Origin of the sequence: Sunxiuqinia elliptica, from assembly GCF_900113005.1 — a bacterium.
In the GTDB taxonomy this organism is placed as follows: Bacteria; Bacteroidota; Bacteroidia; order Bacteroidales; family Prolixibacteraceae; genus Sunxiuqinia; species Sunxiuqinia elliptica.
On the sequence record NZ_FONW01000001.1, the window covers coordinates 461,371 to 519,041 of the forward strand.

Here is a 57,671-nt window from a genome sequence, read left to right on the forward strand (position 1 = left end):
AAGCTTTTCATCGCTTCATTTACCTGCTCTTTGGTTGGATCAATCACTTTTGTAGCTCCTAATTTGCGAGCTAAATCACGACGATAGCTGCTCAAATCGGTTCCAACAACGTTTCGGGCGCCGGCAAATTTGGCTACCGCAGTAGCCATTGCTCCAATGGGGCCACCAATACCGGTAATCAGCACATCTTCTCCTAGAAGAGGGAAGGACAGGGCTGTATGTGTTGCATTTCCCAGTGGATCCATAATCGCCATGATTTCATCCGGAATTTGCGGATCTACTTTCAGCACGTTTTTGGCCGGAACCGAAATGTACTCGGCAAAACCTCCGTCACGCTGAACGCCAATTCCTAAGGTGTTGTCGCAAATGTGCTGACGTCCACGACGACAGTTACGGCAGAAACCACAAGCAATGTGTCCTTCAACGGTTACCCGTTCACCAACATGTACGCGATCAACTTCAGAACCGGTCTCAACCACTTCACCCATGTACTCATGACCGATAACTACCGGAGTTTTAATGGTGTTTTGTGCCCATTCATCCCATTTATAGATGTGAAGGTCGGTACCGCAGACAGCCGCTTTTTTTATTTTGATGAGTACGTCGTTGTGTCCTACTTTTGGCATAGGAACATCTTCCATCCAAAGACCACGTTCTGGTTTGCTTTTTACAATTGCTTTCATTCGTTTGTATTTTAATTTTTTAATAGTAACTAATTGAATTTGTATCATCTAGTCATTCTCTTAACGGATAAAAATAGCTTTGTTTTATACCGTCGAATGATGAAGCAAATTAGTGCTATTTCAGATGATGAGAAAGAATGTATGTCATTTTTTTTACACTAGGGCAATTGGGAGAAATCAATGTCAGGAGCCTTTTTTCTTGCTTGGCGTTCATGCATCGATCCAATGGGGGTGGTTTCGTCAAAGAAACCGCAGTTTTTCATGAAAAAACGACCATCTTTTACGCCACCGGAATAGTCCATACGTGATTCTTTCCGGGCCGTTGCATCAGCGGTGAATTTGGCTTTTGTAAGCTCCACCCATTGTTTGTTGGTGGTGTAAATCCACTGGTTGTCGTATTGTGCATACCGGCTAATAGCCCCCGTCTCGGTAATAAAATTCTCCAGAAACGAATATTGATGGGTTAGCCAGGTATTGGTGTGTGGCCGCTTGAAACAGGCGATGAGTTGCCAGTTTCCAATTTCAGGTGCATAGAAATAGGCGGTGTACTCCGTAAAATTGTTATCCAATGGTCGTCCGCGAAGTAAAAAACGATAGGTTGTTCCGGCTTTCCAGTTAAAACGCATAAAGCTTTGACCTCCTGATCCTTCATTGCCAAATTCCCCGGTGGTAACGGTTGGCCCTTTGCGGTCTAATATAATTTTGTAATCGTCGGGAATGGTACTGGGATCGTCGGTTTGGTAGGGGCTCCAAACAGAGAACAAAACTCGGCGCTCGGTTTCAGAATTCACCTGCATGCCGAAATAGCCCTCTCCAAAGCCGTTAGCCATGAAATAAGAGCCCAGGATATCTTGCCCCTCAGGAACGGTTATTTCGTTGTAAAACCATTCGATATCGCCTGAATTTTCAGGAATCTGATAGCTTAGGTGAACAGAAGGTCCACGGCGTCCCCAATAATATTCTTCTTTGACATAGTACATTGTTCCTTCCGTTGCAGCTCCTCCTAGCTGGAGACTCTTGATTTCGGCATATTGACTAGCTGTTTTTTTCAATCCTTCCAACTCGATATAATGGTAGCCCGGTTGATCGATTTGAAAGCTGCCAACAAAGGTTTTTTGAAAGTTTGCACCTGCTAATGAAACAGTCTTGCTGTCCCCGTTGAGTGTGCAGTTCAGCTCAGAAGTTCCTTCCGGAACGCGGGCTTGAAGAGCCACATCTAACTGTCCGGCTTGCATGAGCTTAAAATAGATCCGAATCGTATTTTCTGCTTGGGTCCAATTTTGGATTCCTTCTTCGGATACCATTTGGTAGCCTTCAAAAGGAGTGGGGGAGATCCAGGCATTTCCGCCGGCCGGAACCGAATAAGGCGTTGCTGGAATAGCCTGACTGCCTTCCAGATCCTTACTACAACCCGTAAAAGCTGTAAACAAGGAAAAGCTTAATAGCAATAAGCCATGAATCAGAGATTTGAGTGTTTTCATTTTTGTAGTTTATTTGATGAGTAGTATTTGTTTCAACGAGTTAGTCAGCTGTGTTTAGTCTCCGTAATTGGCTGGATCCAAAGCTTCTGGAGACCACTGTTTGTAGAACAGAAGTACTTTTTTAGGGCTGTACGAACCATCCTCTTCTAAGTAGGCTGAATTTTGGGTGTGAATTCGATGTCCATTTTCATCAAGAACAACAAACACCGGAAAGCCAAATCGTTGCGGATAATCGAGGGATTTCAAAACCTCCAGATTCTTGTTTTCTTTGCTGTAATTTACTTTTACCACGACATAATTAGCATCGACAAAGTTCTTGATTTCTGCATTGCTATCAACAAAACGATGAAATTTGATGCACCAGGGACACCAGTTGCCACCGATTTGCAGAAAGATGTGTTTGCCTTCGTTCTTAGCTTGTTTAACTGCCTTTTCAATGGCTTCTTGCGCATTGGCGTTTGGATCATAAACTTTGCTTGTCTGAGCCGATAGATTCAAGCTAATTGCGATCAGGATAAAGATTCCAATAAACTTCTTCATTTGTTTTTTTAGTTTGAACCAGGATACAAGTTCATGCACATGACAGGTTTCATGTGTTTTAATTCAGTTATCACGGGCTCTATTTAAAAATTAAGTGACTGCCATTCAGTATTTCACATTTATTGCGTCACGTGTATATTGTGTGGCTAAAAATAAACATTGCGAAATAAGATAACTACTGAAAATATCATGGGAATGTAAAATTGCACAAAAAAAAGCCTCTTTTGATGAAGAGGCTTGGTTGACAGTATGTTGTACCTTAGTGGGTGTGCTTGTGGAAGTAGCTGTCTGAAAATTTTTCCAGTGTTGTATTTAGTTTGTCAATGACTGTCAAGTCAGTGGTTTGTTTGGCTTTCATTGAAAGAACCAACAGCTGGTGGAGTAGGGCTAGTTGATTGGTATACTTGGCATAAGCTTCAACTTCAGTTGGTTGAACGGGCTTAATGCGTTGGTGAAGAAAGTATTGGCTAACAATGTCTTGGATCTTTTTGGCATGCTCTTCTTTGTTCATGACCCAGCGAACCAACTGGTTGTAATTTTTATCGCCTGCTTCGGATAACTCATTGATCTGATTCATCGACTTTGCAATGGTCTCGATATGCTCCGCAATCAGTTCAACGCGAACAGAATCACCATAAATACCACAAGGAATTTCACAATGAGCATAGCTCTTTTGACCGATTGCTACCAGAGCTACAAACAGGCTAAGTACAAGTAATTTTTTCATAATAATTGTAATTTTTTTTAATTTGTAACCATACAACAAATAGGGTTGGATATAAGTTTATTAGCATGGAAAATAGGCAAAAAAAAGCCCTCTGAAAAATCAGAAGGCTTTGATATCGTATCTTTGGTAATTTACTTCAATTCCCAGCTAAATCCATCTTTGGTGTCTTTAACCACAAAGCCGAGGCGAGCCAATTCATCCCGAATTTTGTCGGCAGTTCCCCAGTCTTTATTGGCCTTAGCGTCTTGCCGAAGTTGCAACAACAGGTCAATGGCTTGCTCATAAGCCTCGGTATTGCTGTCTGATTGTTGTTCCGGTCTTTTTAAGCCAAATAAATCAAACACAAAGGTGGCGTATAAGGTCTTCAGTTCTTCCAGATCTTCGGGTGAAATGCTCGCTTTTCCGTCAGCAATGGAGTTAATCATTTTTACCCCATCAAAAAGATGTGCAATGGCAATCGGACTGTTTAAGTCGTCGTTCATTGCCTGGTAGCATTTTTCTCTTAGGCCTTTAACATCTACCGTTGAAGTTGCCTGTGCCTCCAGATTTTCGAGTGTTTCAGTTGCTTTTAACAGGCGCTCCATGCCTTTTTCAGCCGACTGCAAAGCTTCATTCGAAAAATCCAAGGTGCTTCGGTAATGAGCTGTTAGCATGAAAAAGCGGATGTTCATTGGCGAATAGGCTTTCTCCAACAGGGCATGTTCGCCACTGAAGAATTCATCCAGGGAGATAGCATTTCCCAATGATTTACCCATTTTTTGGCCGTTTAGGGTAATCATGTTGTTGTGCATCCAATAACGAACAGCATCTTTCCCGTTAGCTGCCTTAGCTTGAGCAATTTCTGCTTCGTGGTGGGGAAAGGTTAGATCCATTCCACCTCCATGAATATCAAAGGTCTCGCCAAGATATTTGCAACTCATGGCTGTACATTCTACGTGCCAGCCCGGAAAGCCCTCGCCCCATTTCGAAGGCCAACGCATGATGTGTTCTGGTGCCGCTTTTTTCCAGATCGCGAAGTCCAAGGATGATCGTTTTTCGTTTTGTCCATCCAGTTGGCGGGTGTTGGCTAGCAGATCCTCAATTTTCCGTCCTGATAGCTCGCCATAAGGATAATCTTTGGCGTATTTCTCGACATCAAAATACACGGAGCCATTGCTTTCGTAAGCATAGCCTGCAGCCAATATTTTTTCTACAGTTTCAATTTGTTCGATGATGTGACCGGTAGCCCGAGGCTCAATGCTTGGTGGAAGCACATTGAGCTGCTGCATGTTTTTATGGTAGTCGTTGGTATAAATTTGAACGATTTCCATTGGTTCCAGCTCTTCCAAGCGAGCTCTTTTGGCAATTTTATCTTCACCTTCATCAGCGTCATTAACCAAGTGACCAACATCGGTAATGTTACGTACATAGCGAACTTTATAGCCGATGTGTTTCAGGTAACGAAAAAGCAAATCGTAGGTCACTGCGGGGCGCGCATGTCCCAAGTGAGCTTTGCTGTATACGGTAGGGCCACAAACATACAAACCGGCTTTTCCCGGATGAAGCGGTTCAAAAACTTCTTTTTTGCGACTTAATGTATTGTAAATCTGTAGTTGATTTTCCATGGATTCGAGAAATTTGTGCAAAGGTAGAAAATTTCTCTGCAACTGTAATTAAATGGTAGATTGAGAATTCGGGGAAAGCTTATCCTTGGTGTCTTTTTTAGGCTTTTCGTGGTTTGGTCATTGCGATTGGATCGACCCATTGATCAAATTCATTGGCCGTCAGCAAGCCCGATTCGATCGCCGCTTGCTTGAGTGTTTTGGCTTCGGCATGGGCTTTCTTAGCGATTACTGCAGCTTGCTCGTAGCCAATATGAGGGGCAAGTGCGGTAACCAACATGAGGGAGTTGTTCAGGTGTTCTGCAATTTGTGTGTGGTTGGCTTCAATGCCCACAACACATTTTTCGAAAAAGGACGTGCAGGAGTCCGCCAGCAAATTTGCCGACTGTAGAAAGTTGGCAATGATGACCGGTTTGAACGTATTTAGTTCAAATTGCCCACTAGATCCAGCTACGCTCAAGGTGGTATCATTACCCATAATCTGGGCACAAACCATGGTTAGCGCTTCAATCTGCGTTGGATTAACCTTCCCGGGCATGATGGAAGAACCGGGCTCGTTGGCAGGTAGTAGAAGTTCGCTAATACCGCATCTTGGGCCGGAGGCAAGTAAGCGAATGTCATTTCCAATTTTCATAAGGCTGACAGCCAGTCGTTTCAACGCTCCATGAGCTTCGATCAGGGCATCGTGTGCCGCTTGAGCTTCAAACTTGTTGGGAGCTGATACAAACGGGAGGCCAGTGAGTTTCGTAAGCATGGATGCAGCTTCAGAAGCAAAACCTTTAGGCGTGTTTAGTCCTGTGCCAACGGCAGTTCCACCGATAGCCAATTCGGCTAAATGGGGAAGGGTGTTTTTTAGGGCCTGAATGCCATGATGCAGCTGCGAAGCATAGCCTGAAAACTCTTGTCCTAAAGTTAAAGGCGTGGCATCCATGGCATGTGTTCGCCCTATTTTTACAAGCTCTTTAAACTGTTCAGCCTTTAACTCTAAACCATCTTGTAATTGCTTTACCTGAGGAATTACGCGTTCAACCAAAACTTTATAAGCAGCAAGGTGCATGGCGGTAGGAAAGGTGTCGTTGGATGATTGAGAGCGATTCACATCATCGTTGGGATGAAGCACTCGGTGCTTTGCTTCCAGCTTATGACCGGCCAGGATTGTGGCACGGTTGGCAATCACTTCATTCACATTCATATTGGTTTGGGTACCCGATCCCGTTTGCCAGATAACCAAAGGAAAGTGGGCATCCAGTTGCCCTGCGATAATCTCATCACAGACTTGGGTGATAAGAGCAACTTTCCGGGCTGATAATAGCCCAAACTTTTGGTTGGTTAGGGCTACCGCTTTTTTCAGATAGCCATAAGCATGAATAAGCTCCATGGGCATGCTTGATGGCGGCCCAATTCTGAAATTTTCAATGGAGCGTTGGGTTTGTGCTCCCCAGTATTTGTCCACAGGAACTTCGACTTCGCCAAGTGTGTCTCTCTCAATTCGATACTTCATAATTTGTTTATTTTCAGGCTTCTAGTTATAGGACAACTGAATGATGCAGTTTGTTTGATCTTTAAGCCTGCGAAAAATGCATTTTTTCTGTTTCAGCATTTAAAAATGAAACTATATTTGCGTCCAGTTATTTGATATTTTGAATGAATAGGTTAACACCTTTAAAAGAGCGGCACCTGCTGAGGAATCAGGAGGAATACCAGGTGAAATACAACTATCTGAAATTCCCTTCACCGAAAGAAGCTGCGACTGCTATGCAAGACCGGAAGACGATTCTATCGACTTTTGAAAGCAGGGTAAAGTGGGGGTTTCACAACAGCAAAGTGGATGTTACTAAGTTATCCAAGGGATGTCAGCTTTGCGGCGAAGGGCAGTGGTCCTGTCTTTTCATCAATAACCTGTGCAACGGGAAGTGCTTTTATTGCCCGACGCAGCAGAATGATTTGGCACAGCCGGAAACGAACACCCTCATTTTTGAAGAGCCACAAACCTATGTTGACTACATTCGAAAATTTGGCTTTAAAGGGGTCAGTATTTCAGGGGGCGAACCGCTCATTTCCTTTGATAAAAGTTTGGCTTTTGTAAAAGCAGTGAAAGATGCTTTTGGCGATGAAGTTTACGTGTGGCTTTATACCAATGGGATTTTATTGACCCCGGAAAAAGTCGCGGCTTTTAAGCAGGCTGGGCTCAACGAGATGCGTTTTGATATTGGCGCTACGGAGTATAAAACCGATAAACTGCAGCTTGCTTTAGGTCAAATTCCGGTGGTAACCGTTGAAATTCCTGCTGTTCCACAAGAAGAAGAACTTTTAAAAGAAAAGATTCGTGAGCTGAGTGCTTTGGGAGTTAATCATCTGAACTTCCACCAAATGCGCCTGACTCCCTACAATTTCAACCAACTGGTTGAGCATGATTACACCTACATTCATGGAGAAAAGGTAACGGTCATGGAGTCGGAGCTAACAGCTTTGCGATTAATTCAGTTTGCCTTGGATGAAGGACTGGATCTTCCGATCAATTATTGCTCATTTGTCTACAAAAACCGCCATCAAAAATCAGCCAACCGGAAAAAACATGCCCCTTTGGTACGTTATCCCTGGGAGGAAGTGACTGAAAATGGTTTTATCCGGAATGTTTATACCCGTTTGCCCCGCGAAAGGCAAGGGGAAGTGCTTAATTTATTTGAAGATGAACTGGCTAAAGGCTGGGTGATTTTCAATGAGAAAACATCCCGGATGGATTTTCATTCTGAGCTGTTCAAGCGATTTGTCGCTTTAGAACTTCCACTTTGGGTGGAATACCATGTGAGCCATATTTTTCCTCAGGAAACGGGGATAAACGACTTTACTCGGATTCCTCTGAACGATGAAAGGGAAGTAGTCGTTGAACGGCGATTGGCTAATTTACCCATTGAGTTGGATGATGAAAAACGGAAGTTCTTCCTGAGCTTGTTGAATCAGGATGTTCAGTATAAAGAATCCGAAGATTCCAAAATTCAGCAGATTATGACTTACGAGTTTATCCCCGAAGGATTGGGGGATTACTATTAGTGAAGTGTCTAATAATACAAGAGTCAGAGAGAACAAGCAGTGATTGATAACTTGTCCTAACTGACTCCTTTTTATATTTTTTATCCGAATTAAATTACGCGTATCAGGTCTTCTGTTTGAGCGGTTAAATGCCCAAAAACGGAGGTGTTCAACTCGTTTTCTTCCAGTAGATTGATGACTTCCGGAATGGCATCTTGTTCTACTGCCAGTAGCAGGCCTCCGCTGGTTTGGGGATCGCAAAGTAGCAGTTTGTCTTCTTCGTTTTTCAGCTTGACACGGCATCCGTAGCTGTCCCAATTGCGGTGGGTACCTCCGGGAATACAGCCTTCTGCAATGTATTCAGCTACTTCTTTGAAGCGGGGAATCTTGTCCAGTTCAATTTCGGCCGAAAGCTGGCTTCCTTCGCACAGTTCGGTTAAATGGCCCAATAAGCCAAAGCCGGTTACATCGGTCATCGCTTTTACTCCGGGAATCGCAGCCAGTTCAACACCAATTTTATTCAGCTTCATCATGGACTCAGGTGCTAAATGTTGGTGTTCGGCTTTCAGTTTACCGTTTTTTTGCGCGGTGGACAACACACCAACACCCAGTGGTTTGGTCAATAGCAGCTGGCATCCTTCGGTTGCGGTATCGTTTTGTTTTAGCTGATCGGTAGCAACCTGTCCGGTAACGGCCAAGCCAAAAATGGGTTCCGGGCTATCAATGCTATGGCCTCCAGCAAGTGGAATTCCGGCCTCCAGGCAGGTTTGACGTCCTCCATCCAACACTTGTTGGGCAATTTCGGGCGCCAGTTTATTGATTGGCCAGCCCAAAATAGCAATGGCCAACAGTGGCTTTCCCCCCATGGCATAGACGTCGCTGATGGCATTGGCTGCCGCAATTTTCCCAAAGGAAAACGGATCGTCCACAATGGGCATAAAAAAGTCGGTCGTACTAATAATGGCCGTGCCATTTTGCATGTCGTAAACAGCGGCATCATCCCGGCTATCATTCCCCACCAGCAATTGCGGATGATTTCCAACAGGGAGCTGGCTATGCAAAATGGTGCTTAGTACTTTAGGCGATATTTTGCAACCACAGCCTGCGCCGTGGCTATATTGTGTGAGTTTTATCGTGCTCATAGTTCTCGACAAATTTTATAATGGTTTCAGCATTTTTTGTTGCATCAATTACAGCCAGCGGAATTTGTTGGACCTTTTCGGCATCGCGATGTGCGATTCCACGTCTGTAAGCTTTATCGTAGTATTGAAGGGTTAATAGCGCCACTTCGTAATAGTTGTTTTCTGCAAGCAATTGGTGAGCCTGCTTAACGTTTTGTCCTCCCAGACGTTTCGCAATGCCATCAATGGCTGCATCCAGCACATCATTTCCGTAAGCGGCATAGTCATTCACCAGAAAACGAGCCCGTTGTTCTTTGGGCAGATCGACGAAGTAAACATCTTGTTGACGGATTTGCAGAAACAGGGCCATAGGAATTTTCACGTGCCCAATACAGTGGCTTTCATCTTCAAGCCAAATGGGTTGTTGCAGGTCAAACGCACTCATCTGTTGGTGCAGGTAGTTCTCAAATTGCTCGACGCTGGGCTGGCTGCTTTCGCCAATGCTTCCAAAGGCTGAGCCTTTGTGATGGGCAATTCCTTCCAAATCAATCACCTGGTGACCTTTTCGCTGAATTTCTTTTAAGACCTGAGTTTTGCCACTTCCGGTGTAGCCACCTAAAATCCGCAGGAAAAAAGGCTGTTCAAAAAAGGAGAGTACATGCCGACGATAGGCTTTATACCCGCCTGTGATTAAACGAACATCCTTAAACCCATGAGCATGCAGGTGTTCGGCAAACGATTGACTGCGCATTCCTCCGCGCCAGCAATGAACGGCAACCGATGAATTCGGAGCTACTTTTTGACTTTCAGTGATAAACCAGTTCAGCTTAGGATTGACATATTGGTAGCCCAATTCAATCGCTTTTTCACGAGATTCACGGACATAAACGGTGCCCACATGGGCGCGTTCGTCATTCGAAAACAGGGCAATATTGGTGGCTCCGGGAATGTGGCCTTTCTCATATTCTCCGGGCGAACGTACATCAATCAGGGGCTGTGGGTGCTCTTGAGCGAGGTAATCATCAATGCTCATTTTGCTAATCATGGGCGCAAAATTAGCTGATTTTGAAAGATGAAACGAACACGAGAGCCAATAAAATTTCAGTCAACACAAAAAAAACGTTACTCATTTTTTTGAAATTGGGTTCAAATCAAGGATTTGGTTGGGGAAAAGTTCTCCTTGATTCACCTTTTTCCCATTCTCTTTAGGTGCTTATACTTATTTCTGTAAAATTTTTAATTCAGAAGGGGCAATAATTTGATAATTATCGCTTTTGACACTACATTTGTGGCAAATTATCAAATATTCCCATGATTTGGGATTCTTTGGTTATAAGGAAGAGTGGAGAGATCGGGCTCCGAGAAACTCTGGCAACCCTCTGTTCAACAATGGAAACGGTGCCAAAACCCGGCCGGAAACGGAATTATAATTGAAACTAAAAATGAAACGAGTGAAAATACAAGCAAACTCTCTTTTCCTGTTGAGCTTCATGCATTTTTCGAACAGCTGCATGCGCTGATCAGCGCAATTTATTTACCCTTTTTATCGAACCCTAAAAATCCTTTCAACGATGGGATTGGGCTATAGCTGTGTCTTTTTGTAAAAGATTAAAATCGAAAAAATAGCATGAGTATCAAGAAAACGTATGAAGAAATTAACGAGAAAATCAGAAGCGGAAAAGCTGTGGTACTGACCGCTGAAGAAGTCTCAGTCATGGGGCGGGAGCTATCACCTGCCGAAATCGTCAAAAAAGTTGATGTGGTAACAACGGCAACCTTTGGAGCTATGTGTTCCAGTGGTGCTTTTATCAATTTTGGCCATGCCGATCCTCCGATTAGGATGGAGAAGATCAGGCTCAATGGAGTGCCTGTTTATGAAGGGCTGGCTGCGGTTGATACCTACGTTGGAGCTACTGCCTGCGATCCGGAAAAGCCGGAGTATGGAGGTGCCCACGTCATTCAGGATCTGGTTGAAGGCAAGGAGCTGGAACTCGAAGCCTGGGGAAAAGGAACCGACTGCTACCCGCGGAAGTACATCAAAACGAGAATCAGCAAGGAAACGGTCAATGAAATGTTCCTGTTTAATCCCCGGAATGCCTACCAGAATTACAATGTCGCGGTTAACACCACCGATACGATCAAGTACACTTACATGGGCTCTTTGCTTCCTAATTTGCGGAATGCGACCTATTCAACATCCGGTGAGCTCAGTCCTTTGTTGAATGACCCGGAGTTTCGAACCATTGGTATGGGAACACGGATTTTTTTGGGTGGGGCCGAAGGCTATGTTTCGTGGCCCGGAACCCAGTTCAATACCAGTAAACCAAAGAATGAGCATGGTGTTCCGGTAAGTAATTCGGCGACGCTTGCCGTGATTGGCGATCTGAAACAAATGAGTTCGGACTACTTGCAGGCGGCCTATTACGAAAAGTACGGGGTGAGCCTTTTTGTGGGAATCGGTATTCCAATTCCGGTGCTGGATGAAGATATGGCCCGACGATTGACCATTCGGAATGAACAGATTGAAACCACGGTGTTGGACTACGGAACCGTGGGGACTCCAGCTTTGGGACGAGTCAACTACGAACAACTTCGGTCTGGACAGATCAAGGTAAACGGAAAGAAAGTGCGTACGGCTCCGGTTTCCAGCCTTTCGAAGGCCCGAAAAATTGCAAACTTGCTGAAAGAACAAGTTCAACAAGGTTCGTTTGAATTGGTGAAACCAGTGATGATGTTCCCAAAGAATACGAGTTTGAATGGCCTAAAAGAAGAAGGAGGCGAATCATGAAAAAGAAACGGTACCTTTTAAAATTTCCTCCGCAGAGTGGTGACAAAGCGCTGAGCTACCACCTGGTGAAAGATTACGATATCCGGATCAACATTCTGAAAGCCGAAGTGCGTCCGGGAAAAACCGGCAGTTTGGTATTGGAATTGGCTGGCACCTCAGATAATCTGAAAAAGGGGATCTCGTGGCTGAAAGATAACCAGGTGAGCTGTGAGCCATTGGATAAGCAAATTCAGTGGAACCAATCGCGTTGTATCCATTGTGGAAATTGCACCGCCGTATGTTTTTCCGGTGCGTTGACCATGGATCAAAACTGGGAGCTGAATTTTAACTCCGACAAATGCATTGTGTGTGAGCTTTGTGTGCCCGCTTGTCCGCTGAACTTGTTTGAAATTGATTTCAGATAGACAGAATAGTAACGATAATTCGAAAGAACAAAATATGATCATTGAACCAAGAACATACCGCAGTAGCTTTTCAAAAGAACGATTCGAGTCGTTTGTGATTACCTACAAAGATTCGGATATCTGGATTGGTATTGACCATGCTTCTTTCCAAAAGGAGATGGCTGATTTTGCCCTGAAGCAGTTGGAAGCTATTCGCGATGAGCTCGAAGCTTATGTGGCTGCTGATTCGATGTTTAAGAAGAGCCTGAAGCCTTGCACTGTGCAGGACGAGGCTCCTGAGTCAGCCAAAGTAATGGCTGCAGCAGCCGAAAAAGCAGGCGTTGGCCCAATGGCTGCCGTGGCTGGGTGGTTCAGCGAAAACATTGGAAAAGCACTTTTAGAAAACTTTTCCATTCTCGAAATGGTTGTGGAGAACGGAGGCGACATTTTTTTGAAGCTTCAAGAACCATTGATTATGAGTATTTTTGCTGGCGACTCACCTTTGTCAGGCATGGTCGGACTGGAAATTGCCGCAGAGCACAGCCCATTGGGCATCTGTACTTCTGCCGGAACGGTTGGTCCTTCACGTTCATTCGGAAAGGCCGATGCGGTCATGATTGCCTGCAAAGAAACGGCTCTGGCTGATGCCTTTGCCACGGGCTTTGGAAATTTGATCAAAAAGCCGGGCGATGTTGAGAAAGTCCTGAAACGAACCGAGCGGTTTGAGGAGATTATCGCGGCGGTGCTTATTTGCGAAGATCAGATTGGCATTCGTGGCGAATTTGAAATGAAGCTGATTCAATAATCCTTGTTGTAAAAAGTACGTACACTGGGAAACCAGTTTGTCGCTGACCGACAGGAAAAAAGAGAATAAATAAGATGATACAGAAAAATGACATACGGGAAGAGCTGAAAGAACGGGTGTTGGTTTTGGATGGAGCCATGGGAACCATGATCCAGAAGCACAAGCTTCAGGAAGAGGATTTCCGCAACGACTCTTTGGCCTCAAAAACCAATGAACTGTTTGGAAACAACGACCTGCTTTCGCTGACCCGACCAGATATTATCAAGGCAATTCATGCCGCATTTTTAGATGCCGGATCAGATATTTTGGAGACCAATACCTTCAATGCCAATCGGATCTCACAGGCCGATTATCATACCGAGGATTGGGTGTATGAAATGAATAAGGCATCGGCTGAGTTAGCTCGCCAGGTAGCGGACGAATACACGGCGAAAGATCCGTCGAAACCCCGCTATGTTGCAGGGGCGCTAGGGCCAACGAATAAGACACTTTCCTTGTCGCCGGATGTCAATGACCCTGGCTATCGTGCTGAGTCGTTTGACGGCATTAAAGAGGCCTATCGGGAGCAATTGGAAGGTTTGTTGGATGGTGGTGTCGACCTGTTGTTGGTGGAAACCATTTTTGACACCCTGAATGCCAAGGCTGCTCTTTTTGCGATTGAAGAAGAGCTGGAGAAACGGGGAATGCGCTTACCGGTGATGGTTTCCGGAACCATTACCGATGCCAGTGGTCGGACTTTATCGGGACAAACTGTTGAGGCATTTTTGAATTCCATGCGCCACATCGATTTGTTGAGTATTGGACTGAACTGTTCGTTGGGAGCAAAAGATATGCGCCCCTACCTGGAAGAAATGGCTCAGAAAGCGCCGTTTTACATCAGTGCCTACCCCAATGCAGGTTTGCCCAACCAATTTGGTGAATACGACGAAACACCGGAGGAAATGGCTGTTCAGGTGAAGGATTTTTTGGACAATCACTTCGTCAACATCATTGGTGGTTGCTGCGGAACAACACCCGACCATATCCGCAAATTTGCTGGAATTGCTGCAGCAGCGGAACCTCATATCAAGCAGAAGAATGACGAGCTGACCCGTTTTAGTGGTTTAGAGCCTGTTACGATAACTGCTGAAACCAACTTTGTGAATATCGGAGAACGATGCAACGTATCGGGATCACGTAAGTTTGCCCGTCTGATTCGGGAGGAAAAATACGAAGAAGCTTTAGCCGTTGCTCGTGACCAGGTGGAAGATGGTGCGCAGGTGATTGATGTCAACCTGGATGATGCCATGCTGGATGCCCACAAAGAGATGGTTCGCTTCCTGAACCTGCTCATGGCTGAGCCCGATATTGCCAAATTACCGGTGATGGTGGACTCGTCGAAATGGGAGGTGATTGAAGCTGGTTTGAAGTGCTTGCAAGGAAAAGCCATTGTGAACTCCATCAGCCTGAAAGAAGGGGAGGCGGAGTTCCTGGAACATGCCCAAAAAATCAAGCGATATGGGGCGGCAGCGGTTATTATGGCCTTTGATGAAAAGGGCCAGGCCGACAATTACGAGCGACGCATCGAGATTTGTGAGCGTGCCTATAAGCTGCTGACAGAGAAGGTTGGCTTCCCTGCAGAAGATATCATTTTCGACCCCAATATCCTGACGATTGGAACGGGGATGGAGGAACACAACAATTACGCGGTGGACTTCATCAATGCCATTCGTTGGATCAAAGAAAATCTGCCACATGCCAAAACAAGCGGTGGTGTGAGTAACGTTTCGTTCTCGTTCCGGGGAAATAACCTGGTGCGCGAAGCCATTCACTCGGTCTTCCTGTTTCATGCGATTAAAGCAGGGTTGGACATGGGAATTGTCAACCCGGGAATGCTGCAGATTTATGATGAAATCCCCAAAGATTTACTGGAATATGTTGAGGACTTGGTGATGAACCGTCGTCCGGATGCTACCGAGCGCTTGCTTGAGTTTGCTCAAAACCTGAAGGAGGATCCAAGCAAGGTGGTCCGGAAGGATGAATGGCGGGAGTTACCCTTGGAAAAACGGCTGGAACATGCCTTGGTAAAAGGAATTCCAGACTATGTTGAGATTGATTTGGCTGAAGCACTGCCGAAGTATCAACCTGCTTTGAGCATTATTGAAGGCCCGCTGATGGATGGTATGAATGTCGTGGGAGACCTGTTTGGCTCTGGAAAGATGTTCTTGCCCCAGGTGATCAAATCGGCCCGGGTGATGAAAAAGGCAGTGGCCTTTTTGCTGCCCTACGTCGAAGCCGACAAGGAGAAGTACAAGGATCAGCAAAGTAGCCAGAAGAAGGTGCTGATGGCCACGGTAAAAGGTGATGTCCACGATATTGGTAAAAACATTGTTGGCGTAGTTTTGGGCTGTAACAACTACGAGGTAATTGACCTTGGCGTGATGGTTCCAACCGAAAAAATCCTGGAAACAGCCATCAAAGAAAAGGTGGATGCCATTGGGCTGAGTGGCCTGATTACCCCTTCCTTGGAAATCATGGCCAATGTAGCGAACGAGATGGAGCGCCAAAACTTTAAGCTTCCGTTGATGATTGGTGGGGCAACGACCTCCAAAATCCATACGGCAGTGAAAATTGCGCCGCAATATTCCTTTCCCGTAGTGCATGTAAAGGATGCCAGCCGCACGGTGAATGTGGTGGCAAACCTGGTGGCTAACAACCAGGAGTTCATCGATAATTTGAAGGATGAATACGCCAAGATACGTGAGTTCCACGGACAAAAGAAAAAGAAGGAGTACCTGAGTTTAGCGCAGGCTCGTGCCAATAAGTTCCAGATTGACTGGAGCAAAGATGAAATTTATAAACCCAAGCAAACCGGGATTTTTGAGCTGATCGATTTCCCAATTGAAGAACTGAGGAAGTATATCGATTGGAATTTCTTCTTCTTTGTGTGGGAGTTGCGTGGTAAATTCCCGGAAATTTTGGACGACGAACGTCAGGGTGAACAGGCCCGCAAAGTCTATGAAGATGCCCAGATCATGCTCGATGAAATCATTGAGAAGAAGATGCTACAGGCCAATGGTATTTATGGGATTTGGCCGGCCAATGCTGAGGGCGATGACATTGTGCTTTACCAGGATGAAGAGGCTCAAAATGAACTGGGCCGTTTCTATCACCTGCGTCAGCAAGAAAAGAAACGGGAAGGCTCGCCCAACTTCTGTTTGTCTGACTTTGTAGCGCCTAAAGAGCTTGGAAAGACGGACTACTGCGGAGCTTTTGCGGTAACAGCCGGAATTGGTATCGAGAAGTGGATGGAGCAGTACAAGGCCGATCATGATGATTATAAAGCCATTATGTTGGAGGCTATTGCTGACCGTCTGGCCGAAGCTTTTGCTGAGCTGCTGCACGAAAAAGTGCGTCAGGACTACTGGGCTTACGCCCCGGGTGAAGAGCTTTCGTGGGACGATGTTTTGAAAGCGAAATACCAGGGAATCCGTCCGGCCATGGGCTATCCTGCTTGTCCGGAGCACCACGAAAAAGAGAACTTGTTCAACATTTTGGGTGCCGAGAAGATTGGCATCACGCTCTCCGAGCATTACGCCATGTATCCAACAGCGGCAGTTTGCGGACAGTTTTTTGCCCATCCGGAGTCGCGTTACTTCAGCCTCGAGAAAATCTCGCAAGATCAGGTGGAAGACTATGCCCAACGCAAGGGAGTTTCGGTTGATATGGTGGAGCAATTCTTGCCAGTGAACCTGAACTATAAAGGAATTTAAAATAGAAAATACAGGTCCTGAAATGAATTCAGGGAGACGCTTATAAAAAGGAACAAAAAATAGATAGATCATGAAGAATTCAGCAGCAAAAGTTCTTATTGCCTTTGTGCTGGGAATACTGGCTATGTTTGTGTTGGATATGGTTTTCCATTTCAACAATTCGGTGGAGAAACAACTGGAGCGCGAAGCCAATAAAGCGCAGAAGAAAATAGAAAACATTTTTAAATAAACAGAGTAAGTGAAGGTATGACTCACGACTCGAAATGCACGACTCGATATGAAAGTGATTGACATTATAAACAACAGCGATAAAACGGTTTTCTCGTTCGAACTGCTTCCTCCGCTAAAAGGAAACGATGCGAGCACGATTTACCGGACCATTGAAAGTTTGATTGATTATGCCCCTCAGTACATCAACATCACCACACACCGCGATGAGATGATTTACAAGGAACTGGCAGACGGAAGCATTGAAAAACGGACCGTGCGGAAACGCCCCGGAACCGTGGCCATTGCTGCTGCTATTCAACACAAATACGGCATTCCGGTAGTGCCCCACATTTTGTGTGGTGGTTTTTCGAAAAGCGAAACCGAGCATGTTTTGATTGACCTGAATTTCATGGGAATCAGCAATGTGTTGGCCTTGCGTGGCGATGGGCTAAAAAGCGATCATGTTTTCCGGGCCAATCCGGATGGGCATGCCAATGCCAGCGAGCTGGTGGAGCAGATCGTGAATTTGCGCGAGGGCAAGTACCTGGAGCCAGACCTGAAAAATAACTCTCCACTCGATTTTTGCGTTGGGGTGGCAGGTTACCCTGAGAAGCACTTCGAAGCGCCTAATTTCGATACTGATATGGCCTATTTGAAGCAAAAAGTGGATGCCGGAGCCGACTACATCGTGACCCAGATGTTTTTCGATAACCAGGTGTACTACAATTTTGTAGACAAATGCCGCGAAGCCGGAATCACCGTGCCCATTATTCCGGGTATTAAGCCCATTAACTTGAAGAATCAGCTGACCGTGCTGCCTAAAATTTTCAGCATTGATTTGCCGCAGGAACTGGCGACTGAGCTGGCCAAATGCAAAAACAACGACGATGCGAAAGTGGTGGGTACCGAATGGGCTATTTACCAGTCGAAAGACTTGGTGGCCAACAAAGTGCCCAGCTTGCATCTATATACCTACGGCGTGTCGGACAATGCCCGCAAAATTGTTGAAGCCGTATTTTAACAGGCTATAAGAGAGCATAAAAATACAGGAATCCGGTCTTTAAAGGCCGGATTTTTTGTTGGGAGAAGCTTTGTATGGCTCCCGCGCGATTGTATCGCATGGATAGTCTTAGCAGGAAGTGCCGCACGATACAATCTTTCGGCAACGAGGGAGAGCTTATTTATTGAACTTTTGTGATCATTTGATTTCTGGCAATGAGGTATTTTTCATTGTTATCTGTTAAGTCAGTGATTTTTATGACGACGTCAACAGAGATCCCTGTTTCCCATTCCGGCCCATCTTTACTGATGAAAAAGGATTTGTATTCTGGTGTGGAATTCTCTGGATTAGTACCTGGTTCAGAAGTCCAGATTTGATGTTGATTTATCACGTAAAGATTTGAAACAGTTAATTCTTGCGTGATAACAGTACTGTCTGTGTTTACAATCCAAATTGGAGCAATCAGTCTTCTGTTTTTCTCTTTGATGGGACCAATGCCCGGGGTGAAATTTCGATAAAGCTCGGTTTCAAGTGTTAGCTGCTGACTTGCTATTTTCAGGGTGTCAGCAGAATGCTCGTATAACTTTTCAATGAGTGCTGGATCAGTAGTTATTATGCCTTCTAAATCATCTTCCTGACATGCATAGTTCGTTGCCATAGTCAATATGGTAAGAAGTGCGATGATGCATCTCTTTTTCATTACGAGTAGGTTTTCGTTTCAATCATGATGAATTAAAGCGACTTAGGGTTGCGTCCTTAGTTCGTTTTATTAATGCTAATCGTTCAAAATGAATGAATTTATTTCATCCTGGCTTTTGTCTCTTAATTTCCAGCAATCTGAAAATCCGAATAGCCTCTGGGAAGAAAGGCAAAGGCACAGGCAAAGGTGAAGTGAGAGCTACCTGTACTGTCTTGGTTCTAGTTTCTTGGCTCTTGGTTCTTCAAATCCAGCAATCTAAGCATCATTTGCTCTTCTTCCTTGATCGGATTGGCAAAACCTCGTGCCAAGGGGTGCTGGGGCGGTTGGCAGGATAACCGTGTTCCTGACGGTAGGCTTTGCGTTCGTTGGTAAAGTCCCACCACTTTTTGGTTGCGTCGTGGGTCGTGGCATAGTGCACCACCAGGCGAAATTGATCTTCAACACAGGGATCGGTCCAGAAGCCTTTTTTGAGCTCATAGGCATCGGTCAGTTGGGCGCCATCTAAGCCCTTCAGCTCATCGATGGCGTAGTAGCCCAAGAAAACAAGGTCTTCGGCAAACTTGAGCCCAACCGAGGGCATACGCTGGAACTCGGCCAAAGCATGAATTTCTCTGGCGCGTTCGGGGCTGGCGTCCAGTAAAACTTCCAGTTCATCTACGGCAAAATTGAGAAGTTCACCCAGGCGTACTTTATGCGCTTTGAGTGAGGCTTTTTCGGTTTCATGCAGCGGTAGTTTGATAGTAGATTTTGTTTTCATGCTGTAAATGAGTTTAGGATACCAATCGGCTAAGATCAAGATTAAAGGTAACGCTTTTTCATGGCTCAGTCGCTTGTAGTTCGATAAAATAATGGGAGGCTCCAGGTGAATAAAACGGTTGATTTGTTACTTTTGCAGCGCTATTTTATCAAAAAATAATCCTGTTTTACCATGAAGATTTTCAAACTGCTTCTGTTGCTTGTTCTTTCTTTTAGTCTGTGGTCATGTAATGAGCATGATGATGAAGTCATTAAAGCCGATTTTTCTGTTTTGGGTGTGACCACCGTTTCGATCAACAATAAGCCTTACTCCGTAAAGGAGGGAATGTTGTTGGAAGTGGAGGAGGACGAATTGATCGCTTTAGTTGGTTTTGAATCAACCCAATCAACAGCGCGTTTGATGATTGAATATGCTGTAATCATTTCGGCTGATGAACCCTTTGTTGTTGCTGCTGAAAGCGCTTATCCGGATGTCGTGATAACGATTGATACAGAGGAGGAGGACGACAAGATCCACTGTGTTGTTCAGTTTAGCCGGGAAGGCTACCAGGAACAGTTAAGCTATGAGTTTTACGCAATCTCCGCTTTGCCTGAAGTGGAGTAAACTCTGCTTTCCGAATCCAATCGTTTGGTTAAATGACTCAAAGCCCTTGCTTGGGGCGCGTATCAACGGCCTCTTTTTCACGGTTTAAGTTATGCCTGTTTTTGCCGCTCTTAAACTGATAGCTGACTCGGAACATCAACGGAATGGTGGGTAACGTCAGGTTGCCGGTATACTTGCTGGTGAATCTGGAAGCCTGAATTTCGGAGCCTTGGTAAACAAAGGATTTGGCAAAAGGCAGGGGACTGACGATCCCTATTTTCAGCTTCTTCTGAAATGTTTTGTCCAGCGAGATAAAGTAAAGCGGCTCATAAAAAGCATTGTCCTGAATGTTTTCGCGGGCCGTAGCGCATTGAAAAATCGCTGATAAGGCAAAGTCCTTTTTGAGGGATAGAATGGAGGAAATGCTTGATTCAAGCACCAGCTTGTTTTTGTTGGCGATCCCGAATTGTTTTGCCGTACTGTTTCCGGAAGTGCTTAGCCGATACAAACGAAAGGATGGATTGATGGAGACGATCCCAAATTGGAGTGCCCCACTTAGTTGCAGGCCATAGTGGTGAATGTCGCCGAGGTTTTCGACCTGTTTGACGAATAAACCCGTGTCGTCCAAGTGGGTGAGCTGGTTGATGGCGTTGGCTTGTGTTTCGTAAAACAACTGGGCCGACAGGTAGTTGTTGTTCAAACGCCTTGTATACTTAAACTGCACTTGGCTGCGGAACTCCGGCTCTAGCCGTGGATTGCCTTTGCGGATGGTGTAGGGATCGTCGCGATAAACAAACGGATTAAGCGAATAAACCGATGGGCGATTGACCGAGCGGCGGTACGATACATAAAGGTCGCTGTGTTGGCTTAGCGGGTAATGGCAGGCTACATAGGGCAGCAAGGAAAAGGATGATCGGTGCTGATCGTCCTTGAGCTTTGTTTCTGCATTTTCGGCCCGTAGACCGAGTTTTACATCAAACTTGGGCCGTTGGTAGCTTAGCGTGCTATACAAAGCGTAAACGTGCTCCTGGTACGAAAAACGATCCGATGTTTGGTCGTGCATCGCCCGGGTTTTAAGCTTGAGGCCGGTGTCCCATTGCAGGTGCTGCTTGAGCGGGGTGGTAAAATCAACCTTCAGCACAAAGCTTGATTGCCTGGGGTTTTCAGCATTGGTTTGGTGCCCGGTATCGGTTTGGTAGCTCACCGTATTCTCCGAACGGCTATGGGCGTGGCTCAGATCCACCATCAGGGCTCGTCCTTCGGCGTGAAACAAGTGTTTGTAGTAAAGAGAATAGAGTTGACTGAGGTTCTTGTCACTTTCTTCTTTTTGAGCTTCCCAATCCGAACTTCCGCTTGCTTGCGAGACAACATGGCCATCTTGCTCATAAGAGTAGGGATTAATAAAGCCGTAAAGGTTGAAAACATCCTTGGGGCTGAGGTGGTAATCCAGCCCATAATGAAATTTGTGCGACCGGTTTTTCTGGCGCACATGCTGAACGGAGGACAGCTCGGTAAGGGCATCGTTGCCAATAATCTGGCGGTTAATTTTCTCATCAATATCTTCGGAATTAATTTCGCCATTGTACGAGGTGTATAGGTTGATTTTGTTGTGGCTGTAGTTGAATTGGTAGGTCGGAAAGAGGTAAACCACCTTGGACGAAAGGGGGATTTCAGAAAACAGCCGTCCGCTAAAACCACGAAGCTGCTCTTTTTTCAGAACGATATTGATCACGCCCGACACATTTCCCTCGTAGTTGGAAGGAGGCGTATCCAGCACCTCAATCTTGTCGATACTCGACGGGTTAAGCTGGCTGAGATAGCTTTTGTCGCGCTCTTTCCCATCCACAAAAAGGAGGATGTTTGACTGCCCGTTAATCGAAATGTTTTGCTTGAGGTCAACCCGTATCCCGGGCAGCTGTCTCAACAGTTCCGGCGCATTTCCCGTGGCCGACAGCATTTTGTTGTTCACGAAGTAAATGGTTTTATCTGTGGCTGATTTACCTTGAATGCGGTCGGCTACCACCACCGTTTCGGCGATAAACAGTAAGGAATCCCGAAGGTAAATGGGCCCGGCCTCAATTGTTGAGGGACTGGCTATTTCAAAGGTTTTACGGGCCTTTCCGTAGCCCACGGAACTGACCAGTAGCTGGTAGTTGCCATTGGGCACCTGGCTGATGGCAAAAGAGCCTTGCTCATTGCTAATGGTTCCTGCCAGCAATTGCGGCGTACTGCCGGAAACATTCATCAACCGAAGGGTCGCAAAAGGGATGGGCTGATGGCTTTCTGCTTCGAGAATGCTTCCGGAGATTGTGGATGTGCTTTGAGCAAAAAGGGCCATGGAAACGAATAGCAAAAGGCTCGTTAGGACGTATTTGATGAAGCTTTTCATGACTGTGAGATTTTGGATTTTTACACAAAAAAAAGCCGGAGAACGCCTGCTCTGCAAGTTATTGTGACCGATAGCTCTGAATTGGGACAGATGACAAAGTCGCCTTAAAAAGAGGTTGGGGAAGCAAGCTTTTTGGGATGGGGAGTGGCAATTATTTTACAGCATGGCTTGCTCAAACTGGCGGGCATTTTGCCGCGAAACCGGAACAATGTCGGTGCAATTGGCCAGCGATAGGCGGTAGCCCAAAGCATTGCCTTTGCGGGAGGTAATTTGCTTGAGATTGACAACGAAAGCGCGGTGTGTCCGCATAAAATGGGGGATGGCTGCAAGCTGCGTTTCAATGTCGCTGATGGAATTCCGAATGCTGATAGCCACGGGGCCATCTGGCCTAATCAGGTGAAAAACGACGTAGTTCCCTTGAGACTCGGCAAACAGAAATTCGTGGGGGAAAAACTCCAGATGCTCCTTTTTGGCCTTCGACTCAATTTGGATCAGCGCCTCCTGGCTGTCCTTTACCTGATCCCGAAGCTCATAGCTTTGAAAGGTTTCCTGGGCAAAGGCATAGCGAATGTTGAACAAGGAGGGCAGGAGCACCGGAACCAACCCAATTAAAATGGCGCGGGAAAAGGAGTCGAAAAAGGTTGGCCAGTTCCATCGCGAGCTGGCGGGTTCCATGATAAAACCGGCAAAATACACGGACACGCCAATGCCCAAAAGGAGAAGAACCACAGCAAGAATTTCGGAGCTAACCGTCCAGTTGCCTTTGGGAGAAAAGCCATTGGTTCGCGCAATCGCACTGGCCACCAGCAGTTCGGCCAAGGCAATAAGGAAACAATAGGCCAGCACCGTCAGTTGAAAGCTGAGTAAGGCTGTTTCGTGTACCTGGAGTGGGCGATAGGCGACGATAAACACAAACAGCACCACCAAAAACAGCAAGGCCCCCCAAACGGGTTTCCGAATCAGCAGGTTTTGTGGAAAGGGCCGAACAAGCAATTCGTTAACAACTTGCTTCCCTCTTTTTACAGCACTTTGGGTTGACATTGGTTTCGTTTGTGATTGATGTTCCACGAATACCCTCCAAAGTTAAAACTTGTTGACAAGCCCATAAAGCCTAAGTTGCCTTTTTTTGGTGAAGATTTGGGATGATTAGAAGGGGAGGTGATGAAATGGAGAGTGAGTGAAAAGGTATGATATTGGGCATGTTTCTTTAGAATTTGGTTCATATTCGAATTTTGCAGGAATAAGGAGTGTTCTTTGTTTAGGCATCTTAAATCCCCATCCAATTTTTAGATCTTGTTTAAAAATCTGTTTAACTATGTTATTCCATATAGCTTTAGATTCATCAATGTTATTTATTGTTGATTGCTTGAATCCAGTATTTCTGTTTGAGTTAACTCTATCTTTTAATATTATTACAGGTCTTTCAAATCCATAATTATTGCCAGATTTTTTGCAAGGCACAAAGCTAAACATCCCATTTACTTGATTTTCATATGTTGCACCAAAATATAATCTTCTAGTTATTGGCAACTTATCTAAAAAGTTAATACAAATATCTTTGTACCCTTTACAAATTCTTGTATCGTTAATATTCTTAAAATCCTCTTTCGAGTAGAATTCGATCCAATCATCAACAACAAAAACAGTATCTACAATAAATAGTCGTTCCTTAGTTTTTGAATTTTGTTTATGCGAGCCAAAAAGTATTATTGATCCTTTCTCTAGCTTTGCTAATTGGGTTTGAATTCTTTCAGGATTCTTTTTGCTTTTCTTTCTTGTTTGCTGACATAAAAAGAATTTAAACGTTTTGCCAAAAACACATGGGTCTGTATTTTTCCTCCCTAGATTGCTATCCAACTTGGAGTAAAATAGTTCTCCATGTAGAAATTTTGGTAATCCCGTATAGTTTGATTTTATCCGAGATAAGTTAATATTTGTTTCAAGTTCTTTTTCAACAATTGAATTGGGTTCCCATTCACACCAGAAGTCAATATCTGATTCTTTTGGTGTATCATTCAGTGAGTCTAGAAGGAATCCGCTTTGCTTTACAAATTTTCGTTTATGACTTAGTTTATTCCACTGTTTGTTGGGAAAGATATCTCCATTTTTTGATTTAAAACCATGCTCCCAGCTTGGGTGCATAAATTGAATAAATTTCATTTTCTTTTTTTACTTCCCTGTACTTGAATGTTGTCTAGCTAAATGATAAAGTTCGAGGTAATGAGTTGTTCTTGACTTTTTGGTCGCCGGCTGTTCCTGCGCGACTTCATCGGGTGGTTAAGGATAATTGAATAAGGAGATGATGGTAGTAAAAAACTAATCTTCAATTATCTCATTTATCTTGTGTCTCTTTTCGATATTCAGAAAATAGGCTTGTAGCAATTTATATAGTTGCAATGTCTCCGAAGATCCCGAATGATAATTAAGAAAATCACCAATTAGAAAAACAGTTTTATTAATGTCATTTGTGTTAAGATTTATCAAGTCTTCTAAACACCTTTCATCTTCAATTACTATTGATTTTTTATAAAGATCAAATTGCTGGAGGAATGCAATTAGAGCTCTATGTCTTTTAAAATTATCTTTCATTTTTTTATCTGTTTTATTTTATTGACTTGTTCTTTAGCTAATCGATAGAATTGTGTGGCTGTGAGGGCAGCGAAGCGAAGCCTAGCATATGCCTTATGCTATGCGATATGAGAGGTTTATTTAGTTTTATTCGCAAAATTCTCCGTTTTCTGAATAACACCAATGTTTTCCTTCTTTTCTCATTGTACCAAATTCTATCTCAACTTTATGTACTATACTATTTGAGGAGTTTTGCCCTTCTAATTTTTCTGAGTTTAGAAAAAAGTCGCCGAAAATTGCATCACAGTAGAAACATCCATGAGATAAATAACTGTTCTTGACAGTTTTGCTGTATCTGTATTTTAGTTTCCCAATTTTTAAATGCTTGCCATTCTCTGTTTGTAAGAATTGTTTAACTGCTTCGTAGATTTTGGAGTTTTTATCAATGTCGTCATCATCCCACAATGATCCTATTACATAAAAGTCTCTATCGCAAGCTGTTCGTAAGTCTGGTTCAACAGTCCAAAGGTGTTGTGGCTTGTGGCATCTCCAACAACTTGTTTTGAAGAAAACGATATTTACATCTTGTTTGTGTTTTAGTTTTATGTGCTCACAGAATTTGATTTTCCGTTTTAGCAAGTTGTCAACCAAAGATTTTAGAGGAAGTTGTGTTTGACTTAATTGTGCCGTAATGTTTGAATCTTCGTCTTTGAATATTTTAAATGCAGGAATTTCGTTGTTAGCTATAAGTGTATGACTATACTTTCTTAGCTCTTTAGGTGCTGTTCTAAAGAACCAACAACCGCGCACATTTGATTCTCTATATCTATCTTGTCGAAATTTAGTTTCTTCAAAGGTTTGTTTGCTCCATTGTACTTCGAATGCAATTCGTTTTTCATTTTGAATAGCTAATACATCGGCTCTCCAATTTGTTTCTGAATATTCAGGAATTGCTTTCCATCCATTTATTTTACAGGCTTTTATAATTTCAATTTTAGCTTTCAAATGTTCTGGGGATTCAGGTTTCCAATCGCAGGTTTTATTTGATTTAGAATGGACAAAATGTTTTAATCCTTTTCTACTTTTCCTTAAGAAACCTTCTTGTTTACAACATGGTAAGATCAAAGAAGTCTCTTGGGTTTTTATTCGTCTTTTTATGTCATCCCATTGTTCATCTGTTTGCTCAATGGAGATGATTTCTTCGTTGTCGATGAATGCTCTTAAAGGCATTTTTTCAATTTTCTTAGTTCTTATTTTGCCATCTGGACAAATGGCAGTGTTCTATTTCGCTTATGAAAATCAAATGCTATTGATGTCTCGACTGTGTTTACTTAAGATATGCTTGGCAGATTTTTGATTATAGTAAGAAATGCCTTTCTAGGGTACATCTATTTTTATCATTTGTTCATTTAACCGCCTAATTTAGCAAAAACAAACTGACCATAAGATACTTTTTTAATGTTTTGAGGCAGCTGTGTAGGATTCTGTTTCGTTTTCAGGTGTGGTCGTTTGGGGGATGTCGAGCCAGGGTATAGAATGGCGCGGCAGCATCTGGCTAAAAACTGCTGCGGGGAAGGAGAGATTGGCGGCGGATGGCTTTAAACTGCCAAAGGAATGGTCAACTGACCCACCGGACGCACTTAATTTGCCAAAGGATGGGGTAAATAGGCCGACGAACTTATTTAATTTGCCAAAGGACGGCTCAACTAGGCCGACGGATTCACTTAAACACCCCAAAGGGCGCCTTAATTTGCTGCCAGACGATTTTAAATTGCCCACGGGATTCCTTAAACTCGTAATGGACACCAGAAACTGCTGCGGGGACGGTCAATTGCTGGCGTGGAGCACAAAAACGGGGCTGTGGGCGGTCATTTTTCGTTGTGACGGGGAGAAATAGCTCAATGGAGGCTCCCGGTTCGCTGTGGAGTCCAAAAATTGTGCAGTGGCGGGTCAGCGGTTCCCGTGGCGTTGAAAAATCACTCAGGGGATGGTCATTTCCCATCGTGGAGGGATGATTAGGCCAATGGACACTCAAGGAGCGCTGTGGAGGGTTAAACCTTCCGCGGGGCCGCTAAAATCAAGGGGTTGAGGAACGGGAGACCCAGGTACAATCGAATCGCAGGCCGATTCCGAAACAAGTTCGGAAAGACGCGTACCGATTGTGTAGTAGCTATAGCAACCCAAGTCACATTCCCTATGCTGCCGCGCGATTCCATCGCGTGGTATTTCTGCAACTAACGAAAACGAATTTTCCATTTCAGCAAAGGAGAACAAGTGTTGGCCGGAAACCTGAAGCTGAAATCAAAAATCCCCAGGGCGCAGTGCCCCAGGGATTCTTGAATTTGTTGTCGATCAGGTCTTCTAACCGCCTATTCTTCGGTTGTGGTGGTGGTGAAATTAACGCGGCCGATTTCTTTTAGCTTGCCGTTTTTCACATAGCAATAGGGGTGATGGGTGCCAGCTTCTGTCGGAATCCATTTGTTCTTGGCCACTCCCAGGGCCGTCATGGTGATGGGGTGCTCCCAGTGGCCTCCGCCATCCGAAACCCATTCGACAAACATCACTGCTGCCGTGCGATTCCATCGTGTGGTATCTTAGGAAAACAAATCGGGAAAACTGCTCGGCACATGCTTGCTTTAGCCCCGTTGGGGCAAAGGGAAGGGCAGAGGGCATGGGGCAAAGAGCAGAGTGTGTAGACGAAAATGGGATGGGAGATTGCATCACTTCGTTCGCAATGATGCTCAACCTAAAAACACTTTTTTTAACCGCCGGAAACCTGAGAATGGAAATTAAAAATCCCTAGGGCGCAGTGCCCCAGGGATTCTTGAATTTGTTGTCGATCAGGTCTTCTAACCGCCTATTCTTCGGTTGTGGTGGTGGTGAAATTAACGCGGCCGATTTCTTTTAGCTTGCCGTTTTTCACATAGCAATAGGGGTGATGGGTGCCAGCTTCCGTCGGAATCCATTTGTTCTTGGCAACTCCCAGTGCCGTCATGGTGATGGGGTGCTCCCAGTGGCCTCCGCCATCCGAAACCCATTCGACAAACATCATGGGAGCGGGGAGGGTCCAGCTGTCTTTTACTTCTACCTCTACCTCCTTGGCTTGCCCAACAATGGTGTTGCCAAAGTCAGTTCCGGTTTTATCGGACAGCGATTTTGGGGTATGCCAAATTGGGATGCTCGGCAGCAACGGAAGGGTCGGAATATCGAGATGTTTGTTTAGCACGCCAAACGCATCGAGCCAAACGCCACCGCCAGCGCCTATCTTGGTGGACAGCTTCCCGCCCCAGCCAATGTAGGCTTGTGGATCTTTGGAGTCTTTCAGGCTCAGGCTTACGCCACCGCCCACATTAAAATCAAATTCAGTGCCAATAGCCAGGTTAATCTCGGGGCCAGCCCCGCGGTAAATGCTAAAGCCCATGGTTGGCTTGAGGGTGTACACTTGTTTTAGCGAAGCCATCGCTTCTAGTTTTAACGGATGAACGTGTTGCTCAACCACATGCCCTTGCTGGTAGTCGTGGCGGGAGCTCCAGTGGGGAATCAGGTACTCTTCGTAAATTGTTCCGCCAACCATTACCCTGGGGATGTTGTACTTAACGGTATAACCGGTGCCCACTTTGGCTTTGCCTTCAACCGAAATATCCACACCCAGATCCAAGGCAAACTCAACGCCGATGAGCACCGGAATTGTCCCAACCGGGAATTCAAATTGTAAGGTGATTGGAAGCAATAAAGGGTCGGTTTCATGAACCAACGGAAGCTTACCATCAATTACGGCAGCTACATCAAACCAAGCTTCAATGTCCATGTCTTCAGCAATAAAATCCAATTTGGCGCCAACATAATAGGGTGGCTTGATCTTCGAGCCCCAAGGGGTGTGGTGGTATTTCTTTTCGGTTGATACCTTGGCTTTCAGGTCGGAGTACCACGAAAAACCAAAATCTTCTAAAACGAGCTCAACCGGGCCAACAGCGAGAATGGTTTTGTTGGTGTTGAATTGGTGCTCAAAGCCTACTTTGTTGCTGCTTCTGGCCGACTTGGTAGTTAGCAGGGGAATGTTCTTTTCGACTGAGAAAATGACCTGTTCTGTATCGCCTACAATCATGCGTATTTCGCAGGGATGGATGCCTTGGTCGTCATCGGTAAGTGCCTTGGAAAGGGCATTACCTTTTAAGTTGCCCATGCTGCCCGATTTCAATTGCTGGTTGCTAAAATCGGGGCTGAAATCAAGCGAAAGCTTGGCATTATCGAATACATCCAGAAGGTTACCATCTTCGGTTTGCAAAATGTATTCGCCATTGGATTGTTCAACATGGCTAATCCGGCGAAGCAACACATCCTGCTCGCGGTCGATATGCAATACCAGACCGGTGTCGAGTTCTACCTCGAGGGTGCTGGCATCAACTTTTAAAACTTGAGAAGCCTCGTCGTACCAAATGCCGGCTTGACCTCCAGAGTGGGTGAGTTCTCGGTCATCTAAAATGACCAGGTCGTTGTTAATTTTCAGGCGCTCGCCTTTGTCGTAAAAAGGTTCGGGGTCTTCGTAAATAATTTCTTCTTTGCAGGAGACCGAAAGAATGGTCAGCAAAAGCAACAGGATGGCTAAAGGTGATTGGGTGTATTTTTTCATCTTGGGCTTGTTTTAAGTAAGGAAAGTCTAAAGGTTGGTGTTTGCAATTTTAACCAGAACTTGCGATTTCTGGCCGATTTTCAGGGGTTCAGCGGTGGCGGCAATGTCTGCCAGGTTGTTCAGCTCGTCTTGCTCAACAAAAAAGTAGTACCGCTGCTCTTCCAGCTCTTCAAAAAGGGCTTGGCCTTTGGAGTCGGTTTGAAGCGATTGAACGACATTGGAGTGGGTTTCCCAATCGTCCTGAGTAGTGTAGAGCGAGATGGTGGCTCCCTCGACAAAAACCAGATTGTCTTTGACGATGGTAAACTCCAGCTGTGGGGCCGATTCAACATATTCGGTTTCTTTACAGCCGAATTGAAGAGCGACCAATGCGAGTAATAGGGTAATTCCTAGTTTTTTCATGGATACTTCTGTTTGGTTTTGTGGTGAAGATACGGCAAGTGGTTTTTGTGCGATTTACCATATGGTAAAAAATGAGGATTCAAGCCAGTTTCCTGCTTTGGGAGACCGCAACTTGATACCTTTTTATCAGCCAGAGGGCTTTTTATTGACAAAAAATTGCTTGGGATAAAGAAATCTAAAGCCAGAAAAAGTAAATTTGTTTAGGAATATCTCCATCGAAGAGAGAAACGCTAACCGATAGAATGATTATGGAGCCACTTAGCCAAGAACACTGTTCCTTTTACTGTGACCAACTTCACTCGTTTATCAATGCAACCAGCCCAATTTCCGATGAATCATGGGAGCGACTCTGCGCAATCATGAAGTTTTGGCGGGTGGAGAAGGGGGAACCCCTGCTGGATTATATGGGCGTTGAAACGGCGGTTCGGTTTTTGGGAAAAGGAATTGTTAAGTGTGAAGATTACTACAATGAAAAGTCGTTTGTGTATGATTTCCGGGTGGCCCCCATTGTGCTGTCCGAAACGGTTTCGTTCCTGAACAATACCCGTTCTCATATTTCGCTGGAAACACTCACCGAGTGCGAAATGATTGAATTGCCCCGCGCACCTTTTCTCGACTTGATGTTTAAGCATATCGATCTGGCCCGCTTTTGTATGATTGGCGTGGTCAACTACCTGGGGATGATGCATCATCGGTTTGCTTTGATGCGTGCTTTGGATGCCGAACAACGCTACAAGCACTTTCTCCGCGAGTTTCCGGGGGTGGTGCTCAAAGCCAAGCTCGAAGATATTGCCTCCTACATTGGGGTGACCCAGCAAAGCCTGAGCCGGATTCGAAAGAATGTGACCTGGGAAACGAATGAAAAGGAGTTGGAAGCCTTGAGCAATGAGCTGGAAGTGGTACACGGGAAAGGCATTGAGATGTAAGTGCTTTGATTCGGAAGGAGGCCTTGCTCATGGTGAACAAAGGAATCGTCCCAAAGTGGCTTTGGGTTTCAGACGTTAAAATTGCTACCTTTCATCGCTCAAAAAAACGAAACAATGAACTTACCCAATATTACCCATACCAATGTCGATGTTTTTCTGAATCGGGAAGATATCATCCTGGAAACCATCGCTCAAATCATGAAAGACTTTGGCTTGTTTGGGGTGGAAATTCATTTTTCGGGACACATTGATGAGGCCTATCATGAGTTGCACCAGCAGCTGATTGAGCAGATCGATACCTTACTGATCAACAATTCGGACCTGCTGATGTCAATCCTGTACCAGGTGGATATCTCAGATCGCGATATTGCGCGTACACAGGCCGATTTTCCGCGTTACAACCAAGTGGAGGTGATTGCCCACCAGATTATCTTTCGCGACCTGAAAAAGGTCTTATTTCGCCGTTATTTTAGTGGTAAACGCTAAGGTTCTTGTCGCTGGCTTCATTTACTTCAATACATAAAAAATGATTCTCAAGAATCGCCAATGGAGGTGATTGTTTAACGAAGTCAGAGGATGTAGCACTAGATCGGCCTATTTTTATCAAGACTGGAATCAAAGTGAAAGCTTAGTGCAAACGAGAAGTTCCGACAAAGGAGGAAATCACTCGTTGAACTTAGCTTTTAGAAAGATGAAGATAAAAATCAGCCTTGAACTTTCTGTTTACTCTTTGTTTCAAGACAGCAGCGTAAGATCCGTCTGATAAGACTTTACAGATTTAGAATCTGTTGAACAACCAATAAAGAATGCCATTAATCCTCAGTCAATGAAGTGATTTTTATAAAAAAGCCGGGCAAAATCAATTACCCGGCTCTGGAAATAATAAACGTACAAGCTTATTTTGTACTCATTCCTACGAAATCTCTTTGTGACTTAACCAAATTGATTGAATGTAGGACGAGGTTTTTAGTCTCTTTAATCACGTTGAAAAACAACAGTGAATTACGGGTACTCACGTCTTTGGCTTTAATCCGCTTGATTTGTTTTTTCTCCAACTGAGTTAGCTTATCAGTCAGCGACTCTTTAAGGGCAAGCACCTCATCAAATTTCTCGAAGCGGTCATCCTTAACCATGTGCAAGATCAGGTTGAAGAACTCATCAACTTGAGCAATCAGCTCAGTCATTTCTTCCAACTGGATTTCAACGAATGGCTTGTGGTTGTTTTCCAAGTGCTTGTGAAGAGGCTCTACCAAGAAGCGCAGCGAGTGAGAAATCTCACGTTGGTAGTCCACAATCTGAACATAGCAGTGTCCACTTTCCATCGACTCTTGCTGCAGGGTTTGGATGGTAGTGAATACTTTGTCCTTGGCTTTCTTAACCTTCTTCTGGAATTTCTTATTCAAGCCCAATGATTCTTTCAGGTGTGAACGATCTTCCTTGATGAAGCTATCGATACTTACCGAATAAATCTGGTTGGCATTCATGATGGTGTTTAGCACTTGCTTTTTGGTTTTCTCCATAATTTGGTCTGAAACCTCCAGCTCTTCTTCCTCTTCTTCTTTTTCTTTCGCTTTTTTCTTGAAGACAAAGTAGGTGCGGCCAACCATGAAGATGGCTACCAGTACAAAGATGAAGATCATGAAATTACCGCTGATGGAAATAATCCAGGCGATGAAAGCGGCTACGGAGAACGCAACCAAGGCTGTCATAAACCAACCTCCAATAACGGTAAACACACCGGAGATTCGGTAAACAGCACTTTCACGATCCCAGGCGCGGTCGGCCAACGAGGTACCCATCGCAACCATGAACGTTACGTAGGTGGTTGAAAGTGGCAACTTCAAGGAAGTACCAATTGAAATCAGGATACTGGCAACAACCAGGTTTACGGAGGCTCTTATTTTATCGAAAGCAGGCTTATCTTTATCCTTGTATTTGTTCAGCTCCTCGGTGTTTGGTTCAAAACGGCTGTCAAAAGCACGAATAAAACCAGCGGGTACGATTTTCCGAAATCCTTTATTGATGGATATCGTTGTGCGAACCATGGTACGCGAGAAAGCCGATGACCCAAAGCGTTCGTCTCCCTCACTCTGGCGAGACAAATCGACAGTTGTTGCAACAACCGAACGGGCTTTTCTAGAGGTGATCAGGGTAATGATCATGATGAAACCAGCCACAACTAACATGTAGGTTGGTGTTGGCACTTTGCCACTCAACATGCCCATTTCAAAGCTGTCGGGCGAAACGGCTCCTCCAGCCATCCAGGCTTTAAACGATGAAAAACCGGCCAATGGAACTCCAATAAAGTTCACCAGGTCGTTTCCTGCAAAGGCCATGGCTAAACCAAAGGTTCCGACCAAAACAATTACCTTCGGAATGTCTATTTTGAAGATTAAGTACAGCAACTGCAAAATAACGGTCCACCCCACAAAACTAACCAGAAGAATGTTCAGGATGTTGTTTTTAAGGAAGTTTACAGTTTCTGCCGACATGAAAGAAGCTCCTTTGGCTCCTTTAATGATCATGAAATAGGTCATTCCTGCAATAGCCAGTCCACCAAAGGCAGAGCCAAAATATTTCAGGGTTTTGTGTGTTTTAAACGAAAAAATAAGCCGGGCAATATATTGTACCACGGCTCCAACAATAAAGGCAATAAATACCGAAAGCAAAATACCTGTAATAATCGCCAGGGCTTTTTCGGAATTTATGTACTTGTGCAATTCAGAGATAGACTGACCTGCCTGGTTTATTTTAACAACCGAAACGGCTACGGCAGCTCCGAGCAACTCGAAAACGATCGAAACCGTTGTTGAGGTCGGTAAGCCGAGCGTGTTGAATAAATCGAGCAGAATCACATCGGTAATCATTACAGCCATAAAAATGACCATAATCTCCGCGAAGAAGAACATATCTGGGTGGAAAATACCTTTTCGGGCAACTTCCATCATGCCACTCGAGAAGGTGGCTCCAACAAGAACTCCAATACTGGCGACTCCAAAGATGACCCACTTGGGCGCTGCTTTCGATCCAATTGCAGAGTTGAGAAAATTTACGGCATCATTACTCACTCCAACAACCAAGTCAGAAATTGCCAGTGCGAAGAGAACGATAACAAGGATTAGATAAAATTGTTCCATTTTTTGGGTATAAAGATTGACGGGGGCAAAAATAATTTTAATGATTTATCTAGAAGTGTATTTGTGTTAATAAAATGTTAACGAACCGTCAAATTACTATTAATGAGTAAACAAGCAAATTTTTGTTTTAAATTAGCCGCTAAACTAAAGCGTGTATGAAGACTTATTCTCCCCGAAAGTTAGCACTTTATTTGTCGCTAACACTCACTTTTTTTGCTGCATTATTGGTAATAGTGCTTTCATTCATAAGTTTTTCTGGTTGGCTTTATCTCTTACTGAGCTTACTGTATTTTGGTTTCACTTACCTGGCAATTGCTTTCATTATGCGCCGGTATGTTGATTACAAAGTAGAGCCGATTTATAAAATAATTCGGAAAATGCCGGTTCAGGGAAAAGAAATCAAACGTCGAGAAGATTCATCGGATTTAATTTCATCGGCACGTATGGAAGTAGAAGAGTGGGCCAAAAACCAAACCAAAGAAATCACCCGTTTGAAAGATTTGGAACGTTATCGAAAAGAGTTTGTGGGGAACGTTTCACACGAGTTGAAAACGCCGATCTTTAATATCCAAGGGTATATTCTTACACTTTTGGAAGGCGGAATTGATGACCCGAAAGTGAATAAGCTGTACCTGAAGCGGACCGAGAAAAGCATCGACCGCATGATTTCTATTGTGGAAGATTTGGAATCAATCACCAAGCTGGAGTCGGGCGAGTTGAAGTTGAAGTATGAAAGTTTCGACTTGGTTCGTTTGGTGGATGATGTGATTGAGATGGAACAGATGATGGCCTCTGAACGGAAAATTCAGCTGCAATTTAATCGTCCGGAAAAGCCAGTGAAAGTGTTGGCCGATAAAAAACGGATTATGGAGGTGATGACCAACTTGGTGGTGAACGGCATTAAGTATGGTAAACGCAAAGGATTCGTGAAAATCTCGTTCTATGACTTAAAAGATAACCTGATGGTCGAGGTCGCTGACAACGGATTGGGAATCGATAGCAAACATTTGGCACGGATTTTTGAACGTTTCTACCGGGCAGATAAATCCCGCTCGAGAGAGCAGGGGGGAACTGGCTTGGGCTTATCCATTGTAAAACACATCATTGAGGCTCATGAGCAAACAATCAATGTGAAATCGGCCGTTGACGAAGGAACAACTTTTACCTTCACCCTTGAAAAAGCAAAATGAAAGTCGTAATTTTCGTAGATTTTCAAGCTTAAAAAATATTTAACATTCTATTTACGCAGTAGTTCTACATTAGCAGCGGTTAACAATACCAAACTATGAGTGATACAAAGTATAAAATTTTATTGGTCGACGACGAGGTCGATATTTTGGAATTCATCAGTTATAACCTGGAGAAAGAAGGCTACAAGGTTTATACCGCCCAAAATGGGTTGGAAGCCATAAAGCTCGCCGAGAAGAAAACTCCGGACTTAATTATTTTGGACGTGATGATGCCTGAAATGGACGGAATCGCAGCTTGCGAAGAAATTCGTAAGATCCCGACACTTCCCAATGTGGTTATCGCCTTTTTAACAGCGCGTGGTGAAGATTATTCGCAGATTGCTGGTTTTGAGGCAGGTGCCGATGATTACATCACCAAGCCTATTCGCCCAAAGGTATTGGTTAGCCGGGTGAAAGCCCTGTTAAAACGTACGGGAGGAGGCGTTGCTACCGAGCAAACCGTTGAAAACTCAAGTATCATTACGATCGGCAACCTGGTGATTGACAAGGAGCGATACCTGATTAATACGAATGGGCAGGAGATGATTCTTCCACGTAAGGAGTTTGAATTGTTGTCTTTATTGGTTTCCAAGCCCGGCAAGGTGTTTACCCGCGAAGAAATTTATTATTCGGTATGGGGTGACAACGTGGTTGTTGGCGATCGGACGATTGATGTACACATTCGGAAACTTCGTGAAAAGATCGGAAACGAGCATATTAAAACACTAAAAGGCATTGGATACAAGTTTGTAGAGTAAGCCTGATTAATCCCTTTCTAACAAGGGATTTTTTATTTCTTTCCTTACCTTTGTTTAAAAGCACAAAAGGAAATGAAGTCAAAATACCTCTTAATCTTGTTTGTTGTCGCGCTTGCAGCTTGTAAATCAAAAGAAAGCAAGGAAGAACTGCAAGTGGAAGTTGCTCCACAGGATACCGTTCAGCAAGTTGTTATGCCTGAGCCAAAGCCCGAGGAACCAACCGTTGAAATTGATATGGGAGTCAACCTTGATGATAAATTCTTTTTGGTTGTTGATTCCTATACCGTGAAAGAATTTGCTGAAAGCTGGAACAAAAAGTACCAGAAGATGGGCTATAATTCTGCGGTAATCATGCGCAATGAAGACGGATACTACCGGGTTGCCGTTCAGTCATTCAATGACTTTGAAATGGCAAAGAACGCCTTAGATGTTCTTCGTCAGGAAGAAGATTTCTCGAATGCTTGGGTAATGGTTATAGATAAATAATCACCAGGTAATTGATCGTAAATCCTGCAAAGAACCCTGCGTAGATCTGTAGTGGATTGTGTTTCTGCAACAACAATCGTGAGCTGCCAAGTAGGCCAGCTACAATGATCAACGCCCCTAAAAGCGCCGAGCTATTTATTCCTAAGCGAAAAGATAGGGCGAGTACTGCTCCTATAAGTCCTCCAATTCCGGCCATGTGGTTGCTTATTTTCCACTTCATGGATATCAGAAGGAGTAAGATAATAATCAGGATCGTTGATAGCAGGAAGATGCGATAAATGGGGTAGATCTGGATCTTGCCAAGGTAGAAGTAGCCCAGATAATAATAAACTGCCGTAAATAGCAACGGAATCACTCGGTCGGTGCTTTTCTCCATGCTTGAATCAAAGCGTTTATTGAACGAAAGCAATCCCAAACTTAAGAGGGGCAACAAGAACGTACTTAGAAAGACGATCAAAAAGAGCACCTTTTTGGCGGTTGGGTTCATCATGGAAAAGTAAAATCCAGAGTTCATCAACAACAAAAAGCCAAGGCTTGGAATGAGCAGGGGATGAAAAACAATGGAAAAAAACCGGGCAATAAAGTGCTTAAAATTCATTCGTTCAAAATTTAATAATTACCGGTTAATGAGTTAATTAAAAAAAATTGAACTCATGGAACCGCTTCGCTCTCGCACAATTTTTTTAATCATACTCCTTTGTGATCTAATGATGAATAAAATCATGCTCGTTTCATCTGTTTATTTCGTTTGCATTTGCTGCCAGGTGGAGCCTATAGTTCTTTTCGTAATCGAGCAACCGGAATGCCAAGCTGTTCCCGGTATTTTGCCACCGTACGCCGCGCAATAGGATAAGACTTTTCTTTTAAAATGGCAGCCAGTTTATCATCAGTCAATGGCTTGCGCTTGTCCTCCTTATCAATGCAATCCTGCAATATTTTCTTGATTTCGCGGGTTGAAACTTCTTCGCCGGTATCTTTCTGCATACCTTCTGAAAAGAAGTACTTTAGCGGATAAATACCGAAATGCGTTTGGATATACTTGCTATTTGAAACCCTGGAAATGGTTGAGATGTCCAGGCCTGTGCGATCAGCAATATCTTTCAAAATCATGGGCCGCATCCTGGTTTCATCCCCCTCCTTGAAATACTCTTTCTGAAAATCAATAATCTCCGACATCGTTAGCAAAAGCGTTTGTTGGCGTTGCCGAATGGCGTCAATAAACCACTTGGCCGAATCCAGCTTCTGCTTGACAAACTGAACCGCATCTTTTTGGCTTTTCGAAGCATTCTTTCTATTGTCAGAATAGCCTCGCAGCATGTCCATGTAGGTGCTGTTCATTCGTAGGTCGGGAACATTTCGCTGGTTGAGCGAAAGAATCAACTCTCCATCGACATTATCAAGGGTAAAATCCGGGATAATGACTTGGTTGGAGCGGTTGTGCGGGTTGTTGGCTGAGCCTCCGGGTTTAGGGTTCAATTTGAGGATTTCGGCCAATGCATCTTTGAGTTGTTCCTCAGTAATGCCGTATTTATTGATGATTTTGTCGTAATGCTTCTTGGTGAATTCATCAAAGCTGTTTTCAAGGATTTTCGAAGCCAAAATAGAGGATTCGGTGCCTTTCTTACGCTGAATCTGTAGAAGCAGACATTCCTGTAAGGTTTGAGCACCAACGCCTGCCGGATCAAAATCCTGAATGACTTCCAGAATCTCAAGCAACTCCTTTTCGCTGACATTCATATTTAGGGTGAAAGCCAGGTCATCGCTGATGGAAAGCAAATCGCGACGTAAATAGCCATCCTCATCGATGTTTCCAATGATGTATTCGGCTAATAACTTTTGCTGATCCGATAATTCAGTCAATCCCAACTGCTCGGTAAGCGATTCATAAAAACTGGTTCCTGAACTATAGGGAATATCAACCTGTTTGTCGTCTTTTGAATAGTTGTTGGCGTTTAATTTATAACTGGGGACATCATCTTCATCCATGTAGTCTTCCAGCGAAAACTCATCGCTTTCATTGTCACTACTATCACTATCATCTCCCTGGTCTATTGGTCCGTCATCTATCATTTCGAGAACCGGGTTTTCTTCCAGTTCCTTTTTTATGCGCTGTTCGAGCTGAATAGTAGGGATCTCCAAAAGCTTAATCACCTGAATTTGCTGTGGTGAAAGCTTCTGTAGCAGTTTCTGTTGTAAACTTAGTTTTTGAGAGGGCATACTATTCTTCTGTTTTCTTCAAAGTTAATCTTTATTAAGAATAACAAAGATAACCTTTGTAATCAAAAAGAGGTTGACTTATTATGGTCAACCTCCTGTGTTTTTAATGTTTTTTAAGTCTTTTCGAATTAAAACTCGGCATTCTTTGGTGTCCGAGGGAAAGGAATCACGTCACGAATGTTACCCATGCCGGTAACAAACAGAATGAAACGTTCAAATCCCAGACCAAAACCCGAGTGAGGAACGCTTCCAAAACGGCGGGTATCCAAGTACCACCACATTTCTTCAGCAGGAACGTTCATCTCTTCCATGCGCTTCACTAATTTGTCGTAATCAGCTTCCCGCTCCGATCCTCCAATGATCTCTCCAATTTGAGGAAACAAAACGTCCATGGCAGCTACTGTTTTGTTGTCATCGTTCTGCTTCATGTAGAAAGCTTTGATGTCCTTTGGATAGTCGATCAGGATAACCGGCTTTTTGAAGTGTTTTTCAACCAGGTAGCGTTCGTGCTCACTTTGCAAGTCGATGCCCCATTCAACCGGGAACTGGAATTTTCCTTTTTTGAAAGGTTTTGAATTTCTCAGAATATCAATAGCATCGGTGTAAGTACAGCGCACAAATTCGTTCTCCAAAACAAACTGAAGCTTTTCAATCAGTTCCATTGAACGTTGATCCTGAGGCTTGTTCTTCTCTTCCTGTTGCAAGCGGTTGCTCAGGAATTTCAGATCATCCATGCAGTTGTCCAGGGCATAGCGGATCATGTATTTCAGGAACTCTTCCGCCAAGTCCATATTGTCTTTCAGTTCATGGAAAGCCATTTCAGGCTCAATCATCCAGAACTCAGCTAAGTGACGGGTGGTGTTGGAGTTTTCTGCACGGAAGGTTGGTCCGAAAGTATAAACTTCACCAAGAGCCGTTGCACCTAGTTCGCCTTCCAGCTGCCCGGATACCGTTAAGTTGGTTGGACGTCCGAAAAAGTCTTGTGTATAGTCAATTTGGCCTTCCTCCGTTGTTGGAGGATTCACAGCCGGAAGCGTAGACACCCGGAACATTTGTCCGGCACCTTCAGCATCAGAGGCTGTTACAATAGGCGTATGCAAGTAATAAAATCCTTTGTCGTTGAAATATTTATGAATGGCAAATGCCATCGCATGCCGAATACGGAATACAGCACTGAATGTCGCGGTACGGAAGCGCAAGTGGGCGTTTTCACGTAAAAATTCGAGGCTGTGTTTTTTGGGTTGAATCGGGTATTTGTCGGGGTCGGCTTTTCCATAAACCTTAATTTCAGAAGCAACCAGCTCAACAGCTTGTCCGCTTCCCATTGATTCGACCAACTCACCGGTTACGCCAATGGCAGCACTGGTGTTGATGTCGCGAAGTAAGCTTTCTCCAAATTTTTCAACATCGGCAACAACCTGCAAATTATTAATGGTTGATCCATCATTCAGCGCAATAAAATTGACATTTTTACTTCCACGCTTGGTTCTAACCCATCCTTTTACCAACACTTGCTGGCCTACTTCTCCTCCAGCCAGCACTTCTTTAATTTTCAGTCGTTTCATGTTGTTGTGTTTTGCAGATTTTTTCGTTTTATCCCTGATATTCAGGTTTCAAAAAATTGAATTGCAAAAGTACACTTTTATCATGAAATAAAAGGAATGGCGCTTGGAAAAGTTGGCTAAATGACTCATCTGCTAAGATACAGCTAAGTTTGGGGTCGAATTGTTGCCACTTTTGGATTGAATTTGAGTTCGGATTTGCCGTTAAGTCCGGTGTGTAGATAAAAAAAGAGCCCGAAAGTCAGGCTCTTTCTGGAACTATGTTTGTTGATTAAATCGTTTAAAACTGATCCGCTTTGCGGTAAGCGTTAATAAATGCTTGTTCACCCTCTTTCCCGGGTAGGCTCCGGCCGTGCTCACAACAAAGGACACCATCGTAGTTCTTATCGTAGATGTGCTTAAACACGTTGTTGTAGTTGATTTCTCCGGTTCCGGGTTCTTTGCGTCCCGGGTTGTCTCCAATGTGGAAAGCAGCAATGGACTCCCAGGCTAGGTCGATATTCGGAATCAGGTTGCCTTCTGTAATTTGCTGGTGATAAAGATCGTTGACAATCTTACAGCTGGGGCTGTTAACGGCTTTGCAAATCATGTGAGCCTGCGGAATTTTGGTCAGGAATAGTCCCGGGTGGTTGGTCCAGGCATTCAGTGGCTCAAGTACAAGTGTTAGGCCCTTGGGCTCAACAATGTCACAGCACATGCGTAGGTTGTCCACAACGTTTGCTGTTTGATAGTCCCACTCCAGGTCATCGGTAAATCGGCCAGGCACAACCAGCGCCGATTGAGCATTGGTCCGTTTGGCGCATTCCAAACCTTCCTGCATCTTCTTTTTGAGCATGGTTTTGATCTCTGGATCTTGGGTGACAAACGACTTGACACTGAAATCAGCATACAAGACAAATGGTCCCAGATCCATCCCCAGGCGGGCCAGTTCATTGGCAATTTTTTCCTGAAGGGCAGGTTCTTTGTGCATCAGTCCGTTATCAAAAATAGCCCGGAAGCCTTGATCGTGGAAAAACTTGATTTGATCGATCGGATCACTTCCAACAAGTTCTTTAAAACTTCCAAGACTGGGAGCATACTTGAGTTTGAACTGTGCTGCATTCGACTTTTCAGGGGTGCTTGCTGAAGCTGAAAAGCCGGAAGTAAGGCCGGCGGCAGCTAAACTGCCCATGGCAGTGTTTCTGATGAAGTTTCTTCGTTTCATTGTAGTAATTGGTTTAGTGAACTCTCAAAAATAGTTTTATTTCTTCCAGATTACAAGTCAATTCTAAGAGTCTTTTTAGCTAGTTTCGTATTGTTCTATTCCTTTGTGGAATAGGATCTTTGGTAAGGATAGATTTGGTTTTGGGAAAGAAGTCGTTGGTTTTGTAAAGAATATAAATAGTTTGATAGAATGGAGGACTCCGTTTTTTGAATCGAGTCATACTTCTTGAAAAATTAGAATAAGTTTTTTGGCATTATGATTAAGATTTGAATAATGAATAATTGTATTTGTACAATTAAGGAATGATTTGTATTAATAAAGATTTGATTTTCAATAGTGAAGAAATAGTTTTAACTTTAATGAGCTTATCGTAACTCACTAAAACTATTCTTCGTCATGTTGCACTACAACCTACGCTATTTACTCGAAATCAAAGGAATTGCCAATCCATACAATTTTTTGATCAAGCTCGGATTGACTCCCAATGTGGCTACGCGGTCGCTTAATGGAAAAGTTACCCAGCTGAAGCTAAATCATCTTAGTTCAATTTGCCGGGCATTGCATTGCACGCCCAACGATTTAATGGAATGGGAGGATGATGGGCAGGAGCCTTTGCCGGATAATCATCCCTTGCAGGCCTTGGTTCGCGAACAACTTCCACTGAATATACGTGGGCAATTGCGCGAATTGTCGTTTGACCAGTTGAAGGAAGTCCGCTCGTTAATTACCCGGCTGAAAGAATCAGAAAACAACCAGAACAACAGGGAACCCAAAAGCTAAAAGAGCGGCTTTGGGGAGCTTTTCAACCGGACCGGAAGTTATCGCTTTTATCGATACTATTCTGGTCTGTTTTTTCGTCTTCAGCAGAAGTTTTATACATTTGAGAAGTACTAAAATCTAATAAACCAATTACTATGAATCGTAAACTTCGAATGGGGATGGTCGGTGGAGGTTCTGATGCCTTCATTGGTGCCGTTCATCGTCTTGCTGCTTTTATGGATAACCAAATTGAATTGGTTTGCGGCTGTTTCAGTGTCAATCCGGAAATCTCGAAAGCTTCTGGAAAGTCCTACTTCCTACCTGAAAACCGGGTGTACTCAACCTACCAGGAAATGTTTGAAAAGGAGGCCCGTTTGCCCGAAGGTGAACGCATGGACTTTGTGACTATTGTAACCCCCAACTTTGTGCATTTTGCCCCGGCCATGATGGCCCTGGAAAATGGCTTTCATGTGGTTATTGACAAGCCCATTACCTTTACGCTGGACGAAGCACTGGCGCTTCAATCGAAGTTGGAGGAAACCGGCCTAACCTTGGCCCTGACACATACCTATTCGGGTTACCCGGCAGTAAAAGATGCGAAAGCACGAGTTGCCCGGGGTGACTTTGGAAAAATCAGGCGCATTTATGTAGAGTACCCACAAGGTTGGTTGGCAGCAAAAGAGGAAGACACTGGCAATAAACAGGCAAGCTGGCGTACCGATCCTAAAAAATCAGGGAAAGCAGGTTGTATGGGTGATATTGGTACGCATGCCCACCAATTGGCCGAATATATTTCAGGATTGAAAGTCACTGAGTTGTGTGCTGAGTTGAATGTTTTTGTTCCTGGCCGGATGCTGGACGATGATGGAGCTGCTTTCCTGCGTTTCGAGAATGGCGCTCGCGGGGTGTTGATGGCAACACAAATTGCCGCAGGAGAGGAAAATGCTTTAAAAATTCGGGTCTATGGTGAAAAAGGAGGCTTGGAATGGCGTCAACATGAACCCAACACACTTTGGGTAAAATGGGCGGATCGGCCAACCGAAATGGTGCGGGTAGGAACCGGACAAATGGGGGCTGCCGCTCAGCATAACACCCGAACGCCCGGCGGGCATCCTGAAGGCTACCTCGAGGCTTTTGCCAACATCTACCGCAACTTTTCATTAACCGTAAGGGCTAAAATGAACAACGAACAACCCACCGCTGAGATGCTCGACTTTCCGGGCATTGAAGATGGTGTTCGGGGCATGCGTTTTATTGATACTGTTGTTGAAGCTGGCTATAACGATGCTGTTAAATGGGTGAAATTTGAAGGATAAAACGAATCAGTAATTAACCACTAAATCATAAACTATGGGCAGACCTGTAACACTATTTACCGGGCAATGGGCCGATTTACCGCTGGAAACCATGTGCCAGAAAGCAAAAGACTTTGGTTATGATGGTTTGGAGCTTTGTTGTTGGGGAGATCATCTCGAAATTGACAAGGCAGATCAGGCCTATTGTGATCAAAAGAAAGACTTACTAAAAAAATACGATTTAAGTTTATATACCATTTCAACCCACTTGGTGAGCCAGTGTGTTTGCGATCCGATTGATGAGCGCCACAAGAATATTGCTCCAGATTACATTTGGGGTGATGGCGATCCTGAAGGAGTCCGGCAACGGGCGGCAGCAGAAATCATCCGAACGGGGCAGGTGGCTGCACGCTTAGGGCTTGATACCGTTGTGGGCTTTACCGGAAGTCCTATTTGGCATATGTTGTATGCTTTTCCGCCAACACCAATGGAGTTGATTGATAAAGGTTACGAGGAGTTTGCCAAGCGGTGGATTCCGATTTTAGACGAGTATGAGAAGATGGGCGTCAAATATGCGCTGGAAGTTCATCCGACAGAAATCGCGTTCGACATTGAATCAGCTAAGCGAACACTTGACGCTTTGGGGCATCATCCGGCTTTTGGTTTTAACTATGATCCCAGCCATTTAGGCTATCAGCATGTCGATTATGTCCGGTTTATCTATGAATTTTCAGATCGTATTTTCCATGTACATATGAAGGACGTCCATTGGAGTGATGTGCCGGTAACTGCCGGTGTTTTTGGTGCCCATTTACCATTTGGAGACAATCGTCGCTATTGGAATTTCAGGAGTGTTGGGCGTGGAAAGATTGATTTTGAGAGTATCATTCGTGCGTTGAATGATATCCAATATAGCGGACCGCTGTCTGTTGAATGGGAGGACAGTGGTATGGATCGGGAGGCTGGTGCTGCAGAATCTTGCGAGTTTGTGCGCTACAGTGACTTTGCTCCTTCGAACGTGGCATTTGACGATGCCATGCAAAAAGAATAAACAACTAGAACGAAAGATGACAACAAGAAGAACATTTATTAAGCGAACTACGGCAGCTACAGCTGCAGTTGGGATAGCAGCATCAATGCCTGCGGCTATGAGTGCTTGTTCGCCAGACAAGTTGGTTCGTTGCGGATTGATAGGCGCGAAAGGAATGGGTTTTTCAGATCTGAGAGCTTTTTTAGGACAACCCAATACGGAGTGCGTTGCGATATGTGATGTGGATAAGCGGGTATTGGATGCCCGGCTTGCTGATACTGAAAAGTTGCAGGGGAAAAAGCCCAAGGCTTATTCCGATTATCGGCAGTTGATTGCTGATGAGGAGGTGGATGTCGTGATCATCGGAACTCCGGATCACTGGCACTGCCTGCCTTTTGTTGAAGCTTGCCAGGCAGGAAAAGCAATCTATTGCGAAAAGCCTTTGGGGAATTCGATTGAAGAAATTAACCTGATGGAAGCGGCTGCGAATAAATATAACACGGTGGTACAGGTTGGCCAGTGGCAACGGAGCGATCCGCATTGGCGTGATGCTGTTGAGTATGTTAATTCGGGCAAATTAGGTAAGATCAGAACTGTGAGGACTTGGTCGTACCAAGGATGGATGGAGCCCGTACCGGTAAAACCTGACGGTGAAGTACCAGCTGGTGTTGACTACGATTTTTGGTTGGGGCCTGCTCCTAAGCGACCGTTTAATCCGAATCGTTTTCATTTCAACTTTCGCTGGTTTTGGGATTATGCTGGTGGCTTGATGACCGATTGGGGAGTGCACATCATCGATTATGGGCTGTATGGCATGAATGCTAAAGCCCCCAAGTCAGTAATGGCGATGGGAGGCAAAATGGCTTATCCGGATGATGCTTCAGAAACACCGGATACCCTGCAAGCCTTGTACGAGTTTGATGGGTTTACCATGCTTTGGGACCATGGAACCGGCATTGATGGAGGTTATTTTGGCAGAACCCATGGGGTGGCTTTTGTAGGAAATAACGGTACGCTGGTTGTCGATCGCAATGGTTGGGAAGTGATTCCTGAACGGAAAAATAAGCAGGATTTGGTCGAACGGGTTGAGCTTCAGAAAGGAAATGGGAAAGGCTTGGAGTTGCATATGGCGAACTTTCTGGAAGGTGTCCGTTCAGGTAATCGAAACCTGAATTGTAGCATTGAAATTGCCGCTAACACAGCGCGGGTAGCCCATCTAGGGAACATTGCCCTGCAAACAGGGCGTCGGTTGTACTGGGATCATGAAAACAGTCGTTTTATTAACGATGAGGAAGCCAATCAATACTTGGTGCCAAGCTATCGCAGTCCTTGGAAATTACCTCAAGTATAAGATTATAAAGTCTATTTTGGAGAACGGAGGCCTGTTGGTCTCTGTTTTTTTTCTTGTAAATCTATGCTCCTTTCGCCATTTTTAACCCTTGTAACCAAAAAAACAATCTTCGATGACTCCGTATATCTCTCGATTATTTATTTTGGCAGCCACGCTGTTAGTAGCTTGTCAAACAAACGATACCCCCCTCATGATGTCTAAAGAATTGAATAACGGCTGGCAGTTTAGCGAAAATGGTAAAGATGAATGGTTGCCTGCCACTGTTCCCGGAACTGTCCATACAGACCTGATGGCAAACGATAAGATTGACGATCCTTTTTATCGTTTAAATGAGCGCGACGTTCAGTGGATCGATAAACTCGACTGGGACTATAGAACCAGCTTTATGGTTGATCGGGACTTGTTGAAAAGAGACCGGATTGCTCTGGATTTTAAAGGACTGGATACCTATACTGAAATTTTTGTGAATGAACAGCCGGTTGCTTCTACTGACAACATGTTTCGGGAGTACCTGGTCGATATTAAGCCTTACTTGGAAGAAGGAGAAAATAGCTTGCAGATTACGTTTTTATCACCCATCAAGGAAGGAATTAAGAAATACGACGCGAATGGTTTTGAAATCATGGTTTCGGATAATGACTTGGCGGAAATAGGAGAGGTTGAAGGAGGTAAAAAGGTGAGTGTGTATTCTCGTAAGGCAGGCTACCATTTTGGCTGGGATTGGGGGCCTCGCTTGGTTCCTAGTGGCATCTGGCGTTCGGTGTATCTGAAAGCCTGGGATGAAGCACGCATTGAAAACCTTCAGCTGGTACAAAACGAAGTGACAGATGATCTTGCGCGTTTAACAGCCGTTGTTGAGGTGGAATCGCAAAAGAAAGCTGAGGCTACCTATGAGGTGCTGGTTGATGGAAAGCCGGTAAAATCGAAAGTTATTAAGCTGGAAGAAGGCTTGCACACCTATTCGTTGGACTTTGAAATTGAAAATCCCAAACTATGGTGGACCCATGGTCTGGGAGAACAGCCACTCTACGCTGTTACCGCTAATTTAACGGTTGATAATCGCTTGACAAGCCGCGAAGATCGGATTGGAATCCGAACACTTGAACTGGTGCGCGATCACGATGAACAAGGAACCTCTTTCTATTTCAAACTGAATGGAGTTCCTGTTTTTATGAAAGGAGCCAACTACATTCCCAACGATGTATTTTTACCGCGTGTAACGGATGAAAATTATCGCCGGGTGATCAATACTGCCAAAAACTCCAACATGAATATGCTGCGTGTATGGGGTGGGGGAATTTATGAGAACGACTTGTTTTATGATCTTTGTGATGAAGCCGGTATTTTGGTTTGGCAGGATTTTATGTTTGCTTGTGCCATGTTCCCGGGAGATGAAGCCTTTCTGAATAATGTGAAGGAAGAAGCGATTGATAACATTAAACGACTGCGTAACCATCCAAGTATTGCCATGTGGTGTGGAAATAATGAAATACTGGCAGCATGGTATGGTTGGGGCTGGAAAAAGAAAGAGGAAGCCAAAAACAAGGAAAATGCGGATAAGATGTGGAAAGCCTATGAGGATATTTTCCACACCATTTTACCTGAAGCTGTGGAAGCTTATGATTCTGACCGTTTTTATTGGGCCTCCAGTCCTTCGTCAGGAACAGGAATTGAAGCCGATCTGAAAAACGGTGATGAGCACTACTGGGGCGTTTGGTGGGGAAAAGAGCCATTTAGCAAGTACGCCACGCACATTGCTCGTTTCATGAGTGAGTATGGTTTTCAGTCATTCCCAGAGTTTAAAAGCGTTAAGCAATATGCTCTGCCCGAAGATTATGACATTGTTTCAGAGGTTATGAACTCACATCAGCGCTCCTCCATCGGGAATAAAACGATTGAATATTACATGTTGCAGGACTACGATCAGCCAAAAGATTTTGAGTCGTTTTTGTACGTCAATCATGTTTTACAGGCTGAAGGAATTAAGTTTGCATTGGAAGGACACCGGCGGGCAATGCCTTATTGCATGGGCAGTTTATACTGGCAGATCAACGACTGCTGGCCTGTGGCTTCGTGGAGTTCTACCGATTACTATCAACGCTGGAAAGCGCTTCAATACTATGTGAAGAAAGGTTATGAGCCGGTGTTGGTTTCACCATACATCGATGGAAATTTCTTGAAAATTGGCATTGTGAATGATGAACTTCGTGAGATTAATGCCCAGTTGAATTTGCGGATGGTTGATTTTGATGGAGAAGTCGTTTGGGAAAAGTCCGTTTTGGCAGATGTGCCGGCCAATTCAAGCAACTCTTATTTTGATATTAACCGCTATGACTTCTTACGAGACAAAAATAGCCGGGAACAGGTGCTTGTTGCAGAGGTGGTTGAAAAAGGGCAGGTGATTGCCCGGAATGTATTTTATTTCAGGCCGGTGAAGGAAGTGCGCTTGCCTCATCCGGAGGTGAGTGCGCAGATTTCTGCCGTGGACGGTGGCTGCCGGATTGTATTGAAAACGGATAAATTAGCGAAGAATCTGTTTATGACGATCGGTGATGAAGAGGGATTCTTCTCGGATAACTACTTCGATCTTTTGCCCGGAGAAAAGGCTGAAATTACCCTTCAAACCTCGGTTGAACTGGCCAAAATTAAGGAGGTTTTCAAGATTCAGACATTGGATACCGCTTTTAAGTAAAATAGGGGATCGTTAGCTATCAGGCCATCACGTATTTTAAATGGGGGTATTTGGGCGAAATTGCCAAATATTTCTGTCGTTACAAGGCTTTAAAAGTCAGATTCCTATAAAATAGAAAACCTCCAGAACACGGCTGTTCTGGAGGTTTTTTCTGGTCCTAAACTAAATGATTTCTCTCTGTTTAATTGTTTCCACGGTAAAGTGGAGTATATATTGTTTTGTGGCTGTAAAAAAGATTACAATTACTGTGCCAAAAAACAAAAATAGAAAACATTTAGGGGCGTATTTTTTGTTTTTCTTATTCGTGATTTGCTTAGCACTTTGATTTTTAGCTTTTTCCCCTTAACCAATGCTTGTTGAGGGCATGCTTAAAGGATAAGCTTGGCAATTTCAACCGAAATATTGCTGATGTTCTCAAAGAGAAATTCCGCAAAAGCGTCATGAGCTTGTTCATCGGCTTTGTCGGAAATTACCCGAATGACGGTGCAGGGAATTTGGTAGTCGGCACCAACCTGCGCAATGGCAGCTCCTTCCATTTCGGTACACAGAATCTGAGGAAAACGTTCATTGATCCGCATTTTCCCATCTTTTGAAGCGATAAACTGATCTCCGGTGCCGATGGCTCCAAGATGAACCTGTGGCGCATATTCCTTGCTGATTGCTGGATAATCTCCCTTTTTCAGGTTGGCAAGAAAAGTCTCAACAGCCTGAAGGGCCTTGTCTTCAGATTGAGGCAGTACTTTAAACGAAAAGTCTTTCCAAAATGGAGACTTAACCTCCGGAAAGTGCTCAAGTCTTGACAGATCCACATCGTGTTGAATGAGTTGATTGGCAACAACAATATCTCCAATATGAAGTTGGGCTTGGATGGAGCCTGCCAAGCCAATAAAAACGAGTTGATCAACTTGGTAATGATTGATTAAGGTGGTTGCTGTTGAGGCGGCTGCCACCTTTCCCCAGCCCGACAGAGCCATGACAACTTCTTTGCCGTCAATGGTTCCGGAGTGGAATTCGCGGGAGCCAAATTGCTCGGTTTTCAAACGTTGAATATCTTTTTTCAAGAGAAGAATCTCTTCGTGCATGGCACCAATAATTCCTGTTTTCATTTGTTGATCATCTTAGTTTCTGACAAAAGTAAGCTTGTCGAGCGATTCTGAACGATTCTGACAATCAAAAATTTGATTTTATCTATATTTGTTTCATGTGCTTAAGCCAGATCAGATATTGTATCTTGTTTTTTTTGCTCGCTTTGTCATGGAAGGCTACCGGGCAAATCAAAGATGTTGGTGTTCCCGATATTAAGCACTTTTCAAAACAGGACTATCAAGGAAGTACACAGAACTGGCAAATTGAGAGTAATGCAAACAATTGGATGTATTTTGCCAATAATGATGGTTTGCTTGAGTTTGACGGTAGTCATTGGCAGCTGTATGGTTTGCCTAATCAGTCGATTATTCGATCCGTTAAAATCGATGAGAACGGACGAATTTACGTAGGACAGCAGAACGATTTTGGCTTTATGGAGCCTGACTTGAGAGGAGAACTAAAGTACCATTCTTTGGTCGATTTGGTTTCGGAAGATGATCGAAATTTTGAGGAGATCTGGCGCATTCATCTGACTGATTTTGGAGTTGTTTTTCAATCTTATACCCACCTTTTTGTTTATCGCGATAACCGTATTTCAACGGTGCATTTACCCAATCGCTTGCGTTTTTCTTTTTACATTAACGATCGCTTGTGGATTCAGGATGAAGAAGAAGGATTGAAGGAATACCGACGCGGTAAGTTTTATGATTTACCCGGAGTGGATGAACTGAAGGAGATGGAGATCTGGACAATTTTGCCGATCTATAGCAACCGGGTGCTGATCGGAACAGCGAACCATGGAGTGTTTATTTATGATGGCGAGAAACTGGAATCTTGGGAGGGGGCAGGAAATCAGTTTTTAAAGGATAATCAGATTTTCTCGGCAGCGAAGTTTCAAGATGCTTATTATGCTTTTGGAACCATTCAGGATGGGTTACTGATTACCGACGAGCGCGGGAAGATTATTCAGCACGTCAACAAGAAGAAGGGGCTGCAGAACAATACCATTTTGAGTATTGGATTGGATGGCGATAACAATTTATGGCTGGGGCTGGACAACGGAATTGACTATGTCGATATTTCCTCCCCTTTTACGTTTATGTATGATCCCGAAGGCTTGGGAGCTACCTATTCCTCTTTGGTGTATAAAGAGAAACTGTATGTTGGAACAAATCATGGCCTTTTTGTAAAGGATTGGCCGGAGGGAATCCACTTGGATACGGAAGGATTTAGGCTTATCCCGAAAACGGTAGGACAAGTTTGGTACTTGGGTGTTCATCAGGGGGCCGTTTTGTGTGGACACGATAATGGCGCTTATTTGATTCAGGACGAAACGGCAACACTGATTTCTGATATCCGGGGAGCCTGGATGTTTCTGGATTTAGCCGGGCAGGAGGATTATTTGATTGGCGGAAACTACAATGGCTTGACACTTTTTCGTAAAACCGAAGGAGAACGGCCTTGGGAGCTGGTTGGCCCGGTTAAGGGCTTTGCCGAATCATCGAAACTGTTAGCCGAGGATGAAGACGGATCAATCTGGATGAGCCACGGGTTTAAAGGGGTTTTCCGCATTCAGCTAAACAGCACTCTTGATAGTGTCGTTCATTACGATTTTTACAATTCAAACGATGGCTTACCCTCTGATATTTATGTGAATTTAATGACTGTGGGCAACGATATTATTTATACGTCGCCGAATGGAATTTATGCATACAATCCAGACTTGAATCGTTTTGACCCCTCGGTTTACTACAATAATATTTTTGAAGGCCAAACAGATATTGACTACATAAAAGAGGATCAGTTTAATAATATTTGGTTCGTTGGGGGAAGTGTCCCAGGGGTATTGCGTTTTCAGGAAGATGGAACCTACAATAAGGTTGTTGGTCCGTTTGAAACGGTCGCTGGGCGTGTCATCTCAGGCTTTCAGCACATCCATGTTGTCGATCGCGAAAACACCTTGATTTCTTTGGAAGATGGTTTGGCACATTACACCCCTAGTTATAAGGTGAATCAGGACGAACCCATCGGTGTGTTTCTCCGGAAAGTAGAAAACTTGACGACCGGTAAAACCGTCTTTCCGGCTTTACTCTCGGAACATTTGCCGGAAGATTCACTGGCTTTTGAATATCGGGGAAATAACCTGCGTTTTACGTTCTCAAGTTCGGAATACAAAAGTCTGGATAAACTGAAATTTAGCTATCGCCTGGTTGGTTATAGTGAAAGCTGGTCAGAATGGTCTGAGAGCTCTGTCTGTGAGTTTATGAACCTGTATGAGGGGGATTATACCTTTGAAGTGAAGGCGATTGATCCTTTTAATACAGAGAGTGAAATCTCCCAGTTTCACTTCTCTATTCATCCTCCCTGGTTTCGCTCCACTCTGGCAGTTTTGTTTTATGTAGTGACGGGTTTATTCTTGTTGGCCTTAATTAGCTGGCTGGTGTACCGACGAATGCAGATTTCGAAGCGTAAAGAACGACTGAAAAACCTACAGGAGCACCGCCGGCAGGTTCAGCAATATCAGCGGGAAATGCTTGTTTCCGAGAAGGAAATCATTCGCCTGCGGAATGAAAAGCTTCGCGGTAAAATGCTTCACCTGGACAAGGAATTGGCTAACCAAACGATGAACTTGGTGCAGAAGAACAAGTTTATGGACCGTGTGAAGAAAGAGCTTAAAAACTTGCAGAGTCAAACCGAAGACAGCTCGATGAAGTCGAAGATCAGCTTGATTATTAATCGGATCGATAAAGAGTTTGATGATAAACGGCAAAAAGAGCTGTTTGAAACCTACTTTGATGAGGTTCACGAAGATTTTTTCAAGCGATTGACAGAACGGTACCCCAATCTTACGCCACGGGAACAAAAGCTTTGTGCTTACATTAAAATGAATATCTCGACCAAAGAAATTGCCACTCTGCAAAACATATCAACCCGTGGAATTGAAATTGGTCGTTACCGCCTTCGGAAAAAACTAGGACTGGATCGAGATACGAATCTCAGCACGTTTATTTCCAGTATTTAGCATTCCTGTTGTAGAGCATATTTATTAATGATGTATCTATTTAGGATGACATTGTGTTTTTAATTTCTTTATTTATAGTGCTTTGTATTTTTAGTGTAGTATTCTTGTAGGGGTATTGTGTGTCGCCTTGTAGCATTATTGAAGTGGTCAATTATTTGATTGTAGGGTTTTTCAAATTCATTTTTGAGCATTGATTTGAAATTTCTGCGAAGAAAAATTATTTGCTATTTAAAACTTAACTTTATGAAAAGAGTCTTATTTTTCTTATGCTGTTCTTTCTTTAGTTTGAGTTTATTGGCCCAGGATATTACCGTGTCGGGTACAGTAACAGCTAAAGAAGATGGACAACCTCTTCCCGGGGTGTCTGTGGTCATACAGGGAACAACAATTGGAACAATTACCGATTTTGATGGAAACTATGCTTTGGGAGTCCCCGCTGACGGGATTCTGGTGTTTTCATATATCGGGATGAAAAGTCAAACCGTTGTTGTTGACGGAAAATCTGTTATTGATGTTGTTTTGGCCGAGGACTATACAGATTTGGACGAAATCGTTGTCGTTGGTTATGGTGTGCAGAAGAAGAGTGTTGTAACTGCTGCTATTAGTAGTGTCTCTTCGGAAGAGTTAGAGAATTCAACGCCCACACGGATCGAAGATGTAATGAAAGGGCGTGTTTCCGGGGTCCAAATTACCCAAAGTTCTGGTCAGCCAGGATCTGACTCTAAAGTTCGGATTCGGGGAATTGGAACCATTAACAACAGTGAACCGCTATACATTGTCGATGGGATGGCTGTTGGCGGAGGCATTAGCTATTTAAACCCAACTGATATTGAATCTGTAGAGGTCCTGAAGGATGCGGCTTCTGCTGCGGTTTATGGAGCTCGTGCGGCGAATGGTGTTATTCTGATTACCACGAAAAAAGGAAAATCAGGGAAAGCATCGATCAACTATGATTTCTCTTATGGATGGCAAAATCCATGGAAAAAGAAATCGGTGTTGAACGCGAAAGAGTATATGACAATTATTAACGAGGCGGAGCTTAATGACAAGAATGCTCCCCGTTATTCTCAAGAGCAAATTGCCGGGGCTGGTGCTGGAACCGATTGGCAGGACGAAACTTTCAACTACGATGCTCCTGTTCAGTCTCATCAGATTAGCATTACCGGAGGAACGGACGATATTACCTATTTTTTATCCTTCGGTTATTTAAACCAGGAAGGGATTGTTGGAGGAAATTATGGCCGTTCAAACTATGAAAGGTACAGTATTCGTTCTAATACCACTTACAATGTTTTTGAAGCTGACCGTTCATTCTTGAATAATATTAAGGTGGGGGTTAACGCAGGCTATTCTCGTGTGTTATCCAGCGGCATCGAAACCAACTCAGAGTACGGCTCTGTTTTGGGAAGTGCCTTGACTTTTAATCCTCTTGTTCCGGTTTATGCGGAAGATCCGGATGCTGTTTTAGCCCAACATCCAACTGCCGTCACCGATAAAAATGGGAAGGTTTTTTCGATTCCGCCAGCAGGTTTCCAGGAAATTGCAAATCCCGTAGCTATGCTGAATGCACCAATAGGAGGACAGGATAATGAAGATAAATTTGTGTCCACTTTCTGGGGCGAAATTAACCTGATTGAAGGGTTGAAATTTAAGTCAAGCTATGGTGTTGATCTGGCTTTCTGGGGAGCAGATGGTTACGAATTTGAACATTTTTTGGCGACCCAAGGAAAAGATCTAACGCAAAGTCATGTGTATTCAAATATGCACCGTGGTTTTGTGTGGCAGCTGGAAAACACCTTGACCTACAATAAAATTTTTAAAGAGAAACACAGCTTAACCGTCCTTTTAGGACAGTCGGCTCAGGAATACAAGGTTCGTCATTTGTATGGTGACGATTATGACCTGTTGGAAAGCGATCCAAACAAAGCGAATATCGATTATGCCATTGCTCCTCCAACCGAAGGACGGGTGGCCGGAGGAACAGGAGGCTTTTCCAATGAAACCTTGGCTTCTTATTTTGGCCGGGTGGACTACAACTACGACGAAAGGTACATGTTTCAGGCGACCGTGCGGCGCGATGGTTCTTCTTCTTTTGGTCCAAACAACAAGTGGGCCGTTTTCCCATCGTTCTCCGTTGGGTGGAACGTTACCAATGAAGCTTTTATGGAGAACTTGCCTGACTGGTTTAATTATTTGAAGCTTAGAGCGAGCTGGGGAACCAATGGAAATAACCGGATTGGTAATTTCAGCTATACCAGCTTGATGGATGGTAACCAGAACTATTATTTTGGTGCTGGAGACGACATGTACATGCAGTATGGTAGCAGCCCTTCCAAATTGGCCAATGCCGATGTAAAATGGGAAGAATCTGAGCAAATTGACCTTGGTTTTGATACCCGCTTCTTTGACAGTGCATTATCTTTTGGGTTCGATTATTTTAAGAAAACCACGAATGGAATGTTGATTGATCAGCCAATTCCTGGTTATGTTGGAAAGGGAGCACCAATTGCGAATGCCGGAGATATGGAAAACAGTGGATTGGAGTTTGAGCTTGGGTATCGCGGAAGTGCAGGCGATTTTAGCTATAGCATTTCAGCCAACGCCACTTACCTGAAGAATAAATTGATTGATATGGGGAATGATTCTGGCGAAGCCATTTATGAAAGTGCGGGAGCTTCCGGTGTTGGAAGTTATGTCAAGGGGATGAACGGAGAAGTCTTCCCGTACTTTTATGGCTACCAGACGGATGGCCTTATTCAGAATCAGGCGGAAGCAGAAGCCTACAATTCGTTGTATGGCGAAAATGCACAGCCTGGAGATGTTCGTTTTGTTGACTTAAATGGCGATGAAAGCATTACTGATGATGACAAAACCAAGATTGGAAAAGGAATGCCCGATTGGACTTATGGTTTGACAGTTGGTGTAGAGTGGAAGCAATTCGACTTTAACATGTTCTGGCAAGGATCATTAGGGAACGATATTTTCGATTTTTCACAGCGGGGAGATATTCCTGCAATGAACCGTCCGAGCTGGATTTTGGACCGTTGGACTGGAGAGGGAACTTCGACTAGCATTCCACGGATGACCAATCAAAATAGCAACCGAAACTGGAGATCATCTGATTTGTACATCAAGGATGGTTCTTATGCTCGTCTGAAAAACATTCAGTTAGGCTATTCTTTGCCAAGCTCATTATTGCAAAAAGCAGCAATCTCGCGTTTGCGCGTGTTTGTATCGGCTGAGAATTTGGTAACCATTACTGATTATGACGGTTTCGATCCGGAAATTGCTTCTGGTGGTTATACAACAATTGGTATTGACCGCGGTATTTACCCGCAATCAAGAACAATTATCATTGGTGCCAATATTACTTTCTAATCCATAAAAAGAAGAAGTTATGAATCAATATATTAAAGCAATACTACTTATTGCCATTGTGGGGTTTTCATCATGCAGTGAAGACTTCCTGACCAACTATCCAACAGATTCACAGGAGTCTGGAGGTACAGCAACCGAAGGGGCGATTTTGTCCAACTTGGGATCGTGTTACCAGGTGCTGCTGTTCGATAGCTATGCGAATAACAACTACAACAGTATTGTGCTGATGTCTGATCTTCGTTCAGATGATATTTTCAAAGGTGGTGGTGATGCTGGTGACCAGGGGCAGTTGTACCGTTTGTCACAGCTGGATGCTACAGCCGATGAGCTTCCCGAAGGACTGTGGACTATTTATTACAACGGGTTGGCTCGCTGTAACAATGTCATCTTAGCTTGCGAAAATGCCGTTGGAGTGGACGAAGCAAATTTAAATCAATACAAGGCCGAGGCACATTTTCTGCGCGCTTACTACATGCATTGGCTGTGGAAATTCTGGGGGAACATTCCGTATTTCGAAGAAGACTTGGAAGCTCCTTACTTTGCTCGTCAGTTCACTGCAGATGAGGTTTATGCTGAAATTATTGAAGATGTAGATTTTGCGATAGAAGGTAATAAACTGCCCATGGCAGCTTCAGGTGAAGATAAAGGACGGGTAACGAAAGCCGCGGCTATGTTGTTGAAAGCCCGTGTGGTGATGTATCAGCAAGATGAAACGAAATACGCCGAAGTCTTGGCCGACATGAATGAGATTTATGAAAGTGGTGCTTATAGCTTGGTTGACTACGCTTCAATCTGGGGAAGAGATGGCGAGTTCTGCGATGAGTCTATTTTTGAAACCAACCAGCTACCTGGAGAGTATGGTGGTAAAACCTGGGCTGATGGATGGACTGGATTTGGAACCAACCTTCCTGCGTTCATTTCTCCTAACGGATTAAGTGGCGCGGATCAGCTTAGTGGCCTGGCCATTTATAAAGGTGGTTGGGGATTTGGCCCGGTACGTCCTGAGTTGGTTGACATCTTTGAAGACGGTGACATGCGGAAGAACGCATCCATCAATCATTTTGCGGATGGCACTTACACTGCTCGATTCCAGAATACCGGCTATTTTATGGCAAAGTATGCAGCACGCGAAGGCTATAACGAACCACCGGGTGATGTTGATCTGAACTATGAAAATAACCTGCGGATTTTCCGTTATGCAGAAGTGTTGCTAAACGCTGCAGAGCTAATCGTTATGGATGGTGTTGCACCTGTTGGACAGTTGACTGCCGAGGTTGCCATCAATGAAATTAGAGAAAGAGCGGGCCTTGATCCTGCTGCTCCTACCGAAGAGTTGATCAAGCTGGAACGCCGACGCGAATTTATCGGAGAAGGGATTCGCTTTTGGGAT

44 protein-coding genes and 1 riboswitch (2 of these 45 only partly in view) are annotated in these 57,671 nt (G+C 44.1%); of the genes, 21 read left to right on the top strand and 23 right to left on the bottom strand.

Annotation, left to right across the window (positions count from 1 at the left end; all coding sequences use genetic code 11):
• The 6 genes from tdh to fumC form a co-directional block, all read right to left on the bottom strand.
• Nucleotides 1–683, bottom strand: partial view of an L-threonine 3-dehydrogenase gene (tdh, locus tag BM156_RS01815; RefSeq protein WP_093918111.1) — the 5' portion only. It extends 346 nt beyond the left edge of the window; 683 of the gene's 1,029 nt are visible here — the first part of the coding sequence; it begins with the start codon at nucleotides 681–683; the stop codon falls past the left edge of the window.
• Between the two features lie 158 nt (nucleotides 684–841).
• Nucleotides 842–2,164 (bottom strand): DUF3472 domain-containing protein, encoded by a 1,323-nt coding sequence (locus BM156_RS01820; RefSeq protein ID WP_093918112.1) that lies wholly within the window; start codon nucleotides 2,162–2,164, stop codon nucleotides 842–844.
• Nucleotides 2,165–2,218: 54 nt separating this feature from the next.
• Nucleotides 2,219–2,704: a thioredoxin family protein gene (locus BM156_RS01825; RefSeq protein ID WP_093918113.1), complete on the bottom strand. Its 486-nt coding sequence runs from the start codon at nucleotides 2,702–2,704 to the stop codon at nucleotides 2,219–2,221.
• Between the two features lie 259 nt (nucleotides 2,705–2,963).
• Nucleotides 2,964–3,431 (bottom strand): superoxide dismutase [Ni], encoded by a 468-nt coding sequence (locus BM156_RS01830; RefSeq protein ID WP_093918114.1) that lies wholly within the window; start codon nucleotides 3,429–3,431, stop codon nucleotides 2,964–2,966.
• Between the two features lie 131 nt (nucleotides 3,432–3,562).
• A complete protein-coding gene (cysS, locus tag BM156_RS01835) occupies nucleotides 3,563–5,035 on the bottom strand; it encodes a cysteine--tRNA ligase (protein WP_093918115.1) in 1,473 nt (490 codons plus the stop codon).
• Between the two features lie 97 nt (nucleotides 5,036–5,132).
• A complete protein-coding gene (gene fumC, locus BM156_RS01840) occupies nucleotides 5,133–6,533 on the bottom strand; it encodes a class II fumarate hydratase (protein WP_093918116.1) in 1,401 nt (466 codons plus the stop codon).
• Nucleotides 6,534–6,676: 143 nt separating this feature from the next.
• On the opposite strand from fumC, the gene BM156_RS01845 reads away from it, so the two are divergent.
• The gene (locus BM156_RS01845; protein ID WP_093918117.1) at nucleotides 6,677–8,083 is read left to right on the top strand and encodes a radical SAM protein; all 1,407 of its coding nucleotides are present in this window, start codon (nucleotides 6,677–6,679) and stop codon (nucleotides 8,081–8,083) included.
• Between the two features lie 89 nt (nucleotides 8,084–8,172).
• Here the strand turns inward: BM156_RS01845 and selD are convergent, their stop codons facing one another.
• Together selD and mnmH are read right to left on the bottom strand one after the other, a co-directional pair.
• On the bottom strand, nucleotides 8,173–9,204 hold the full coding sequence (gene selD / locus BM156_RS01850; RefSeq protein WP_093918118.1) for a selenide, water dikinase SelD: 1,032 nt from the start codon (nucleotides 9,202–9,204) through the stop codon (nucleotides 8,173–8,175).
• The gene (mnmH, locus tag BM156_RS01855) at nucleotides 9,176–10,228 is read right to left on the bottom strand and encodes a tRNA 2-selenouridine(34) synthase MnmH (RefSeq protein WP_093918119.1); all 1,053 of its coding nucleotides are present in this window, start codon (nucleotides 10,226–10,228) and stop codon (nucleotides 9,176–9,178) included. Before mnmH ends, selD begins: the two co-directional genes overlap by 29 nt.
• A gap of 282 nt (nucleotides 10,229–10,510) precedes the next feature.
• Nucleotides 10,511–10,616: riboswitch (SAM riboswitch) on the top strand.
• A 194-nt stretch (nucleotides 10,617–10,810) separates the two neighbouring features.
• Between mnmH and BM156_RS01860 the strand changes: the two genes are divergently transcribed.
• From BM156_RS01860 to metF, 6 genes are all read left to right on the top strand, one after another.
• Complete coding sequence (locus tag BM156_RS01860) at nucleotides 10,811–11,971, top strand: homocysteine biosynthesis protein (protein ID WP_212733384.1); 1,161 nt, start codon at nucleotides 10,811–10,813, stop codon at nucleotides 11,969–11,971.
• Nucleotides 11,968–12,375 (top strand): NIL domain-containing protein, encoded by a 408-nt coding sequence (locus BM156_RS01865; RefSeq protein WP_093918120.1) that lies wholly within the window; start codon nucleotides 11,968–11,970, stop codon nucleotides 12,373–12,375. The genes BM156_RS01860 and BM156_RS01865 overlap by 4 nt, the downstream gene beginning before the upstream one ends.
• 34 nt (nucleotides 12,376–12,409) lie before the next feature.
• Nucleotides 12,410–13,159 (top strand): UPF0280 family protein, encoded by a 750-nt coding sequence (locus BM156_RS01870; RefSeq protein ID WP_093918121.1) that lies wholly within the window; start codon nucleotides 12,410–12,412, stop codon nucleotides 13,157–13,159.
• Nucleotides 13,160–13,233: 74 nt separating this feature from the next.
• Nucleotides 13,234–16,911 carry a methionine synthase gene (metH, locus tag BM156_RS01875; RefSeq protein ID WP_093918122.1) on the top strand — a complete coding sequence of 1,226 codons (3,678 nt, stop codon included), beginning with the start codon at nucleotides 13,234–13,236 and terminating at the stop codon, nucleotides 16,909–16,911.
• Between the two features lie 70 nt (nucleotides 16,912–16,981).
• A complete protein-coding gene (locus BM156_RS20630; protein ID WP_170846821.1) occupies nucleotides 16,982–17,140 on the top strand; it encodes a hypothetical protein in 159 nt (52 codons plus the stop codon).
• A 48-nt stretch (nucleotides 17,141–17,188) separates the two neighbouring features.
• Entirely contained in the window at nucleotides 17,189–18,142 is a 954-nt protein-coding gene (gene metF, locus BM156_RS01880) for a methylenetetrahydrofolate reductase [NAD(P)H] (RefSeq protein WP_093918123.1), read from the top strand.
• Between the two features lie 160 nt (nucleotides 18,143–18,302).
• Here the strand turns inward: metF and BM156_RS01885 are convergent, their stop codons facing one another.
• Together BM156_RS01885 and BM156_RS01890 are read right to left on the bottom strand one after the other, a co-directional pair.
• Nucleotides 18,303–18,821 carry a hypothetical protein gene (locus BM156_RS01885; RefSeq protein WP_093918124.1) on the bottom strand — a complete coding sequence of 173 codons (519 nt, stop codon included), beginning with the start codon at nucleotides 18,819–18,821 and terminating at the stop codon, nucleotides 18,303–18,305.
• A gap of 262 nt (nucleotides 18,822–19,083) precedes the next feature.
• Nucleotides 19,084–19,578 carry a helix-hairpin-helix domain-containing protein gene (locus BM156_RS01890; RefSeq protein ID WP_093918663.1) on the bottom strand — a complete coding sequence of 165 codons (495 nt, stop codon included), beginning with the start codon at nucleotides 19,576–19,578 and terminating at the stop codon, nucleotides 19,084–19,086.
• A 171-nt stretch (nucleotides 19,579–19,749) separates the two neighbouring features.
• Here BM156_RS01890 and BM156_RS01895 point away from each other — a divergent pair, with 171 nt between their 5' ends.
• Nucleotides 19,750–20,181, top strand: a complete 432-nt coding sequence (locus BM156_RS01895; RefSeq protein ID WP_093918125.1) for a hypothetical protein — start codon at nucleotides 19,750–19,752, stop codon at nucleotides 20,179–20,181.
• A gap of 37 nt (nucleotides 20,182–20,218) precedes the next feature.
• Here the strand turns inward: BM156_RS01895 and BM156_RS01900 are convergent, their stop codons facing one another.
• The 7 genes from BM156_RS01900 to BM156_RS01945 form a co-directional block, all read right to left on the bottom strand.
• The gene (locus BM156_RS01900; RefSeq protein WP_093918126.1) at nucleotides 20,219–22,549 is read right to left on the bottom strand and encodes a TonB-dependent receptor; all 2,331 of its coding nucleotides are present in this window, start codon (nucleotides 22,547–22,549) and stop codon (nucleotides 20,219–20,221) included.
• 156 nt (nucleotides 22,550–22,705) lie between these two features.
• Nucleotides 22,706–23,590 carry a LytR/AlgR family response regulator transcription factor gene (locus BM156_RS01905; RefSeq protein ID WP_093918127.1) on the bottom strand — a complete coding sequence of 295 codons (885 nt, stop codon included), beginning with the start codon at nucleotides 23,588–23,590 and terminating at the stop codon, nucleotides 22,706–22,708.
• A 105-nt stretch (nucleotides 23,591–23,695) separates the two neighbouring features.
• Nucleotides 23,696–24,709 (bottom strand): hypothetical protein, encoded by a 1,014-nt coding sequence (locus tag BM156_RS01910; protein WP_093918128.1) that lies wholly within the window; start codon nucleotides 24,707–24,709, stop codon nucleotides 23,696–23,698.
• Nucleotides 24,710–25,264: 555 nt separating this feature from the next.
• Entirely contained in the window at nucleotides 25,265–26,347 is a 1,083-nt protein-coding gene (locus tag BM156_RS01920; RefSeq protein ID WP_139218182.1) for a competence protein CoiA, read from the bottom strand.
• Between the two features lie 1,139 nt (nucleotides 26,348–27,486).
• Nucleotides 27,487–27,681, bottom strand: a complete 195-nt coding sequence (locus tag BM156_RS20635; protein ID WP_170846822.1) for a hypothetical protein — start codon at nucleotides 27,679–27,681, stop codon at nucleotides 27,487–27,489.
• 293 nt (nucleotides 27,682–27,974) lie between these two features.
• The gene (locus BM156_RS01940) at nucleotides 27,975–29,747 is read right to left on the bottom strand and encodes a hypothetical protein (RefSeq protein ID WP_093918133.1); all 1,773 of its coding nucleotides are present in this window, start codon (nucleotides 29,745–29,747) and stop codon (nucleotides 27,975–27,977) included.
• 27 nt (nucleotides 29,748–29,774) lie between these two features.
• Nucleotides 29,775–30,149, bottom strand: coding sequence for a SpaA isopeptide-forming pilin-related protein (locus BM156_RS01945; RefSeq protein WP_093918134.1), 375 nt, complete (start codon nucleotides 30,147–30,149; stop codon nucleotides 29,775–29,777).
• A 248-nt stretch (nucleotides 30,150–30,397) separates the two neighbouring features.
• Between BM156_RS01945 and BM156_RS01950 the strand changes: the two genes are divergently transcribed.
• Both BM156_RS01950 and BM156_RS01955 read left to right on the top strand, forming a co-directional pair.
• Entirely contained in the window at nucleotides 30,398–31,075 is a 678-nt protein-coding gene (locus BM156_RS01950) for a Crp/Fnr family transcriptional regulator (protein ID WP_133465153.1), read from the top strand.
• 114 nt (nucleotides 31,076–31,189) lie between these two features.
• Entirely contained in the window at nucleotides 31,190–31,561 is a 372-nt protein-coding gene (locus BM156_RS01955) for a hypothetical protein (protein ID WP_093918136.1), read from the top strand.
• Nucleotides 31,562–31,971: 410 nt separating this feature from the next.
• Here BM156_RS01955 and BM156_RS01960 read toward each other — a convergent pair whose 3' ends face one another.
• Nucleotides 31,972–34,212, bottom strand: coding sequence for an inorganic phosphate transporter (locus BM156_RS01960; RefSeq protein ID WP_093918137.1), 2,241 nt, complete (start codon nucleotides 34,210–34,212; stop codon nucleotides 31,972–31,974).
• Between the two features lie 155 nt (nucleotides 34,213–34,367).
• Here BM156_RS01960 and BM156_RS01965 point away from each other — a divergent pair, with 155 nt between their 5' ends.
• The 3 genes from BM156_RS01965 (at nucleotide 34,368) to BM156_RS01975 (ending at nucleotide 36,685) form a co-directional block, all read left to right on the top strand.
• On the top strand, nucleotides 34,368–35,402 hold the full coding sequence (locus BM156_RS01965; protein WP_093918138.1) for a sensor histidine kinase: 1,035 nt from the start codon (nucleotides 34,368–34,370) through the stop codon (nucleotides 35,400–35,402).
• 95 nt (nucleotides 35,403–35,497) lie between these two features.
• Nucleotides 35,498–36,199: a response regulator transcription factor gene (locus BM156_RS01970; RefSeq protein ID WP_093918139.1), complete on the top strand. Its 702-nt coding sequence runs from the start codon at nucleotides 35,498–35,500 to the stop codon at nucleotides 36,197–36,199.
• 72 nt (nucleotides 36,200–36,271) lie between these two features.
• The gene (locus tag BM156_RS01975; RefSeq protein WP_093918140.1) at nucleotides 36,272–36,685 is read left to right on the top strand and encodes an SPOR domain-containing protein; all 414 of its coding nucleotides are present in this window, start codon (nucleotides 36,272–36,274) and stop codon (nucleotides 36,683–36,685) included.
• Here BM156_RS01975 and BM156_RS01980 read toward each other — a convergent pair.
• From BM156_RS01980 to BM156_RS01995, 4 genes are all read right to left on the bottom strand, one after another.
• A complete protein-coding gene (locus tag BM156_RS01980; RefSeq protein ID WP_093918141.1) occupies nucleotides 36,672–37,283 on the bottom strand; it encodes a hypothetical protein in 612 nt (203 codons plus the stop codon). The two genes, BM156_RS01975 and BM156_RS01980, sit on opposite strands and share 14 nt — an antisense overlap.
• Nucleotides 37,284–37,456: 173 nt before the next feature.
• Nucleotides 37,457–38,902, bottom strand: a complete 1,446-nt coding sequence (gene rpoN, locus BM156_RS01985; RefSeq protein WP_093918142.1) for an RNA polymerase factor sigma-54 — start codon at nucleotides 38,900–38,902, stop codon at nucleotides 37,457–37,459.
• Between the two features lie 128 nt (nucleotides 38,903–39,030).
• Nucleotides 39,031–40,467 carry an asparagine--tRNA ligase gene (gene asnS, locus BM156_RS01990; protein ID WP_093918143.1) on the bottom strand — a complete coding sequence of 479 codons (1,437 nt, stop codon included), beginning with the start codon at nucleotides 40,465–40,467 and terminating at the stop codon, nucleotides 39,031–39,033.
• Between the two features lie 277 nt (nucleotides 40,468–40,744).
• The gene (locus BM156_RS01995; protein ID WP_093918144.1) at nucleotides 40,745–41,668 is read right to left on the bottom strand and encodes a hydroxypyruvate isomerase family protein; all 924 of its coding nucleotides are present in this window, start codon (nucleotides 41,666–41,668) and stop codon (nucleotides 40,745–40,747) included.
• Between the two features lie 396 nt (nucleotides 41,669–42,064).
• On the opposite strand from BM156_RS01995, the gene BM156_RS02000 reads away from it, so the two are divergent.
• The 5 genes from BM156_RS02000 to BM156_RS02020 all read left to right on the top strand — a co-directional run bounded on the left by BM156_RS02000 (nucleotide 42,065) and on the right by BM156_RS02020 (nucleotide 48,795).
• Nucleotides 42,065–42,448, top strand: a complete 384-nt coding sequence (locus BM156_RS02000) for a helix-turn-helix domain-containing protein (RefSeq protein ID WP_093918145.1) — start codon at nucleotides 42,065–42,067, stop codon at nucleotides 42,446–42,448.
• 134 nt (nucleotides 42,449–42,582) lie between these two features.
• Nucleotides 42,583–43,743: a Gfo/Idh/MocA family protein gene (locus BM156_RS02005; protein ID WP_093918146.1), complete on the top strand. Its 1,161-nt coding sequence runs from the start codon at nucleotides 42,583–42,585 to the stop codon at nucleotides 43,741–43,743.
• Between the two features lie 34 nt (nucleotides 43,744–43,777).
• On the top strand, nucleotides 43,778–44,773 hold the full coding sequence (locus BM156_RS02010) for a sugar phosphate isomerase/epimerase family protein (RefSeq protein WP_093918147.1): 996 nt from the start codon (nucleotides 43,778–43,780) through the stop codon (nucleotides 44,771–44,773).
• Nucleotides 44,774–44,789: 16 nt separating this feature from the next.
• Nucleotides 44,790–46,103 carry a Gfo/Idh/MocA family protein gene (locus BM156_RS02015; RefSeq protein ID WP_093918148.1) on the top strand — a complete coding sequence of 438 codons (1,314 nt, stop codon included), beginning with the start codon at nucleotides 44,790–44,792 and terminating at the stop codon, nucleotides 46,101–46,103.
• 112 nt (nucleotides 46,104–46,215) lie between these two features.
• Nucleotides 46,216–48,795 carry a beta-mannosidase gene (locus BM156_RS02020; RefSeq protein WP_093918149.1) on the top strand — a complete coding sequence of 860 codons (2,580 nt, stop codon included), beginning with the start codon at nucleotides 46,216–46,218 and terminating at the stop codon, nucleotides 48,793–48,795.
• 368 nt (nucleotides 48,796–49,163) lie between these two features.
• On the opposite strand, the gene BM156_RS02025 is transcribed toward BM156_RS02020, so the two are convergent.
• A complete protein-coding gene (locus BM156_RS02025) occupies nucleotides 49,164–49,901 on the bottom strand; it encodes a 5'-methylthioadenosine/adenosylhomocysteine nucleosidase (protein ID WP_093918150.1) in 738 nt (245 codons plus the stop codon).
• A 125-nt stretch (nucleotides 49,902–50,026) separates the two neighbouring features.
• Between BM156_RS02025 and BM156_RS02030 the strand changes: the two genes are divergently transcribed.
• The 3 genes from BM156_RS02030 to BM156_RS02040 all read left to right on the top strand — a co-directional run.
• The gene (locus tag BM156_RS02030) at nucleotides 50,027–52,903 is read left to right on the top strand and encodes a triple tyrosine motif-containing protein (RefSeq protein ID WP_170846823.1); all 2,877 of its coding nucleotides are present in this window, start codon (nucleotides 50,027–50,029) and stop codon (nucleotides 52,901–52,903) included.
• 243 nt (nucleotides 52,904–53,146) lie between these two features.
• Nucleotides 53,147–56,281 (top strand): SusC/RagA family TonB-linked outer membrane protein, encoded by a 3,135-nt coding sequence (locus BM156_RS02035; protein ID WP_093918152.1) that lies wholly within the window; start codon nucleotides 53,147–53,149, stop codon nucleotides 56,279–56,281.
• A gap of 19 nt (nucleotides 56,282–56,300) precedes the next feature.
• Nucleotides 56,301–57,671, top strand: the 5' portion of a protein-coding gene (locus BM156_RS02040; protein WP_093918153.1) for a RagB/SusD family nutrient uptake outer membrane protein. The gene runs 159 nt beyond the window's last position; 1,371 of the gene's 1,530 nt are visible here — the first part of the coding sequence; its start codon is at nucleotides 56,301–56,303; its stop codon lies beyond the right edge, outside the window.

Bases quoted from the DNA above. Each gene is read 5' to 3' on its own strand.
- cysS (WP_093918115.1), bottom strand. From the start codon at position 5,035: ATGGAAAATCAACTACAGATTTACAATACATTAAGTCGCAAAAAAGAA.
- BM156_RS01885 (WP_093918124.1), bottom strand. From the start codon at position 18,821: ATGAAAAAGAGATGCATCATCGCACTTCTTACCATATTGACTATGGCA.
- BM156_RS01995 (WP_093918144.1), bottom strand. From the start codon at position 41,668: ATGAAACGAAGAAACTTCATCAGAAACACTGCCATGGGCAGTTTAGCT.
- fumC (WP_093918116.1), bottom strand. From the start codon at position 6,533: ATGAAGTATCGAATTGAGAGAGACACACTTGGCGAAGTCGAAGTTCCT.
- BM156_RS01950 (WP_133465153.1), top strand. From the start codon at position 30,398: ATGGAGCCACTTAGCCAAGAACACTGTTCCTTTTACTGTGACCAACTT.
- BM156_RS02000 (WP_093918145.1), top strand. From the start codon at position 42,065: ATGTTGCACTACAACCTACGCTATTTACTCGAAATCAAAGGAATTGCC.
- BM156_RS01870 (WP_093918121.1), top strand. From the start codon at position 12,410: ATGATCATTGAACCAAGAACATACCGCAGTAGCTTTTCAAAAGAACGA.
- BM156_RS01980 (WP_093918141.1), bottom strand. From the start codon at position 37,283: ATGAATTTTAAGCACTTTATTGCCCGGTTTTTTTCCATTGTTTTTCAT.
- BM156_RS01905 (WP_093918127.1), bottom strand. From the start codon at position 23,590: ATGTCAACCCAAAGTGCTGTAAAAAGAGGGAAGCAAGTTGTTAACGAA.
- BM156_RS01920 (WP_139218182.1), bottom strand. From the start codon at position 26,347: ATGCCTTTAAGAGCATTCATCGACAACGAAGAAATCATCTCCATTGAG.
- BM156_RS02020 (WP_093918149.1), top strand. From the start codon at position 46,216: ATGACTCCGTATATCTCTCGATTATTTATTTTGGCAGCCACGCTGTTA.
- BM156_RS02015 (WP_093918148.1), top strand. From the start codon at position 44,790: ATGACAACAAGAAGAACATTTATTAAGCGAACTACGGCAGCTACAGCT.
- BM156_RS02005 (WP_093918146.1), top strand. From the start codon at position 42,583: ATGAATCGTAAACTTCGAATGGGGATGGTCGGTGGAGGTTCTGATGCC.
- BM156_RS01900 (WP_093918126.1), bottom strand. From the start codon at position 22,549: ATGAAAAGCTTCATCAAATACGTCCTAACGAGCCTTTTGCTATTCGTT.
- BM156_RS01895 (WP_093918125.1), top strand. From the start codon at position 19,750: ATGAAGATTTTCAAACTGCTTCTGTTGCTTGTTCTTTCTTTTAGTCTG.
- BM156_RS01945 (WP_093918134.1), bottom strand. From the start codon at position 30,149: ATGAAAAAACTAGGAATTACCCTATTACTCGCATTGGTCGCTCTTCAA.
- BM156_RS01965 (WP_093918138.1), top strand. From the start codon at position 34,368: ATGAAGACTTATTCTCCCCGAAAGTTAGCACTTTATTTGTCGCTAACA.
- BM156_RS01940 (WP_093918133.1), bottom strand. From the start codon at position 29,747: ATGAAAAAATACACCCAATCACCTTTAGCCATCCTGTTGCTTTTGCTG.
- rpoN (WP_093918142.1), bottom strand. From the start codon at position 38,902: ATGCCCTCTCAAAAACTAAGTTTACAACAGAAACTGCTACAGAAGCTT.
- BM156_RS01820 (WP_093918112.1), bottom strand. From the start codon at position 2,164: ATGAAAACACTCAAATCTCTGATTCATGGCTTATTGCTATTAAGCTTT.
- BM156_RS01825 (WP_093918113.1), bottom strand. From the start codon at position 2,704: ATGAAGAAGTTTATTGGAATCTTTATCCTGATCGCAATTAGCTTGAAT.
- BM156_RS01955 (WP_093918136.1), top strand. From the start codon at position 31,190: ATGAACTTACCCAATATTACCCATACCAATGTCGATGTTTTTCTGAAT.
- BM156_RS01865 (WP_093918120.1), top strand. From the start codon at position 11,968: ATGAAAAAGAAACGGTACCTTTTAAAATTTCCTCCGCAGAGTGGTGAC.
- metH (WP_093918122.1), top strand. From the start codon at position 13,234: ATGATACAGAAAAATGACATACGGGAAGAGCTGAAAGAACGGGTGTTG.
- BM156_RS01890 (WP_093918663.1), bottom strand. From the start codon at position 19,578: ATGAAAACAAAATCTACTATCAAACTACCGCTGCATGAAACCGAAAAA.
- asnS (WP_093918143.1), bottom strand. From the start codon at position 40,467: ATGAAACGACTGAAAATTAAAGAAGTGCTGGCTGGAGGAGAAGTAGGC.
- BM156_RS01860 (WP_212733384.1), top strand. From the start codon at position 10,811: ATGAGTATCAAGAAAACGTATGAAGAAATTAACGAGAAAATCAGAAGC.
- BM156_RS01830 (WP_093918114.1), bottom strand. From the start codon at position 3,431: ATGAAAAAATTACTTGTACTTAGCCTGTTTGTAGCTCTGGTAGCAATC.
- mnmH (WP_093918119.1), bottom strand. From the start codon at position 10,228: ATGATTAGCAAAATGAGCATTGATGATTACCTCGCTCAAGAGCACCCA.
- BM156_RS01970 (WP_093918139.1), top strand. From the start codon at position 35,498: ATGAGTGATACAAAGTATAAAATTTTATTGGTCGACGACGAGGTCGAT.
- selD (WP_093918118.1), bottom strand. From the start codon at position 9,204: ATGAGCACGATAAAACTCACACAATATAGCCACGGCGCAGGCTGTGGT.
- BM156_RS02025 (WP_093918150.1), bottom strand. From the start codon at position 49,901: ATGAAAACAGGAATTATTGGTGCCATGCACGAAGAGATTCTTCTCTTG.
- BM156_RS01960 (WP_093918137.1), bottom strand. From the start codon at position 34,212: ATGGAACAATTTTATCTAATCCTTGTTATCGTTCTCTTCGCACTGGCA.
- BM156_RS02035 (WP_093918152.1), top strand. From the start codon at position 53,147: ATGAAAAGAGTCTTATTTTTCTTATGCTGTTCTTTCTTTAGTTTGAGT.
- BM156_RS01845 (WP_093918117.1), top strand. From the start codon at position 6,677: ATGAATAGGTTAACACCTTTAAAAGAGCGGCACCTGCTGAGGAATCAG.
- metF (WP_093918123.1), top strand. From the start codon at position 17,189: ATGAAAGTGATTGACATTATAAACAACAGCGATAAAACGGTTTTCTCG.
- BM156_RS01975 (WP_093918140.1), top strand. From the start codon at position 36,272: ATGAAGTCAAAATACCTCTTAATCTTGTTTGTTGTCGCGCTTGCAGCT.
- BM156_RS02010 (WP_093918147.1), top strand. From the start codon at position 43,778: ATGGGCAGACCTGTAACACTATTTACCGGGCAATGGGCCGATTTACCG.
- BM156_RS20630 (WP_170846821.1), top strand. From the start codon at position 16,982: ATGAAGAATTCAGCAGCAAAAGTTCTTATTGCCTTTGTGCTGGGAATA.
- BM156_RS01910 (WP_093918128.1), bottom strand. From the start codon at position 24,709: ATGAAATTTATTCAATTTATGCACCCAAGCTGGGAGCATGGTTTTAAA.